The sequence below is a fragment of the Syntrophus sp. (in: bacteria) genome (assembly GCF_040768185.1).
GTDB classification, from domain to species: domain Bacteria; phylum Desulfobacterota; class Syntrophia; order Syntrophales; family Syntrophaceae; genus Syntrophus; species Syntrophus buswellii.
In genome coordinates this window covers 57672-115342 of sequence record NZ_JAXGNC010000004.1, presented here as the reverse complement: position 1 = coordinate 115342, position 57671 = coordinate 57672, and the positions used below count along the sequence as shown (strand labels likewise).

47 protein-coding genes and 1 pseudogene (2 of these 48 cut by a window edge) are annotated in these 57671 nt (G+C 55.1%); 32 read left to right on the top strand and 16 right to left on the bottom strand.

Going from position 1 to position 57671, the window contains the following annotated elements; genetic code table 11:
• The 5 genes and pseudogenes from AB3175_RS06100 to AB3175_RS06080 form a co-directional block, all read left to right on the top strand.
• A protein-coding gene (locus AB3175_RS06100) for a M48 family metalloprotease (RefSeq protein ID WP_367360056.1) crosses the window boundary here: on the top strand, nt 1–339 show its 3' portion. 840 nt of this gene lie to the left of the window's left edge; the window shows 339 of its 1179 coding nt (coding positions 841–1179); its start codon lies beyond the left edge, outside the window; its stop codon occupies nt 337–339.
• A gap of 9 nt (nt 340–348) precedes the next feature.
• Complete coding sequence (locus AB3175_RS06095) at nt 349–897, top strand: hypothetical protein (protein ID WP_367360055.1); 549 nt, start codon at nt 349–351, stop codon at nt 895–897.
• A gap of 219 nt (nt 898–1116) precedes the next feature.
• Nucleotides 1117–2209, top strand: a pseudogene (gene yedE, locus AB3175_RS06090) (YedE family putative selenium transporter).
• 21 nt (nt 2210–2230) lie between these two features.
• Nucleotides 2231–2449 carry a sulfurtransferase TusA family protein gene (locus AB3175_RS06085; RefSeq protein ID WP_367360054.1) on the top strand — a complete coding sequence of 73 codons (219 nt, stop codon included), beginning with the start codon at nt 2231–2233 and terminating at the stop codon, nt 2447–2449.
• A gap of 70 nt (nt 2450–2519) precedes the next feature.
• The gene (locus AB3175_RS06080; RefSeq protein ID WP_367360053.1) at nt 2520–2747 is read left to right on the top strand and encodes a hypothetical protein; all 228 of its coding nucleotides are present in this window, start codon (nt 2520–2522) and stop codon (nt 2745–2747) included.
• Nucleotides 2748–2854: 107 nt separating this feature from the next.
• On the opposite strand, the gene AB3175_RS06075 is transcribed toward AB3175_RS06080, so the two are convergent.
• Genes AB3175_RS06075 through AB3175_RS06040 form a run of 8 tightly spaced genes read right to left on the bottom strand, consistent with a single transcriptional unit; the run spans nt 2855 to nt 10273 of the window.
• Nucleotides 2855–3088: a DUF3343 domain-containing protein gene (locus AB3175_RS06075; RefSeq protein WP_367360052.1), complete on the bottom strand. Its 234-nt coding sequence runs from the start codon at nt 3086–3088 to the stop codon at nt 2855–2857.
• Nucleotides 3085–3825 (bottom strand): acyl-CoA dehydratase activase, encoded by a 741-nt coding sequence (locus AB3175_RS06070; protein ID WP_367360051.1) that lies wholly within the window; start codon nt 3823–3825, stop codon nt 3085–3087. Before AB3175_RS06070 ends, AB3175_RS06075 begins: the two co-directional genes overlap by 4 nt.
• Complete coding sequence (locus AB3175_RS06065; protein WP_367360050.1) at nt 3822–5102, bottom strand: double-cubane-cluster-containing anaerobic reductase; 1281 nt, start codon at nt 5100–5102, stop codon at nt 3822–3824. Before AB3175_RS06065 ends, AB3175_RS06070 begins: the two co-directional genes overlap by 4 nt.
• Before the next feature lie 17 nt (nt 5103–5119).
• Nucleotides 5120–6298 (bottom strand): double-cubane-cluster-containing anaerobic reductase, encoded by a 1179-nt coding sequence (locus AB3175_RS06060; protein ID WP_367360049.1) that lies wholly within the window; start codon nt 6296–6298, stop codon nt 5120–5122.
• A gap of 55 nt (nt 6299–6353) precedes the next feature.
• Nucleotides 6354–7520, bottom strand: coding sequence for a double-cubane-cluster-containing anaerobic reductase (locus tag AB3175_RS06055; protein WP_367360048.1), 1167 nt, complete (start codon nt 7518–7520; stop codon nt 6354–6356).
• 16 nt (nt 7521–7536) lie between these two features.
• Nucleotides 7537–8325 carry an ABC transporter ATP-binding protein gene (locus AB3175_RS06050; RefSeq protein WP_367360047.1) on the bottom strand — a complete coding sequence of 263 codons (789 nt, stop codon included), beginning with the start codon at nt 8323–8325 and terminating at the stop codon, nt 7537–7539.
• Nucleotides 8322–9164, bottom strand: coding sequence for an ABC transporter permease (locus AB3175_RS06045; RefSeq protein WP_367360046.1), 843 nt, complete (start codon nt 9162–9164; stop codon nt 8322–8324). The genes AB3175_RS06050 and AB3175_RS06045 overlap by 4 nt, the downstream gene beginning before the upstream one ends.
• 2 nt (nt 9165–9166) lie before the next feature.
• Nucleotides 9167–10273, bottom strand: a complete 1107-nt coding sequence (locus AB3175_RS06040) for an ABC transporter substrate-binding protein (protein ID WP_367360045.1) — start codon at nt 10271–10273, stop codon at nt 9167–9169.
• A 383-nt stretch (nt 10274–10656) separates the two neighbouring features.
• On the opposite strand from AB3175_RS06040, the gene AB3175_RS06035 reads away from it, so the two are divergent.
• From AB3175_RS06035 to AB3175_RS06020, 4 genes are all read left to right on the top strand, one after another.
• Complete coding sequence (locus tag AB3175_RS06035; protein WP_367360044.1) at nt 10657–10929, top strand: hypothetical protein; 273 nt, start codon at nt 10657–10659, stop codon at nt 10927–10929.
• A gap of 658 nt (nt 10930–11587) precedes the next feature.
• Complete coding sequence (locus tag AB3175_RS06030) at nt 11588–14707, top strand: FAD-dependent oxidoreductase (RefSeq protein WP_367360043.1); 3120 nt, start codon at nt 11588–11590, stop codon at nt 14705–14707.
• A gap of 60 nt (nt 14708–14767) precedes the next feature.
• Nucleotides 14768–15610, top strand: a complete 843-nt coding sequence (locus tag AB3175_RS06025; RefSeq protein ID WP_367360042.1) for a hydrogenase iron-sulfur subunit — start codon at nt 14768–14770, stop codon at nt 15608–15610.
• A 458-nt stretch (nt 15611–16068) separates the two neighbouring features.
• Entirely contained in the window at nt 16069–17301 is a 1233-nt protein-coding gene (locus AB3175_RS06020; protein WP_367360041.1) for a glycosyltransferase family 4 protein, read from the top strand.
• A 367-nt stretch (nt 17302–17668) separates the two neighbouring features.
• Here the strand turns inward: AB3175_RS06020 and AB3175_RS06015 are convergent, their stop codons facing one another.
• The 5 genes from AB3175_RS06015 to AB3175_RS05995 all read right to left on the bottom strand — a co-directional run bounded on the left by AB3175_RS06015 (nt 17669) and on the right by AB3175_RS05995 (nt 23243).
• Nucleotides 17669–18139, bottom strand: a complete 471-nt coding sequence (locus tag AB3175_RS06015) for an HAD family hydrolase (protein ID WP_367360040.1) — start codon at nt 18137–18139, stop codon at nt 17669–17671.
• An 80-nt stretch (nt 18140–18219) separates the two neighbouring features.
• Entirely contained in the window at nt 18220–18813 is a 594-nt protein-coding gene (locus tag AB3175_RS06010; protein ID WP_367360039.1) for a nicotinate-nucleotide adenylyltransferase, read from the bottom strand.
• 4 nt (nt 18814–18817) lie between these two features.
• On the bottom strand, nt 18818–21076 hold the full coding sequence (locus tag AB3175_RS06005) for a bifunctional alpha,alpha-trehalose-phosphate synthase (UDP-forming)/trehalose-phosphatase (protein WP_367360038.1): 2259 nt from the start codon (nt 21074–21076) through the stop codon (nt 18818–18820).
• A 4-nt stretch (nt 21077–21080) separates the two neighbouring features.
• Nucleotides 21081–22382 (bottom strand): 2,3-bisphosphoglycerate-independent phosphoglycerate mutase, encoded by a 1302-nt coding sequence (gene apgM / locus AB3175_RS06000; RefSeq protein WP_367360037.1) that lies wholly within the window; start codon nt 22380–22382, stop codon nt 21081–21083.
• Nucleotides 22383–22424: 42 nt separating this feature from the next.
• Nucleotides 22425–23243, bottom strand: coding sequence for a TIM barrel protein (locus AB3175_RS05995; RefSeq protein WP_367360036.1), 819 nt, complete (start codon nt 23241–23243; stop codon nt 22425–22427).
• Between the two features lie 442 nt (nt 23244–23685).
• Between AB3175_RS05995 and AB3175_RS05990 the strand changes: the two genes are divergently transcribed.
• The 10 genes from AB3175_RS05990 to AB3175_RS05945 all read left to right on the top strand — a co-directional run bounded on the left by AB3175_RS05990 (nt 23686) and on the right by AB3175_RS05945 (nt 33557).
• Nucleotides 23686–24519, top strand: coding sequence for a phosphate ABC transporter substrate-binding protein (locus tag AB3175_RS05990; RefSeq protein WP_367360035.1), 834 nt, complete (start codon nt 23686–23688; stop codon nt 24517–24519).
• On the top strand, nt 24516–25376 hold the full coding sequence (gene pstC / locus AB3175_RS05985) for a phosphate ABC transporter permease subunit PstC (RefSeq protein WP_367360034.1): 861 nt from the start codon (nt 24516–24518) through the stop codon (nt 25374–25376). Before AB3175_RS05990 ends, pstC begins: the two co-directional genes overlap by 4 nt.
• Entirely contained in the window at nt 25373–26254 is an 882-nt protein-coding gene (locus tag AB3175_RS05980; RefSeq protein WP_367360033.1) for a PstA family ABC transporter permease, read from the top strand. Before pstC ends, AB3175_RS05980 begins: the two co-directional genes overlap by 4 nt.
• The gene (locus AB3175_RS05975) at nt 26251–26964 is read left to right on the top strand and encodes a phosphate ABC transporter ATP-binding protein (protein ID WP_367360032.1); all 714 of its coding nucleotides are present in this window, start codon (nt 26251–26253) and stop codon (nt 26962–26964) included. Before AB3175_RS05980 ends, AB3175_RS05975 begins: the two co-directional genes overlap by 4 nt.
• A 211-nt stretch (nt 26965–27175) precedes the next feature.
• The gene (gene rnfB, locus AB3175_RS05970) at nt 27176–28006 is read left to right on the top strand and encodes an RnfABCDGE type electron transport complex subunit B (protein WP_367360031.1); all 831 of its coding nucleotides are present in this window, start codon (nt 27176–27178) and stop codon (nt 28004–28006) included.
• Nucleotides 28007–28585: 579 nt separating this feature from the next.
• The gene (gene had, locus AB3175_RS05965; RefSeq protein ID WP_367360030.1) at nt 28586–29695 is read left to right on the top strand and encodes a 6-hydroxycyclohex-1-ene-1-carbonyl-CoA dehydrogenase; all 1110 of its coding nucleotides are present in this window, start codon (nt 28586–28588) and stop codon (nt 29693–29695) included.
• Nucleotides 29696–29753: 58 nt separating this feature from the next.
• Nucleotides 29754–31004 (top strand): 6-oxocyclohex-1-ene-1-carbonyl-CoA hydratase, encoded by a 1251-nt coding sequence (gene oah / locus AB3175_RS05960; protein ID WP_367360029.1) that lies wholly within the window; start codon nt 29754–29756, stop codon nt 31002–31004.
• 39 nt (nt 31005–31043) lie between these two features.
• On the top strand, nt 31044–31814 hold the full coding sequence (locus AB3175_RS05955; protein ID WP_367360028.1) for an enoyl-CoA hydratase/isomerase family protein: 771 nt from the start codon (nt 31044–31046) through the stop codon (nt 31812–31814).
• 6 nt (nt 31815–31820) lie between these two features.
• Nucleotides 31821–32996, top strand: coding sequence for a M24 family metallopeptidase (locus tag AB3175_RS05950; protein WP_367360027.1), 1176 nt, complete (start codon nt 31821–31823; stop codon nt 32994–32996).
• A 111-nt stretch (nt 32997–33107) separates the two neighbouring features.
• On the top strand, nt 33108–33557 hold the full coding sequence (locus AB3175_RS05945; RefSeq protein ID WP_367360026.1) for a VOC family protein: 450 nt from the start codon (nt 33108–33110) through the stop codon (nt 33555–33557).
• A gap of 89 nt (nt 33558–33646) precedes the next feature.
• Here AB3175_RS05945 and AB3175_RS05940 read toward each other — a convergent pair whose 3' ends face one another.
• Nucleotides 33647–34096, bottom strand: coding sequence for an Lrp/AsnC family transcriptional regulator (locus AB3175_RS05940; protein WP_367360025.1), 450 nt, complete (start codon nt 34094–34096; stop codon nt 33647–33649).
• Between the two features lie 65 nt (nt 34097–34161).
• Complete coding sequence (gene panB, locus AB3175_RS05935; protein WP_367360024.1) at nt 34162–34998, bottom strand: 3-methyl-2-oxobutanoate hydroxymethyltransferase; 837 nt, start codon at nt 34996–34998, stop codon at nt 34162–34164.
• Between the two features lie 501 nt (nt 34999–35499).
• Here panB and AB3175_RS05930 point away from each other — a divergent pair.
• The gene (locus AB3175_RS05930; protein WP_367360023.1) at nt 35500–36246 is read left to right on the top strand and encodes a hypothetical protein; all 747 of its coding nucleotides are present in this window, start codon (nt 35500–35502) and stop codon (nt 36244–36246) included.
• A gap of 183 nt (nt 36247–36429) precedes the next feature.
• Here AB3175_RS05930 and AB3175_RS05925 read toward each other — a convergent pair whose 3' ends face one another.
• Complete coding sequence (locus AB3175_RS05925) at nt 36430–37401, bottom strand: TIGR01212 family radical SAM protein (protein WP_367360022.1); 972 nt, start codon at nt 37399–37401, stop codon at nt 36430–36432.
• Nucleotides 37402–37516: 115 nt separating this feature from the next.
• On the opposite strand from AB3175_RS05925, the gene mnmG reads away from it, so the two are divergent.
• The 12 genes from mnmG to AB3175_RS05865 all read left to right on the top strand — a co-directional run.
• The gene (gene mnmG / locus AB3175_RS05920) at nt 37517–39436 is read left to right on the top strand and encodes a tRNA uridine-5-carboxymethylaminomethyl(34) synthesis enzyme MnmG (protein WP_367360021.1); all 1920 of its coding nucleotides are present in this window, start codon (nt 37517–37519) and stop codon (nt 39434–39436) included.
• 388 nt (nt 39437–39824) lie between these two features.
• On the top strand, nt 39825–41366 hold the full coding sequence (locus tag AB3175_RS05915) for a sigma-54 interaction domain-containing protein (protein WP_367360020.1): 1542 nt from the start codon (nt 39825–39827) through the stop codon (nt 41364–41366).
• A gap of 377 nt (nt 41367–41743) precedes the next feature.
• Nucleotides 41744–43075, top strand: coding sequence for a glutamine synthetase family protein (locus AB3175_RS05910; RefSeq protein WP_367360019.1), 1332 nt, complete (start codon nt 41744–41746; stop codon nt 43073–43075).
• Nucleotides 43076–43296: 221 nt separating this feature from the next.
• On the top strand, nt 43297–44460 hold the full coding sequence (gene carA / locus AB3175_RS05905; RefSeq protein WP_367360018.1) for a glutamine-hydrolyzing carbamoyl-phosphate synthase small subunit: 1164 nt from the start codon (nt 43297–43299) through the stop codon (nt 44458–44460).
• A 19-nt stretch (nt 44461–44479) separates the two neighbouring features.
• The gene (gene guaA / locus AB3175_RS05900) at nt 44480–46015 is read left to right on the top strand and encodes a glutamine-hydrolyzing GMP synthase (protein WP_367360017.1); all 1536 of its coding nucleotides are present in this window, start codon (nt 44480–44482) and stop codon (nt 46013–46015) included.
• A 15-nt stretch (nt 46016–46030) separates the two neighbouring features.
• Nucleotides 46031–49258, top strand: coding sequence for a carbamoyl-phosphate synthase large subunit (carB, locus tag AB3175_RS05895; RefSeq protein ID WP_367360016.1), 3228 nt, complete (start codon nt 46031–46033; stop codon nt 49256–49258).
• A gap of 5 nt (nt 49259–49263) precedes the next feature.
• Nucleotides 49264–50673: an amidophosphoribosyltransferase gene (gene purF / locus AB3175_RS05890; protein WP_367360143.1), complete on the top strand. Its 1410-nt coding sequence runs from the start codon at nt 49264–49266 to the stop codon at nt 50671–50673.
• Between the two features lie 68 nt (nt 50674–50741).
• On the top strand, nt 50742–51476 hold the full coding sequence (locus AB3175_RS05885; RefSeq protein ID WP_367360015.1) for an amidohydrolase family protein: 735 nt from the start codon (nt 50742–50744) through the stop codon (nt 51474–51476).
• Nucleotides 51477–52169: 693 nt separating this feature from the next.
• The gene (locus AB3175_RS05880) at nt 52170–52616 is read left to right on the top strand and encodes a CBS domain-containing protein (RefSeq protein WP_367360014.1); all 447 of its coding nucleotides are present in this window, start codon (nt 52170–52172) and stop codon (nt 52614–52616) included.
• Between the two features lie 615 nt (nt 52617–53231).
• The gene (locus AB3175_RS05875) at nt 53232–55076 is read left to right on the top strand and encodes an FAD-binding protein (RefSeq protein ID WP_367360013.1); all 1845 of its coding nucleotides are present in this window, start codon (nt 53232–53234) and stop codon (nt 55074–55076) included.
• A 42-nt stretch (nt 55077–55118) separates the two neighbouring features.
• Entirely contained in the window at nt 55119–56528 is a 1410-nt protein-coding gene (locus AB3175_RS05870) for a glutamate synthase-related protein (RefSeq protein WP_367360012.1), read from the top strand.
• Nucleotides 56525–57671, top strand: the 5' portion of a protein-coding gene (locus tag AB3175_RS05865) for a glutamate synthase-related protein (protein WP_367360011.1). Its footprint extends 335 nt past the window's final position; the window shows 1147 of its 1482 coding nt (coding positions 1–1147); the start codon lies at nt 56525–56527; the stop codon falls past the right edge of the window. Before AB3175_RS05870 ends, AB3175_RS05865 begins: the two co-directional genes overlap by 4 nt.

The following is a 57671-nucleotide window of genomic DNA, read 5'->3' as shown; positions in this document are numbered from 1 at the left end:
GCCGATCAGAACATCAGTGCCGGAAATTATAACATTGCTCAACGGGAAGCGGAGCGGTATCTCTCCCAAAAACCCGATGATGCCCACGCCCACTTTCTTCTCGGCGAGGTATGCAGACAGAGGAACGAGCAAGGCGACCTGGACAAGGCGATGGATTTCTATCGCAAATCCATCGGCCAAGACCCGTCATACGCTAATTCCCACAAAGCCCTGGGGTTGCTTCATTTGAAAAAGGGAGAGAGGCCGCAGGCAAAAGAACATCTTCAGCAATACCTGATCCTGGCCCCTCAGGCGCAGGATAGAGCCTATGTCCTGGAATATCTCAAACAATGCGAGTGAGGTGATACGATGAAGAAATGCTGGCTTGTCCTGATCCTCTTGGTTCTTACGGCCTGTGCCCCATGGGTCAAAGTGGGCGGTGATTACCGGGCCGAACCGGAGAATTATTCGGTGACGCTGCCGGAAGGCTGGATGAAATCCAACACGGTGACGGGACTTCTTGTCACCCGCGATGGGGTTCTCCTGCAGACCATACGCGTCGGGCGCTTCAATGTTGACCAGGAGTTGAAGAACACCAGGAAAAAGTACAGCCGGAACATGCTGCCCCAGGAAATGGCCGATGTCGCAATAGACAACATCAAGTCCGATCCTCTGATCACAAACTTCAAGCTTCTGGAAAGCTCTCCGGCGACTCTCTCCGGCATCCCGGGTTCCAAGATTGTTTACGAGTTCAAGACCAAGGAAGGGCAGTTGCGTTTCAAGTGCATCCACTACGAGATCATGTCCGGCGAATGGATCTATGGAATCTGGTACAGGGCTGCTGCCAGGCATTACTTCGATAAGGATGTCCAGACATTCGAAACCGTCAGCCAGAGTTTTCGGCTTCTCAGGCCATGAGGATCGGGAACGGGGATATCGCAGCCGAAGATCGGGGCATTTCTGAAACCGCATCCAAACCTTTTTTGCCGATCCATTCCTGACGGTTATATCTTGCTGCCAATTATTCAATAAAGTGATTTGACGTATTCCTTTCAGTTTCATATAGCCTACCACATTCAAAGAACATCTTCGTGATCATCAGACCGCAGCACGGAGCTCAGTGGAAGGAGAAAGAAAATGAAGGGAATAAAAAACATCTTTGCGGAATCTTGGGGACTTATCGGCGTCGGGATCCTTATCGGAATATTGGCTCCACTGTTGCAGTACCTGGGAAATCCTCCCAACATGGGGATCTGCGTGGCCTGTTTTGAGCGGGACATTGCCGGTGCGCTCGGATTTCACCGGGCGGCGGTTGTACAGTACATTCGCCCGGAAATTATCGGTTTCGTCTTGGGGTCGATGATTGCCGCTTATCTCTTCAGGAATTTAAACCCCGCCTCGGTTCGGCGCCCATTGTCCGCTTTTTCTGGGGATCTTTGCCATGATCGGCGCCCTGGTCTTCCTCGGCTGCCCATGGCGCGCTGCCCTACGGCTCGCCGGCGGCGACGGTACCGCCATAGTCGGTCTTGTGGGTCTCATTTTCGGCGTCTGGATCGGGACGCTTTTCCTCAAGGGAGGATATAGCCTTGGGCGGACCCAACCAACCCATCACACCGCGGGCTGGATGCTTCCCCTCTTCATGGTTGGGCTCCTGGCTCTCATTCTTCTTTTCCCCCAGATTCCCGGCAAGGATAAAAACGAGATCCTTTTTTACAGCATGAAAGGGCCGGGTTCCCTTCATGCACCCCTGGCAATTTCTCTCGGGGTCGGCCTCCTGATCGGGTTTCTGGCCCAGCGAAGCCGCTTCTGCACCATGGGCGCCATCCGTGATTTTGTCCTCTTCCGGTCCATGCACCTGCTGTCAGGTTTCCTGGCCCTGATCCTCACCGCCCTGGCGGTCAATGTTATTCTGGGACAGTTCAAACCTGGTTTTGCTGGACAGCCCGTAGCCCACACCATGCACCTGTGGAATTTTGCCGGTATGACCCTTTCGGGCCTGGCGTACTGTCTTGCCGGCGGCTGTCCCGGCCGCCAGCTCTTCCTGGCCGGCGAGGGGGATGGCGATGCCGCCGTGTTTGTTATGGGCATGATTGTCGGGGCCGGCATCAGTCATAACTTCGGTCTGGCCAGTTCTCCGGCGGGTGTCGGTCCCTATGGAATTCCGGCGGTCATGATCGGCCTTCTTGTGTGCCTGTTCATCGGCTTCACCATGAGAAATAGAATCGCATAGATAGAGATAGGAGGAAAGGATATGGCTAAGACGGTGGATGCGCGCGGACTGTCCTGCCCGCAACCGGTTTTGATGACCCTGGATGAAATGAAGGAAGGCAGTGCCGATGAGCTTCTGGTCCTGGTGGACAATGAGGCGTCCAAGGAGAATGTTTCCCGGGCGGCAAAAAGCAAAGGATGGAAGATAGCGGATATCAGTGAGGCAGAGGGTGCTTTTAACATAACCCTTAGAAAGGATTAATGTTCCTGGTTCTCCGGGATGTGCCGGGAAAAGAAATGTTAAACAGACTGAGACGGGAGCGGGGATGATCATGGATGACAAAACCCTGGTCGTCACACCGGAAATGACGGTTCTCGATGTTGTCAGTCAGCATCGAGAAACCGAAAAAATATTAAAGAGTCTTGAGGAAGAAACGGGGAGCTGCGTCTGTTGCCAGGGCTTGTTCCTGTCCGTAGGGGAGGCGGCGGAGCGATTCGGTTTTGACCTGGAGCGTGTGCTGTCGGACCTTAACTCCATTATCAGCGACGAAAAAGAATAAATTGTTCTTTCCCCGATTTCAGGAGTGGTTCCAGTCCGGCCTGCTGGCCAGGCTCAAAATGCCTGGAAGCACGCCACCTGCTCTGCTGCGGAAACATCGCATCCGGATTACAGCGGTACGATGCTTTCCCAGTCTGTTGTTCCCTGGAGAACTCCTATGACCCTCTCCTTCTGATCCGCATCAACCCGCACACAGACTCCGCAGTCCGAACTGACATGCCGGGGAACGGGAATCAGTTTGTGGTCGATTTCCCGATCTTTGAGGATTTTCTCCGCCTTCAGGACGTAACTGACGGAGGGGAACAGGAAGACAACGTACTGTGGATCTGGAACTGGAATCATAATGAACTCAGCGCGGCCCCGACGGCCCCTACGATCTGCGGGTCTGAGGGAACAAAAACGGGCTGCCCCATCTCTTTTTCGAGAAGGACCCGCACGCAATCGTTGTACGCGACGCCACCGGCGAAAAATATTTCTCCCGGGACTGCGACTTTCTTCAAGAGGCCTATTGAGCGACTCACAATGGCCTTGTGAATGCCCAGGGCCACTTCATCGCGCGCCGCACCCTGTGCGGTCAGTGAAACAACCTCGGATTCGGCAAAGACCGTGCACGTGCTGTTGATCTTGACCGCCTTTCCTGCCGAAAGGCCCGCCTTGGAGAATTCTTCAATGGTGAACCCCAGCGCCGTTGCCATGACCTCCAGAAAACGCCCTGTGCCTGCGGCACACTTGTCGTTCATTTCAAACTTTCTCAAATTCCCCTCTTGGTCCAGGGAAATGGCCTTCGTGTCCTGTCCGCCGATATCCAGGATGGACCGGCAATCGCTTGAGAAGAAGCGCGCCCCCCGGGCGAATGCCGTGATTTCGCTGATTACCGGGCAGTCGAGATGTCCTTTAATCAGATGGCGGCCGTATCCGGTGGCGGTGATGACATCGAATACGGCATCGCCCATCAGTTCCTGGGCCGTTGCCAGGGGGTTGTAAGAGGTCATCGTCTTCCTGGAGAGGATCAGCCGGCCGTCTTCAAGGACGGCCAGCTTGACGGTTCGTGATCCGATGTCAATGCCGGCGATTCTCATTTTTTCTCCAGCCGTTCGATAAAGGCCTCGATCCGCGTCTTGAGCTGTCCCGCGTCTTCCTGGCTGTAGTCGGTTTCCAGGCGCAGCGTCGGGATGCTCGCATGTTCCAGTTCCTTCTCGACGGGGCCGCTTTCGACGATGTAGGGCTGGCAGAATTGGAGGCTGTAGTGAATGACGCCCTGGGCATTGAGCTTTTTTGCCATCTCCTTCACGTATTCGACCCGTGAGGGATTCGGCGTGAAGACGGCGCAGTCGATGCTGAAATAGCGCGCCGTGATGGCGTCCAAGAGATCCTCCACCGTGCCGTCCTTGGATTCCGTCAGCCAGCGGACACCCCGCTCGCCCACGCAGGATTCCTCGCCGACGATGACCGCATTGCTTGATTCGATCAGCATGGGGAGTTTCCAATTGGGAACGGCCATGGGGCACCCGGAAACGAGGACTCGCGTTGTCTCCGGCGCAGAGACGCCGATTCCGTTTTTAACACGCTCCTCCAGTTCGTCGCAGAGCTGGTTGACCGAATGAGTAAAGCGAACCGGGTCGTCATAGAAAAACACCTGGTTGACCAGGAGGGCGTCCAGGCCGGAGATCGGCGCCGGGTCGGCCGCCCGGATCGCGGCCAGCCTTTTTACGGCAGCCCGTTTCGCATTGACGATTTCAATTCCCATCTTGAGCGATTCGGGGGTGATCTTCTTTCCACTGACACGTTCCAACTTCGCCATGAACCTGCGGTATTCCTCCTTCAGGAACGTCCGGCCCATGTCGGTCTTCATCTGGGGGAGATCCATGACATAGAGATCCTTGACCATCGGGGCCAGAATCTCATAGGATTTTTTCTTGCCGTCGCAGGTGTTCTCTCCCACGACCACATCGCTGGCTTCCAGGTAGGGGCACACTTTCCCGAGCTTGAACCCGAAGGCGGACTTGATGAGCGCGCAGGTATTTCGCGGCAGGACCTCTTCGGCGCCCTCGAAATTGAATTCGGCCCCGGCGCACAGTCCCACGGACACCCCGTCCACGGCCAGGATCAGTTCTTCCGGGACGAATACGCAGTACGAGCCGACGACGATCCTTCTCTGTGCCTTTGCCTCCATGAGCTCCTGGATGCGCAGTCCGTGAACTTCGCTCATGACGAAGTCGAAATACTTCATTCCCTCGGGGCGGTTTTTCTGGGAAAGAAAGATGTCTCCATAGGCGCTGCCCAGGATGGACAGCAGCGCGTTGTGACCTTCCAGGTCAAGGCCGAGTTCCGACCACATTTTTGTATAATCCGCCATGATATGCCTCCCAATATTTATTTTTTGAGTTCCAGGTTCTCGAACAGGGCCTCCACCCTCGTCCGGATCTGTTCGATGTCGCCTTTGGAGTAGTCCGTTTCGATCTTCAAACAGGGCAAACCGTGCTTCTTCTGGACATGCTTGCGAATCTTGTGGGACTCCACATTATAGGCATGGCAGGCGTGCAGGACGACATCGATGACGGCATCCGGTGAAAACCGGGCGATCATTTTGTCCAGCAGGTCCAGGCGGCGTCGATTCGGAGTCATGCAGGAGCAGGGAATGCTCAAGGTGCTTTCCGCCACGGCCCTCAGAGGGTCGCCGCTTTCCTCGGTGATCCGGACAAAGTAGTTTTTCATTCCGCTGCACGCTTCCATCGCCACGACCACACCGCCGGCTTCCTCGATGATCTGAAGAACCTTGCACGCGTCCCCCCCGACGGGACAGCCGCTGACCAGAATCCGAGGGGAGGAAAACGTACCGAAACATTGCCCCAGGGCAATCCGCTGATCAATACTGGAGGAGATCTTTTCGATCAGGTCCTGAAATTCATCACCGTTCGCCACATGTTCAAGGGTGATGACATCGTAGATCTCACGCCAGGAGACCGGGATCGGGCGACAGGCCAGATAGGCGAAAAAGCGGTCCATGAGGCGGTTCTTGCGATTGGTTTCCCGGATCTCCGCCTCCAGCCGATCCGCGGAAAGGGACGTCTGAAGGGTCTTTTCCAGAAAGCCCTGAAGCTTGAGGACACTTTTTCTCCAGCGGTCCAATACCTCCGTGTCATCGGGAAGTTGCGGGAGATCCATGATGAATGTCGGTTTGAGATGGGCGATCAACTCGAACATCTTCTTCTTGCCGTCACACGTGGTTTCGCCGATGACGGCATCAGAGGCCGCATAGAAGAAGCAGGCGTTGGTCCGGATGAATCCGAAGCTGGATTTGATCATCGGGCAGAGATTCGCGGGCAGGATCGCCTCCGCGGCGGGAATCGTCCACTGTGAAGCGGAGCAGAGGGATACGGGAACGGCGCCCATCGCCCGGATCAGCTCAACCGGGGCATAGCCGCAATAGACGCCGACGACGGGGTTTCCCTGCTCCCTTTTGTTCAAGACATATTCAAGGAAGCGGCGAACGGGGTCCGCAATCTGCGCATTCTCAATCAGAGGCGGGACTGCTGCCATTGCTGCCTGCATGACTTTGGTTTTCCTTTCCGCTTCACGATATTCCCTTACATCCGGGCTGCATTGATCAAATGCTCTCCAGCAGAGCCTCAACCCTCGTCCGGATCTGTTCAACGTCCCCTTCGGAGTAGTCCGTTACGATTTTCAGATAGGGAAGGTTGTGCTTCTCTTTTACGTGGGTCATGATCTTGTAGGCTTCGATGTTGTATGAGTGGCAGGCGTGAAGGACCACCTCGACGATGGCGTCGGGCTGGAAACGATCAATAACCTTGTCCAGCTCGGTCAGGCGTCGCGTATTGGGGGTCATGCAGGAGCAGGGGATCTCGAGATAGTGTTGGGCCACGGCACCGATAGGATCGCCGGTTTTTTCTTCAATGTCGGAAAGGAAAGGCTTCATTCCCGAACAGGCGTCCATGGCCACGACGATGCCCCCCGCCTCTTCTATGATCCGGTAGACTTTGGTCGAATCGCCGCCCACGGGGCAGCCCGTGACCAGCACCCGGGGGGAGGACGGGCTTCCATAATAAATGCCCTTGTCCTCTCTCTCTTCAATGGTTTCAAAGATTTCTTTGAAGATCGGCAGGAGGTGCTCCGTTGTGGCCACCTGGGCAAGGTAGGACAGTTCGTAGAGTTCCTGCCAGCTCAATAGCGGTGGCTTTTTCTCCGCATATTCATAGACGCGCCGGATCAGGCGGTTCTTGATGTTGGTTGCCTGAATCTCCGCCTCGATGCCTTCCGATGTTCCGGACGTGCCGAAGGTATTCTCCAGGAACCCCTTGAGTTTGGAAATCATCGTCGCCCAGTTCGATCGGGCCTCCGCTTCGTCGGGGAGCTGGGGCAGGTCCATGACGAACATGGGCCGATGGGAGGAGATCAGTTCAAACATCTTCTTCTTCCCGTCACAGGTCGTTTCCGCCACGACGGCATCGGAAAGGCCGAAAAAGGGGCAGGTATCCGTGATGATGTAACCGTAACTCGACTTGATCAGGGGGCAGAGATTGGCTGGCAGCACTTCTTCCGCCGCCGGGATAGGCTTGTCGGCGAAGGCGCAGAGGATGGCCGGTACGGCCCCGACGGCGCGGATCACCTCCAAGGGGGCGTAGCCGCAGTAAAGCCCCACCACCGGCATGCCCGAGGCGCGTTGATTCGAGATATACTGGAGGGCCCGCTTGGTCGGCTCTCCTGTAAACTCGTCATTGATCAAAGGTTTTACATCCGATACATTGAACGTCATTCTTCTTTCCTCCATTTTATCCGTTCGTTCCAGTCGCGGAAAAAGCAGCCTCCCGTTCGAGGATCGAGAGGATGCGCTCCGCCAGTTGTCCATAGGCCGGATGGGCCCGGTCCCGCGGACGTTCCGTGTCCACATCGAAAATCTCCAGGATTCTACCGGGACGGGCGGACATGACCAGAATTCGGTCCGCCAGATAGATGGCCTCGTCGACGCCGTGGGTCACAAACAGGATGGTCTTGCGGTAATTTTCCCAGACGCGCAGCAGTTCCTTCTGCAGCAGGATTCTCGTGTGGGCGTCAAGGGCCCCGAAGGGTTCGTCCATGAGCAGAACATCCGGGTCATTGGCAAGGGCCCGGACAATGGCCACGCGCTGCCTCATCCCCCCGGAAAGCTCATGGGGAAAGGCCCCGGAGAAATTTGCCATCCCCACGAGGCGCAGGTACTCCATGGCCTTTGCTTCGCGTTCAGCCCGGGGCGCTCCGCCGAACTCCGGACCCAGGGCCACATTATCCAGCACCGTTCTCCAGGGGAGCAGGGAATATTCCTGGAAAACCATCCCGATTTCCTTCTGCGGCCGCAGGACCGGATTTTCCCGGTAGCCGATCCGGCCGGAGGAGATCGATTCGAGGCCAGCGATCATCCGGAGCAGGGTCGATTTGCCGCACCCCGAGGGTCCCACGATGCACACAAAGTCATTTTCGGAAACATCGAAGCTGGCCTCCGCCAGGGCTTCCAGTGCCCCGCCGTTGTTCGTCCGGAAGGTCTTGCTCAGCCCTTCGATGCGGAGAATGGGGCCGGATGTCATCGGGTCAATCTCGTCCAGACGAATTTCCGGTCCTCAATCAGGCGGAAGAAGAGGTCCAGCACGGCCCCGACGATGCCGATGCTGATCATCCCGGCAATGACGATATCCGTCCGGGCCAGGGTGTAAGCATGGGTGATCAGGTAGCCCACGCCGGAGATGCTTCCCGGAAGCATCTCCGCGGACACGAGGCACATCCAGGCGACCCCCAGCCCGATCCGCATGCCGTTGACGATAGAAGGCGAGGCGGCGGGCAGCAGGATCTTCCGGAAAATGTCCCACTCGCCGGCTCCCAGCACCCGGGCCGAATCCAGCAGGGTGCTCCGCACGCCCATCACACCGTGGATGGCGCTGGTCAAAACCGGGTAGAAGGCCCCGATGAAGATGATAAAGACCATCGATAACTTGAGATTGTTGAGGTACAGATAGGCCGTGCCTTCTTCCACTCCGAACATCGAGGCGAGACTGGCCACCCCGAACCACGCCAGCACCAGCGGCACCCAGGCAAGAGGGGGAATGGGCCGGAACAGGGCGAGGAAGCCATTGAGGAGCCTGTGGGCCGTTCCGTAATAGCCCATCAGGATTCCCAGGGGGATGGCAAGGCAGACCGCAAGCAGATAGCCCGCCAGGACCCGGACGAGACTGATGGCCACATTGGTGGCGAGAGAACCCATGGCGATGAGGCTCTCCGTCGGCTGGAGGAACAGGGCGGCCACCTGTCCGACGCCGGGAAGGATCACCTCATTGTTCAATTGACGGTCGATCACACCCCACAGGACGAGAAAAAGAACAGGAACCAGCAGGTAAGCGCCGATCCGGACGAGTACAGTTCGAAACTCCATGACTACAATTTCACGTTGTCGATAAAGCGCATATCGAAAAGGACCGGTTTGACTTCTTGAATCGTTTTCCCTTTCAGACGGCCCGTAAAGTTGCCCATCGAATTCAGGATGGTCAGATACTTGTCGGCGTTGTGCATCCAGTTTTTCGTGAATTTCGGGAGGTAAACGAGCTGTGACGTCCTGGCGGTATCTCCGGGAAGGCCGATCCACTCGGCGGTCAGGGTTCCTGCTTCGATCCTGTGCTTATTGCACCAGACGTTTGTTTTGGCGATGAGTTCCACAAACTTCTGCACGATGTCGGGATGTTTGGCGATGGTCTGTTCGCTGGCCGCCGTGACGCAGCAGGGAAAGTCATACCAGTAGCCCTTAGGCGGCAGATCCCGCAGATTGACGATGATTTTTCCCACTCCCCGGCTGACGGCCACTTCCGGAAAGGGTGAGGGGCCGACGATGGCCTCGACCTGCTTGCTCGCCAGAGCGGGCACCATATTCGTCGTTTCTTTCAGATCAACGAGGAGAACCTGCGCCGACATGTTGGTGGGATCGCTCGTGACCCGGATCCCGGAGAACTTCAGGGAGCCTTCCAGGACGATTTTCGGTGCGCTTGTGGGTGAATGGTAGCCCACCTTGACGGGTTTCTTCGCCTTTTTCACGTAGGCCAGAAAGGAGTTCCAATCCTTGAGGGAGGATTCCCCGGGCACTACAAGGCCCATACCTTCAGTCTGGAGGGGGGAGAGAATCTTGATCGGTGTGCCCTTGTCGATTCCGGACATCATGGCGGTTACGGAAGCCATGGCCAGATCGAGCTGATTTCTCGCGAAAAGAGAGGCCGCTTCCGTACCGCTTTTCGCCACAATCAACTGGAAATTGGCGATCGGTTTCCCGTCGGTCACCAGTTCATACCTATCCTTGGCAATAAGCGGCCTCAGATAGACGCCCATGAATTTGAAGGCCTCCCCCTTCGATGCCGCCACCATGAAGGGGGTGTGGTGAGTCGTGAAGATATAGCCCACCTTCAGAGTGGGAATCTCCGCCGCCTTGGCTGCGGGAGCCAGAAACAGGGCGATAAAGGTCAGAAAAAGGATGGTGAACTTCAGATTTTTCAACATGGGTTGCTTGTGCCTCCTTAAAAGTGTCTTGATCCGGCGTGGCCGTGCCGCTTCCATATATAGCAATACGGCATGTGTCCAATGAATAATTGTTATACATATGCCAGTTGTATCAACTTCTTGAATTTATGTGTGTGCCGGATGCCGAGAATCGGAAAACAAGCCTAGCAAACTACCGGCAGGGAATAATTTCTTCTCTATTATTCAATTTATTTATTGGACATATTCTATCGGTAAATATATTGGTAATCCGCTTTTAATAAATCGGTAAACCGATAGATGCCGTGACCTTTGTGTTCTCACCCTGGCGGACATCGGGGATCCCGAAGTGAAAAAACCGTCCAAAAAACCATGCCGCGACGCTTCGGGGGACAGCCCACAGCGTGGGCGGGTGCGCTGCGTCCTTTGTTGTCCCGGGAATCAATGCCGGTCACATCACGGCGATCGCCGAGAAGGCAGCGGAATGGGGAGTCGATCTGATGAACTGCATTCCCATGATTCCCGTTCAGGATACCCCCTTTGAGTGTCTGGGGGCGCCTGCCGATGCCGAGATGGTTCGGGTTCGAGTGCTGGCCTCCCGCAGATGTACCACTGCCGGCGATGCCGGGCAGATGCGGTCGGCCTCCTCTGTCCGGAAAAATCATAAGAGCTCCTGAGGCAAACGGGGGCAGTTCAATCTTGGTGCTATTACTCTTTTGAATGCGTGGGCTATACTATTCCATATTTCTATTTGACGCATTCATCATAGTATAGTAGCCACCTTACCATTGTTCAGGACCAGCGACTGATCCGGTTTTCGACTATGTAGAGAAATGAAGATAAATTCAGGAAGATGAACAAATTAACTTTAATTTTCATACAGCAGATATGAAGCGCCTCTAGAGAACTTGGACGGTTCTCTAGAATGTGCTTTTCCGCTCCTTTCCTCCCGCAGGCCGAATAGGCCACGTCCCGTCCTGCCGTGATGAAAGCGGCGGAGTACGGGGAGAAAGCCACGTTTGGTCATCCAAATCCAAACCGCATTACCCCGAAATTAATTCCTTGAAAAAACGTGACGTCACCGGATGTTCCGCGCGTACTTTGCGCCTTGCTGAGTCCGGCTTTTCTTCCCGTGCGCATTGAATCCCCCTCTTTCTGTGGGCTTCAGCACCTTTTGCACAATCGTTTTCGTTCAGAAAGCACGGGACGATGGGCGCGACCGGCAACAGTAAAACTTCCCGTTCCCGGAAAGGAGAAAACGAAAAAGGGGAATCGTTTTCAGGAAATCAGAACCAGGCCATTTAACGAACATCTTTTAAGAAGGGGTATGGAGAAATGGAAAAAGAGCAAGTTGAACAACTGTGCAAAAGTTTAACGGACCGTAATTTTGGCGACGTCATGATTGTCGGTGGAGGCATCAGCGGGATCCAGGCTGCCCTTGATCTCGGCACGGCAGGATTCAAGGTCTATTTTGTCGAGAAATCGCCGACCGTCGGCGGGAAGATGGCCCATCTCGACAAGACCTTCCCCACCAACGACTGCTCCATGTGCATCGAATCTCCCAAATTCGTTGAATGCAAGCGGCATCCCAATATCGAGATGATCACCTATGCCGAGGTGGAGAACGTGGAGGGGGAAGCGGGAGACTTCACCGTCACCGTCGTGAAGAAGCCCAGGTATATTGACGAGAGCAAATGCACGGGCTGCACCACCTGCGTGGAATACTGCCCGGTCGTGTATCCCGATAAATTCAATCAGGAGATCTCGAAGAACAAAGCGATCCATATCTACTTCGCTCAGGCCATCCCTCTGGTTCCCTATATCGATGACAGTTGTCTTTATCTAAAGGAGGGGAAATGCCAGATCTGCATCGGCGTCTGCCAGTCCAAGGCCATCGATTTCAGTCAGAAGCCGGAGAAGGTGGAAATCAGGGTCGGGGCGATTATTTTGTCTCCGGGCATCGAGGCCTATGATCCCCGGGCGAAGGAGGAATATCATTATGACAATTTTGCCAATGTGGTCACCGGCCTTGAATACGAGCGGCTCCTCTGCGCCACAGGTCCCCATGAAGGGGAAATATTGCGTGCCTCCGACATGAGGCATCCCCACAATGTCGCCTGGATTCACTGTGTCGGCTCCCGGCGGGTCACCCCGGGCGACAACAGCTACTGCTCCGCGGTCTGCTGCACCTATACACAGAAACAGGTGATTCTGACCAAGGATCATGATGACGGGGCCCATTGTACCATCTTCCATAACGATATCCGTTCCTACGGCAAGGATTTCGAGCGGTTCTACCAGAGAACGGAGAACCTTCCCGGAATCCGCTTTATCCGCAGTTATGCCTCCATCGTCCGGGAAGACCCGGTCACGAAGAATGTGACGGTTCGATACACGACCCCCGAGGGCGTCAAGGAAGAAGAATTCGACATGGTGGTCCTTTCCGTCGGCCTGGTTCCTCCCCGCAATGTAGAAAAAATTGCCCAGGCCTTCGGAATTGAACTCAACGATCACGGCTTCTGCAAAACCGGACCCGCCAATCCCCTGGAGACGACGCGCCCGGGAATCTTTGTCAGCGGCGCTTTCATCGGTCCTATGGATATTCCCGAAGGGGTACTGGGCGCCAGCGGCGCCGGTTCCATGTGTGGCGAAATCCTCTCTTACCGGCGCGGAAACCTTTCCAAGGCAAGAGTCTATCCCCCGGAAAAGGACGTCTCGCAGGAGGAGCCGAGGATCGGCGTCTATGTCTGTCATTGCGGGGCCAATATCGGCCGGATCGTCAATGTTCCTCAGACGGTTCAATATTCCCTGACCCTGCCCCATGTCGTTCACGCCGAAGAAAGCCTTTTCATCTGTTCGACGGAAGCCGCGGCCATGCTGGCAAAGGACATCAAGGAAAGAGGGCTCAACCGTGTGATCGTCGCCGCCTGCACTCCGCGGACCCATGAACCGCTCTTCCGCGACACCCTCCGGGAAGCAGGGATCAACCAGTATTACTATGACATGGCCAATATCCGCGAGCACTGCTCTTGGGTCCACTCGAAGGAAAAGGAGGCGGCCACGGAGAAGGCGGAGGATATCATCCGGATGTCCGTCGCCAGGGCCCATTTTCTGGAACCCCTGCAGGAATTCGATCTTCCCGTCGACAAGAGGGCGATGGTCGTCGGCGGCGGCATTGCCGGCATGACGGCCGCCTTGTCCATCGCCAAGCAGAGGCATGAAGTCTTTCTGGTGGAAAAGGAGAAAGAGCTGGGAGGGATGGCGAAACGGCTCCACTACACGCTGGAAGGGTTGGATGTTCAGGCCTATGTGAAGGATCTGATCCGGCAGGTTTATTCCAATCCCATGATCCATGTCTATACGGGGGCGTCCATTCCGGAGACGACCGGTTACGTTGGGAACTTCACGACCACGGTACAGAACGGCCGGGGAACATCGGTGATCAAACATGGGGCCACCGTACTTGCCATCGGCGCCGACGAATATAAGCCCACGGAATACCTCTACGGCCAGGATGAGCGGGTCATGACCCAGCTGGAGCTGGAGGGCCGGATCGCCCAGGGAGAGGAGAAGATCGTTTCTGCCGAGAGCATGGTGATGATCCAGTGCGTAGGCTGCCGGAACGAGGACAGAAACTACTGCTCCCGGATCTGCTGCAGTCATGCCATCAAGAATGCCTTGAAACTGAAAGAGAAAAATCCCCAGATGGAAATCTCCATTCTCTTCCGGGATATGAGGACCTATCGTTATTTCGAGAATTATTACCGGGATGCTTCCAACAAGGACGTCAAATTTGTCCGCTATGAGCCGGAAAATCCACCCCAGGTGGAAGCCGTTGTGGAAGAGGGAAGGCCGGTTCTGCGGGTGACTGCGGCCGATCCGATTTTGGAAAAGAAGCTTGCCCTGGACGCCGATTTTCTGATCCTGTCCGTCGCCACAATTCCTGCGGCGGAAAGCCAGGAAATATCTAATAAATTCAAGGTAGCCCTGGGTCCGGATGGTTTCTGCCAGGAAGCCCATGTCAAATTACGACCCGTCGACTTCGCCGCAGAAGGGATTTACCTCTGCGGGATCGCACACTATCCCAAGCATATCTCGGAAACGATCGCCCAGGCTTACGGGGCCGCCGGAAGGGCCTTGACCCTGCTGGCCAATGATACCGTTGTCGCCTCTGGCTCCGTCTGTTCGGTGAACGAAAAGATGTGCATCGCCTGCGGAGCCTGCATCCCGGCCTGCACGTACGGCGCGGTCGAGTTCAAGGAGACCAAGCAGGGCAAAAAGGCCTCGGTCATCCCCGTCCTCTGCAAGGGATGCGGGCTGTGCAACTCCAAGTGTCCGACCGGGGCGATCCAACTGAAGCATTATACCGATGTCGAGCTTCTGAACCAGATCGACGCGGCGGGTTCCAAAGAACTGGTTCTGGGGTCTGCTGAAGCGGCTCTGGCAGAGGCATAGAGAGAACTCAACCCACAATCTATTTAAGCAGGATGATCCATTTAAGGAGGTATAAAAAGTATGAGTGCGGACGCAAGTTTTAAACCGAAGATGCTGGGTATTATTTGCAACTGGTGCTGTTACGGCGGGGCGGACCTGTGCGGTGTTTCCCGCTTTCAATATCCGACGTATATACGATTGATCCGGGTGATGTGCTCCGGAAGAGTCGACTTGAAATTCATCTTCCGGGCTTTTTTGACCGGACAGGACGCGGTGTTCGTCGGCGGCTGCCACATCAACGACTGCCACTACAATCCGGAGGGAAATTACGATGCCTACAGCATGGTGACCCTGTGCAGGAAACTGCTGGAGCACATCGGAATCAACCCAAAAAGATTAAGGATCGAATGGGTTTCCGCCGGTGAAGGAATCCGGTTCGCTCAGATCATGAACGAGTACAGCCGTGAGATTCAGGAGTTGGGACCTCTGGGAAGCAGTGAAGGCATCGACGAAGCCGAAATGAAGGCTCGACTGGAGGAAATGGCCAGGCTGATTCCCTACTTCAAGCTGGCAAAGATGAAGGAGCTGGCCTTGCACGATCATGATGAGGCGGCCTACGCCAGACTTTTCACCACCGAGGAGGTGGAACGGCTCATTCGCGAAGCACCGTCGTACTACATCGATCCGGAAAAGTGCCAGGCCTGTATGACCTGCGCCCGGAAATGCCCGGTAGACGCTATTATCAGCGCCAAGGGGCAGGTCCATGTCATTGATCAGGACAAGTGCATTAAATGCGGAACCTGCTTGTCCGCCTGCCCCCCTAAATTCAGCGCTGTGACGAAACTGGTCGGCCAGCCTGCACCGCCTCCTCTTCCGGAAGGCCAGAGAGCGGTCGTTAGAAAGAGCAAAGAAACAACAGCTTAAAAGACAGGTATCTTGCTTACATATTGCAACGGGCATCGGATTCTGCTCAGGCATACCTGTTCGAATTGAAACACTATCAGGTGCGTTCCGGTGAGAAGAAAGGGAGGAAATCGAATGAGACGCTCGTTACAGAGACTTATGAACAAGCTGATTTCCCTTCGGAAGCCGACGTCACCATCCTTTAAACGATGTCCGGGATTCCCGCAAAAGGACTCATGCCGAGTCGCGTGAGTCCTTTTGCATGCTTGCTGAGCGCCTTGTCTGGCTCATCCCCGCTATTCGTTTCCGATAAAGGCCTCTTCTCTGTTGCCGACAATTTGTGGAGTGCATTGGTTGCGGTCATGGTAGAATTACGCTGTTTGTCGCTGACGAGTGAAGAGATTGGTCCTCGTGCGCGTTCCGAAAACAACGTTGATTCGTTTTAAAAATCCTTTCCCTGAAAAAAAGGAAAAATATCAATGATCAACCAATTAAATGGACTCACCGTTTTAAGATTTACAAAGGCCTTTAGAAGCGGCGGCGGCATAGAGCAGTACCTTGATGACCTCGATCGTACGTTATTGAAAAGAAATAAGGCTCATATCATTCGAACGTATCTTGAGAAAGAATCAACTGCCGGGGAAGCAATCAACACGGAAATCGGACAGGGGCGTTTGGTTGAAATTCCCTTGCCCTTCACCGTCGGAATGCCAACCGACTCCATCTACAATATGGATAAATCGGGCCGATTAAAAACTGCCAAAAATGCCCCGCGCCCCGGACTTTTTCAAATAAGAAATGCGGCAGAAAAATTCAGAAATATACACAAGCGACACAAGGTTGATTTGCTCATCATGCATTACCTTGGCACAGTTGATAGTCTCGAAATAATGGAAGAGGCAAAGAAACTTACCATCCCTTCCATTTTTATCAATCATTTCTCAAATTCTTATTTTAACGATCCCTCAATCAATGCTCAATTGTGTTATTGTACCGGCTTAGCCGGGGTTTCAGGTATTGGTGTTCCAAGGAGGTTGAAAGGAGCGTTCTGTAATCTGTCCGATGGGATAGACATGGAGGTGTTCAATCCTGCCCATGCATGGCCATTGGAAATCGGGACGGATATTCCGATCATTTTCTATCCGGCTCGAATTCTCAGGCTTAAAGGCCAACACGATGTCATCAAGGCCTATGCCGCACTGAGGCGTGAGGGGTTGCTCGCTAAAATTGTGTTTGCAGGCAGAACGGATTCCGCTGAATATGAAGAGGAACTCAGAGGGTTGGTGAGTAAAGACGGGCTTACAGATCAAGTGTTATTTATCGGAGAACTAAATCAGGAAAGGTTGCGTGACTGGTATGGGGTTTCATCAATGATGGCTTTTCCGACCTATCATCATGAAGGCCTGGGAAGGATACTGATCGAGGCCCAGGCGATGAAGGTGCCTGTCGTTGCCTACAGAATTGGAGGAACCCCCGAAGGGATTGTCCATGGAAAAACGGGATTCCTCGTCCGTAAGGGAGACCTCAAATCTTTTGCCGATCGATTAAAAGAGCTTTTAACCGACGGAAAAAAGAGAAAGGCCATGGGAGAAGAAGGCAGGATGTTCGTTCAGAAGAAATTCAGTCTTGAGGCATTTGCAGACCGGCATGAGCAATATTACGCGACGATTTTGAGTCATTCCCGTAATGTTGAACATAGCGAGTTGCGCTGATCGTTGATTGGAATCCAGCAATGCCCGGTCAAGCAGTTGCACACCAATTGTGAAAGCCGGGCGGTTTTATAACCAGACGCATCGACAAGAGGGCCGGTGATGTCTGATTGTTATTTCCATTCCCGGATCCGGTGCTTTAAAAATTGAAGCATCTGGTTATTGGACCTTTCATGCGCCATTTTGAGGGCTTAGCCGGATCGGATTAAGCCCTTTTTCGTGACTTCATCTTATTGCCGCACCCCGGGTTTTTTTATTTTGTTCCCGATAAATCCGGCTTGCATGGCATGAGAGGCAAAACAAACTCTTATGGGAACAGCAAGGTGCAAAAATGCTCCCGTTGGATGTTCGGGATGCTCTGGTTGTGTTCCTATCTGCGCAGCGTAGCGATCAGCCGCCCGGGTTTCAGCAACAGATCCAGTGCGGCGTTGATATCGGAGATAACCAGATCACAGTTTGCCATCGTCTCGGAGGATGCCCCTTCAGGACCAAGAATACATATCCCCAAACCGGACTCCTTCAACATGGATGCGTCATTTGAGCCATTTCCCATGGACACCGTGACCTCACTGCCCAGTTGCCGCACCAGTCTGAACTTCTGTTCCTGTTCATCGCCCGGATGGAGGATGTGGATTTTAACGCGAAGATCCTCGCCCAATTCCTGAGCTTTACCCCGGGTATCCGCCGTGACGATGACGATGTCGACCAGCCGGCCCAGCAATTCAAGTCTTTCGGGAACCCCTTCGATGACGGCGCCGTCCAGGGAAATCGTTCCGTTGAGGTCCAGGACCAGGTGTTCAAACCTGTAAACGCCTTTCCCAGGGACATCAATCTCTATCAATCTTCCTTCACCTCACGATCATCTTTCTCTTCGGTTCATCCACAACTTTTCCGATTACAGCTGCGTCGTCAACACCTGCTTCATGGATTGATCTGAGTCGGCTCCGACATATTCCGGAGCCGTGCGGGAATGTCCCATTTCCTCATGAGGTGCGCCACACAGGGAGGCACCAGATGTTCCCACGGGCCACCCTGGATCATCCGGTTGCGGACGTCTTCCGCACTGATCCCCTTTGCCTCCAGGGGCACTTCCCAAAGGACATGGGTTTTGATCCCCAACGAATTGAAGTAATTCAGCTTTTTTCTGCCCCAGTCGTCATAGATGGAAAGAAAGAAGACGGCGTCCATGGGAACATAATATCGGTAAAGTTCGGGAAGGTTGATGGGAAGGGGAACGATGGAGAAATGCGACGACTCGATTCCGGCCTCCTCGAGCACGGTGCGGATCATGACGTAACGTTCATAGTAGGTAAGCGGATTGGCTAGGGAACTGCTGCGCTTCTTATCCGCGGCTTCTTCCATGGTCAGCTTCGGGTCCGGGTTGGTGATGCCCACCACCAGATGCCGGCAGAGCCGCATTCCGGCCAGAAGGTACTTGAGATGATCGTTGTGAAAAACCTGAAAGCGGCCGTGGATTACCCCTGTTTCGATTTTTGGGACTGTTTCGCCGATCATTTTATTATGCCCCTTCATCCTTTGCATGGCGTTGTTTTCCATCGGGCAGAGATACCCGGATCAGCAACGCCAGAAATTTTCCGACCTCTCCCTGGTTTCTCAGATAGAATTCAGCCTCCGTGCTTCCCCCGACGGCAACGGTTATCCCGTCTTCCCGAACTGCCCGGAATGCCTCTTCATCGTTCGTGTCATCTCCCATATAGACCGGAAGCCTTCCTTTCCCGACCTCCTTCAAGAGCTGCCGTACCGCGCTTCCCTTGTCCGGTGCGCCTTGCGGAAGGATCTCGAAGACTTTTCTCCCTTTGTTGACGACGATCTTTCCCATGAACTTCCGGGCAATTTCCTGGAATAAATCGAAAAAATGTTCCAACAGCACGGGTGCTATCTTTCTGAAATGGATACTGACGGTCAACCCCTTGTCCTCTATCTCTATCCCGGGCAGGCATTCCAATGCCTGCCGCGCCGCAGGAAGAAAGGCATCAAGTGCGGCGCGGCCGCCGACATCGGCTACTCCATTGTCCGTTTCCATCCCATGGTTTCCTGCATAGACAAGGCCCGGCAAGCCGACACGATGCCTGATGTCGTCAAGACGTCTGCCGCTGATTACCGCGACGGGATGATGCTCTTGAAGCACGGAGAGGAGCAGGGAAATGTCGTCCGGCATGGCCGCCAGTTCCGGCTGCTCAACGATCGGGGCGAGGGTGCCGTCGAAATCCAGGCAGAAAAAGAGATCCCGACCGGCAAGGCGGCCGGCGATTTCATCTTCATGCGTGAGGGCATGTTTTCCTCCCTGTTTCATCACTGGGAGAAGGGAAAGCTCGTCCAGGATGTTGCCTACCCAGGAATAAATCGTATTTCCCTGCACCTGTCCCCGCAACTGCATCATCCGCTTCTTTTTCTCCCCGCTGGATAGAGTGAGAGCCCTATGGATAGCCGTGGCGAACATCTCGATATCGGTTGGATCGACAAGGATCGACTCGGTCAGTTCTTCGGCTGCACCAGCCTGTCTGCCCAGGATAAGAACGCCCTTCCCGTCTCCTCTTGAAGCTACATATTCCTTGGCCACCAGGTTCATCCCGTCATGAAGAGGAGTAATGACGGCCACATCCGCCATCCGGTACCAGGAAACAAGATCCTGCCGTTCGAGCTTGCTTCCGAAATAGATGATCGGTCTCCAGTCCGCCTTGCCGAACTTCTTATTGATTTCGGCGATTTGGTCCTCAACTTCCTGCCGGTAGCGCAGGTACGGCTTCCCGCTCCGAGTCATGACGGCGACTTGGATGAAGGAAAATCTCCTGTGGAATTCCGGATTGCGCTGGAAAAAAAGCTCAAGCGCCTGGAGTCGCTGAAGAATTCCCTTGGTGTAGTCGAGTCGGTCGACGGCAAGACCGACACGCCGGGGCAGATGGTGTTGCTTCCTGATTCGCCGAATCCGGGCAGCCGTGGAAGCAGAGTTCGCCAAGGCATTGAAACACTCGAAGTCGGTGCTGATCGGAAAGGTCCGAATCTGGGTGGTGCGTCCATCCCAGGCAACGGTCATGGCATCGTCATCGATGACTGCGCCAAGCCGCGCTGCGGCACAATCCATGAAATTTCGGGCATAGAGAGGAGTCTGAAAGCCAAGGAGATCATTGCCGAGAAGTCCGGCAAGGATTTCCTCGCCATGGGGGGCGCAGTCATACCGTTCCCGTTCGGGCCAGGGTATGTGCCAGAAATGAGCGATGATCCGCTCCTGATCGGCCGCGCGGATCATCCGGGGAACCCGGCAGAGGTGATAATCATGGATCCAGATCGTCGAATTCCAAGCGCATTCTTCAAGAATCGCCTCGGCAAACGCCCGGTTGGTCTTTTCATACTCCTCCCAGAAAGAGGGTAAGTAGACGACGCGATCCGTTTCACCATGAAAGAGCGGCCAGAGGACCAGATTGCAGAATCCGTGATAGTAATTTTCCTCTGCCGATGCGGAAAGCCAGATCCTTCTTAGGGTATAGGCAGGGTTTTCCGGCGGTACCAATAGACGGCCGCCGGCATCCGTCTGCTCCATGTCGCCGCTGCCGCTGCCCCAGGCGACCCATGTTCCCCCGGTCACCCGCAGGACCGTATCAAGAGCCGAAACGACTCCGCCGACGGGAATCTCCCATCGCAGGCCCTCGGGGGTTTTCCGGTGACAATAAGGTTCCCTGTTGGAGGCAACAATGAGGCCACCCCGGAACCTGTCACCCCTTCCGGAGAGCCGGGCGTCCTCTGGAAACCGCGGTTTCATGGGTTCAGCCCATCAGCAGGGGGGTGAATCGGCCCGGAGAAAACGGCTGGTCGTCGGGCGAATCCATGAGTCCCCAGAGCTTTCCCCGATCCAGGAAGTTGAGCACCAGATACATGAGTTCCTTTCCCCGGACGAGGCTGAGCCCGCCGGCGGCACAACTGACTTCGTCGAATTTTTGAACGTCATCCCTCCGCACATATTTGCCTGTCATGACCAGCGGCACGCTCTCGCCGGTATGGATCATCGTGCCGGAAGCGGCGGTGGAATGATCGGCGGTCACGATGAAAAGGACGTTCTCGTCGGGGACGATCTCTTTGACGGCATAGTCCAGCGCCGTGTCGACCGCCTCGATCACCCTTTTCTTGATCAGGGGATTTTTCGTGTGACCTGCCTCGTCCGTGACCTTGGTATGAACGTGGATAAACTCATATTTCCGCGCCCGATGCGCCCTTTCGAGCCGCGCGCGAAGATCCCGGCCGGGGTCTTCCGTATCTCCGACCTTCTGGATATCCATGCCGATCACCTGCCCGATCCCATGGTAAACCGTACCGGAAGCGATCATCAAGCCCTTGAGCCCCCACTTTTCCGAAAACGAAGGCAGTCTGCTCATCATCCCGGCCCGCTGAGTGCCGACGGCGTTGATGGGAGGAAGCCCATTTTCGATCCGTTTTTTGTTGAGTGGATGCTCCGAAAGCGTCCGATGGCTCCAGCGAAGATAGGCGTTGAGGACTTTGGCGGTTTTCCGGGCGCTGGGATTCTCGGCTGCCGTTCGCAGGGGAAGGACCTGCATGAGAGGGCGCCCTTCGGCGATCGGATTGGAATCGGTGACGGCTTTGGATACGTCCCCACGAAGCAGGAGGATGCCCGCTATCCCTTTGGTGGGTAGAAAAGCCACCGAAATGTCGTCCAGGGTGAAGCGCCCGACGGCCTTATGGAGAATTCGGCAGCTTTTCCGATCCAGCTTCGGATTCTCATGACGGAGGACGAGGGTGTTCCCGTCCCTGACCACGGAAAAGATCCGGGCCAAGAGGGCCGTGTCCCCCTCACGGATGCCGATCCCTTCCCCGAGCGCCTCCACGATGCCCCGGCCCGGGAATTCCTCAAGGCGATATCCGAACATCAGGAAATGGGCCAGTTCGCTTGGCAATGCCGTTCCCTGGAGGTGGGAGTGAAAAAGTCCGGTCATGCCGATTTCCGCGATTTTATCGAGATTTGGGGTGCAGGCCGCCTGGAGAGGGGTTTGGCCGTTCAGAACGGGATGGCTTCGGTCACCGAGGCCGTCGAGAAGAAGAAGGATGCAGCGCATGTCCACTCCCTGAAAAAGCTACTCCGGCTTGCCTGGGATTCCTTATGCGGCAAAAAGTGGCAGCGGCTGGCTATGCCGTTCCGCGACAGGCGGAATGGAGCGGCAATCGAGGTATGTTACGAGAAAGTCGCGGGTCGAGAGAACTTCCTTCGGATTCATCAGTTCGATAACCCACCAGTCGCAGGGGGCTGCCAGACTGAGGAGATCCAGACGGCTGGCGATGTCCTGCAGGCTCGTAGGGGGTATGTGCCCATACCCTTCCAACTCGGTATTATAAATATGGGCATTGAGAAGCTTATCCCTGTTGGGGAGAACATACTCGCCGCAGATGTTCATTTGCGGATGAAGATGCCTTACGGCATGGGCATGTCCGATATCGATGGTCACGAATGCATCGCTTCGGGAAACGATGAAATGGAAGAGAAAGGGATCATTGGTCAGCGGGGTCATCAAGTTTTCCAGAGCCACGGCTACACCGTTACTTTTTCCGTATTGCACAAGAACGGATAGATTGTCGATGGCTCTTGCCAGGCTGATCCCTTCCCCGGAGCGATTGCCGAGGCCGGAATGGATCGTCATGTGTCCTTTGCCGGTCTTGGCCACCATATCAACGGTACGCATCAGCAGCGCAAGAGAGTCGTCGCCACGCCGGTCGGCATAGGCGATGTCCACTCCGAAGAAGCGGCAGTGAAAACGAAGCTGGAAGTCGGAGAGGGTCTTTGCCCGGGCGAGAAACTCCTCTTCCGGCAGAGACGGGTCGATTGACCAGTCGATAGCCGAAAAACCATGCCGGGAAGCGAATTCCGCCAGCTGATCCGCATCCTGGTCAAAGATATTGCACATGGCGATCTGTGGCTGCATTGTTATGGAGAACCTCACCTTTGAAATAAATTTCAATTGGCCGATACAAAAAATAGACGCCCTTGATGGATATCCCCAAGAGCACAGTAGACGGATTCCTACCGGCAGGCGCTTATTTCAGGCCGAACAGGATGCCTGGGTCATCGAGAGGAAATGTAAAAAATCCTTCCGTCACAGAGCGTACCGGTTAACAGAAATGGAAATAAACGTCAAATCAAGAATATGCATAATAGATTTGTATTATTCCTTTTTTTTATAGAGGATACGGATTGAGATGAGGAAGGTAAAATGACGTTACATAACAAAAAGGAATAATAAACCGTCATGCATCAAGAGGATGAATTTGACTAATAACTCTTCGTTCTATACTAGTGGGATTCATTGACAGCTGATTTTTTAGCAGACGTCGGAAGCAGTAAAACAAGTGATTCAGGAGGATCCCATGAGAAAACAATATGTCGTTGCAGCGCTTGCCGTGATCTTTTCCCTGTTTGTTCTGACCGCTGACTGTATTTCGGGCGAACTGGAAGCCTTTAGAGGGCAGAAAGGGACCTTGAAGATCTCGGGGGGTACGGCTCATATTCCCGTAATGAAAGAGGCGGCTCAGAGGATCATGAGCGCCTTTCCCGAGATCCAGATCAGTATCGCCGCCGGGGGCTCCGGCGTCGGCATCAAGCAGGTGGGCGAAGGTCTGGTCAACATCGGGAACACCGGAAGAAAACCGACGGACGATGAAATCGCCCGGTATCAGCTCAAGGTGCATCAGTGGGCTCTGGACGGCGTCGGAGTCGTTGTCAATCCGAAAAATAGAGTCAAGGCGCTCACCAAGGCACAGGTGATGGATATTTTCGCAGGCCGGATCGACAACTGGAAAAGCGTCGGTGGCGAAAACAGGAAAATAAACCTTTACACCCGTGATGAAGCAAGCGGAACCCGAGAGGTTTTCTGGGAAAAAGCGCTGGACAAGGGGATGATTTCGCCCGGTGCCAATGTGGTGGTTTCCAACGGGGCGATGAAATCGGCCGTTGCCCAGGATTCTTACGGCATCGGTTACGTTTCCGTCGGTCATATTGACCGTACCGTGGCGCCGGTCGCCCTGGACGGCGTGGTCCCAACGATCAAAACGGTTAAAGAAGGCAAATACAAGATTGCCCGCGGGCTTTACAGCAACACGAAAGGCGAGTCCACCGGTCTGACCAGGGCCTTCATCAAGTACCTGTATTCTCCGGAAGGTCGCAAAATTGTAGAAAAGGCAGGATTTATTCCCTTTCCATGAACAACTGGAAGGAAAGGGGCATTGAGAAGATTTTTCTCCTCTCCACCATAATCAGTTCATCCATAACCCTGCTGATTCTCGGTTTCATGGCGTACATGGCTTTGCCTCTTCTCCGTGGTGGTCTTTTCCGTCTTCTCACGGAGCCATGGATGCCTCAGCAGGGATTTTACGGGATCTATCCCATGATCGTGGGGACCTCGGTCATCTCGCTTCTCAGCCTGCTTATTGCCTTTCCCGTGAGTCTCGGTTGTTCGTTTCTCATCAGCTCGATCGGCCCGAAATCATTGAGCGCTGTCTTCCGGAGGATCGTTCAGATGATGACGGGCATTCCCACCGTGATCTATGGCTTTGTCGGCATTTTTCTCCTTGTTCCGTTGATCCGGGAATTTTTCCAGGGCGGATCCGGGATGTGCATTCTCACAGCGGCCCTGATGCTTGGAGTCCTGATTTCGCCGACGATGATCCTCTTTTTCTGTGACAGTTTCGATCGGGTCCCTCGATCGTACATCGACGCAGCCGATTCCCTGGGCGCGAACCGCGTGCAGACGCTTTTATACGTTATTCTTCCCTCGGCACGGGAGGGCATTGTCATCGGGGTTCTTCTGGCTTTCGGCCGTGCCGTGGGGGACACCCTCGTTTCCCTCATGATTGCGGGAAATTCCATTGCTGAGCCGAAATCGATCCTGGATTCGGTGCGCACGCTGACGGCCCACATCGCCCTGGTCATTGCCGCTGATTACGAGAGTCCTGAATTCCGTTCCATCTTTGCCTGCGGTCTGGTTCTGTATCTTTTCATCACCATCGTCATTCTTGCCGTGCGACGCCTGGCCTTCCGGAAAAGCGAGGAACGGGCATGAAGCAAGCGGGGGAAAGACTGACGATCTGGTATTCCTGGACTTGCGGGCTGATTCTGACCGCCGCCGTTTTCTCCATTCTTGCCTATCTTCTTTTCAAGGGGGCCGGCGCGTTTCATCCGAAGCTGATCTTCGGGGACGTTTCCCCTCTCAAGGCCGTTCTTCTTCAACAGCGCGTTTTCGACGGACTGTTCCCCGCCGTTGTCGGCACGTTGATGCTCGTCTCTCTGTCCGTTTCCATTGCTCTGCCGATCGGGTTTGCAACGGGCATTTACCTGGCGGAATACGCGGACTTTCGGATCAAAAACGCATTCAACCTGATTTTCGACATCCTTGCCGGCATTCCGTCCATCGTGGTTGGGCTCTTCGGGTTCGCGCTGGCCGTTTTTCTCCACAAACACTATTCCAGCAGCATACAGCCCTGTCTGCTCATATCGGGTCTTGCCCTCGCCTTTCTTGTTCTGCCGTACATCATCAGAACTACGCAGATCGCCCTGGAAAGTCTTTCTCCCGAGATCCGCCTGACGGCTCTTGCCCTGGGAGCGACGAAACTGCAGAACCTGGTTTATGTCCTTCTCCCCCAGTCTCTTGCCGGGATGATCAGCGGGGTCATTCTCGCCATCGGCCGCTGCGCGGAGGATACTGCGGTCATCATGCTTACGGGAGTGGTGGTGGCGGCGGGGGTTCCAAAATCCGTTTTTGCCCCCTACGAAGCGCTGCCGTTCTACATCTATTACATTTCTTCCCAGTATACCACTCCAGAAGAACTAATGAACGGCTATGGAGCGGCACTGCTTCTGCTTCTGTTATGTCTGTTCCTTTTCGCCCTTGCCTTCGTCATAAAAAAGCGTCTTTCTTATCTCGCTTTCTATCGTCCATGAACACGACTCTTCCGGATAATACAAAAATACGGGTTGCCGATCTCAACTTTTTCTATCGGGAACGCCGAATCCTTCAAGACCTGACGGTCCATTTTGCAGAACATTCGATCACGGCGCTCATTGGCCCCTCAGGGGCGGGAAAGTCCACCTTTCTGATAACGCTGAACCGGCTTTGGGAAAACCTCCCAGAGGCCAGGATGAGCGGCAAAGTGGAGATTACCCTCGGTGGTCTGCGCCGCGATATCTATCAGGAGGCCTTTCCGGTGACGGAGTTGAGAAGAAGGGTCGGGATGGTCTTCCAATCCCCAAACCCTTTGCCCATGAGCATCTACAAAAACGTTGCCTTTCCCTTGAAGATGGCGGGTGGTACGGATCAAAAGGAAATGAGGCGCAAGGTGGAACAGACTCTGAAAATGGCCTATCTCTGGGAGGAAGTCAAAGACCGAATGAACGATGACGCCCGCAAACTTTCCGGGGGACAGCAGCAGCGGCTCTGCATCGCCCGGGCGCTGGTTCTCGAACCGGAGGTTTTACTGATGGACGAGCCCACATCATCACTGGACTCGACCGCCACGGAAGTCATTGAGGGTCTGTTGCTGGAGCTGAGGAAACACCTAACCATTCTGGTGGTTTCGCATTACCTGGATCAGGTGAAAAGGGTAGCCGATCGGGTGGTCAGCTTTGAAGAAGGCGCCATTGTTTCGTCGTGAACCCCCCCAAAAAATCCGTTATTTGGAGCTTATTTCTCAATGATATATAGTCGAGATATATATAACAAATATGAATTTGACAAATGCAATTATGTTATATATGGGAGTGCAGTATCGAGGTGCCGATTTCAGGCAGACTTATTCAGACTCATCTTTTCAGGCTTTTCCGTAATTGCTGTTTTAAAATATTTCGATTGATCGAGGTAAAACAATGGATCCGGCATTGATTAAATTAGCTCTTGGGGGAATCGCATTTCTCGGCTGTATCGGTCTTTTATTCGGCATTGGTCTGGCTCTCGCGGCTCAGAAATTCGCTGTCGAAGCTAACCCAAAGGTGGAGGAAGTCCTTGAAGTCCTTGCTGGAGCGCAGTGTGGTGGATGCGGTTACGCAGGTTGCGAAGCTTATGCGGAAGCGGTTGTTAACGATCCGGAGGTACCTGCCAATCTCTGTTTCCCGGGCAAGGCGGCAGTAGCGGAAGCTGTTGCGGAAATTACCGGGAAAAAGGTGGCCGGTGCCGCCAACATGGTCGCTTCAATGAGATGCTCCCGTCTTGAGGGAAACGTCGGACAGAAATATCATTATCTTGGTGATCAGACCTGTGCGGGTGCGAGCATTTGCTTTGGTGGTGGACCCCAGGAATGTGCTTATTCGTGCCTCGGTTTCGGGGATTGTGTTGAGGTTTGCCCCTTTGGGGCCATTACCCTGGAGAACCACTTCCCAGTCGTAAATGTTGAAAAGTGCGTAGGCTGTGGTTCCTGCGTTCGGATATGTCCCAAGAAGATCATTGAAATCATTCCCCTAAGCGCTCGCGTCTGGGTGCCCTGCAGCACGAAGGATCCTGGAAAGGTGGTTCGGTCCGTGTGCGAAGTGGGGTGCATAAGCTGCAGGATGTGCGTCAAAGCCTGTCCGGCAGAAGCCGTGAGTTTAGACGGCAATCTCATCCGAGTTGATCATGGAAAATGCGCGGCCTACGGTGTCGACTGCAAAGAAATCTGCGTTGAGAAGTGCCCTCGTAATATTTTTAGGCCGTTTAAGTCATAAGCAGGAGGTGGGGGCTATCCCAAAAGACGAGTTGCATCAAGCCTAAATTTTACCATTGCGGCCTTTCGTAAAGGTCCTTTACTCCCCCTTTTTTATCCTGAAAGGATAATTTTATTAAGCCCCCTTTTCTAAAAAGTTGAAAGACAATCCCGTGCAGGCTAAAAAAGCGCGAAGTTGGGTCAAGATTAAATGGAGTACTTGTTTTTACAGGGCTCGCCAGGTTGAAAGCAAAATCGATTTGTGCTGAAAAACATCTTGAATGTCAACTCGAGCTGTGATACAAAACAGCCGTTTTGTGAGTACGGTTAAGCTTAGGATTGGTGGAAACGGAAGTATCTCGTTGTTTTTAAGAGTAAATTATATTGATGACCTTCTCCTGTGGCCGCACCGCCGAAATCCGTTGCAGCCTATATCAGCCTTCCTGCCGTGATACAAGCTCTTTGTCACTTGTAATGAAGATTTCTTCCCTCAGGGGAGTAATGGATTTGAAAAATAGGGATTGAAAAAAAATTGAGGGGGTGATAAGCAAGCGTTACTTTGCAGTAACAGGGATGTTAAATATTCTTATGGAGGTGTTTAATGGCTGGAGTACCAAGTGTGATTAAAACGTGGCAGATGGTGACGCCATGGGGGAAGAACAAGGAAACGGGAGAAAAGATTGAAGGGAAACTGGCGCTAGCTGAACTGCCCGTACCGGAACTTAAAGAGGGCGAAGCCCTGGTTGAGATTGCGGGTTGCGGTGTCTGCCATACCGACCTCGGTTTTTTCTATGACCGTGTACCGACCGTTAACAAACCGCCGTTGACATTGGGCCATGAAATCAGTGGAACCGTTGTTGCGGGCGATAAAGCATGGGTAGGCAAGGAAGTGGTTATTCCCGCCGTTATGCCCTGCCGCAAGTGCATCCTTTGTAAAACCGGCCGTGGCAACCGCTGCCTTGCTCAGCTGATGCCCGGTAACAGCTTGGGAAATTATGGTGGTTTTTCAAGCCATATCGTCGTTCCTACCATAGACCTCTGTGAAATTCGCAATCGCGGTAGTTATCCGCTGGAAAATTTTGCCGTTGTGGCAGACGCCGTGACGACGCCTTACCAGGCTTCCAAGAGGGCGGATCTCCAGCCCGGCGACAACTGCATCGTCATCGGTGCAACCGGTGGTGTCGGTGTATACATGGCTCAGACGGCGAAGGCCCTTGGGGCAAAAACGGTCATCGGCATGGCGAGAAACCAGGAGAAACTCCAGAGAGCGCTCGGCTATGGCTGTGATTTCGTCATCAGCACCCAGGATAAAACCACCAAGGACATTTCCGGTGAGTTAAGCGCGATCCGCAAGGCCAATGGGCTTCCCAACGTAGGCTGGAAGATCTTTGAAGTATCCGGAACCAAGGCAGGTCAGGATCTGGCCCTGGATCTCCTTTCCTTCACGGGGAAGATGATCGTTGTCGGGTTCGGAATGGCTAAAAATGAATACATGGTTTCTCGGCTCATGGCCTTTGACGCAGAAATCATCGGGACCTGGGGATGTCTGCCCGAGTACTATCCCATCGTTCTCGATATGGTGCAGTCCAAGAAGATCGATATCGATCCCTTCGTGGAAGTCCGCCCGATGAGCACGATTGCGGCGACCTTCGATGAGATTCACAAGGCCGGCTCTCCTGCAAAGAGAGTTGTTCTGAAACCGGATTTTTAAGGTACAGAAAGTACTAACACCCAATAAATAACACCAAAAAACGAAAGAGGAGAAAAGTATGAGTTTAGCATGGATGCCAAGAGAACACGAGTTGAAGAATCATGACCGACACACCTCTCAGTGGTGGGGTACGGAAGCACCCTGCACCGTATACGAGAAGCGGCCCCTCAAGGACCCCAAGGGCAATGAAGTTCCCGGTCTGTTCACTTCCTGGATTCGCCTGAACAACCCCGCCCAGTACAATTCCTACACGACCGAGATGGTGAAAGGTGTTATCGCCGGTTTCGAGAATGCCTCCACGGACCGCAGCGTTGTCGCCGTCGTCTTCACGGGCACGGGCCCCTTCGCCTTCTGCACCGGTGGAAACACGAAAGAGTATTCCGAATACTACAGCATGAGGCCGGAAGAGTACGGTTCCTACATGGAACTCTTCAACAACATGGTCGACTCCATCCTGATGTGCAAGAAACCGGTCATCTGCCGTGTCAACGGTATGAGAGTCGCCGGTGGTCAGGAAATCGGTCTGGCCTGTGACATCGCCGTTTCCTCCGACTTGGCCATTTTCGGTCAGGCCGGTCCCCGTCACGGTTCCGCTCCGGTGGGCGGCTCCTCCGACTTCCTGCCCTGGTTCCTCAGCAACGAAGACGCCATGTGGAACTGCGTAAGCTGCGAAATGTGGTCCGCCTACAAGATGAAGGCTAAGAACCTCATCTCCAAGTGCCTTCCCGTCCTGAAGGACGCCAATGGCAACTTTGTCCGCAATCCCCAGGTCATCACCGAATCCTACGTGAAAGACGGCGAGATCGTCTACGGCGAGAACAAGACGGGTCAGGAAGCCAAAGACGCCCGCGCTTTCGTCAACGACGCGCTGAAGGCCGGCAATTATGATTTCTCCCTGATCGACGCGGAAGTCGAGAGAATCATCTGGATCTTCGCCAACCTGTTCCCCGGCTGCTTGATGAAGTCCATCGACGGCATCCGCCAGAAGAAGAAATCCTGGTGGGATCAGGTGAAGAACGACCACCGTTACTGGCTGGCCACCAACATGATGGGCGAGGCCTTCGCAGGCTTCGGCGCCTTCAACACCAAGAAGATCACCGGTGTGGACACCATCGACTTCATAAAGAACCGTCAGCTCATCGCCGAAGGCGCCCTGAACAACGAAGCCTACTTCGAGCAGATCCTCGGGAAACCCAAAGCGTACTCAGTTCTTCGCTCAGTTGGTGAAATTCAAGGGGGGGGTGGGTATCCCCCCCTTTTTTATTTCGGACCGGCACGCCGGAATGAAGTCATTCAGGAACGTTCCTGACTTATAAACGTTACATCAGAAGGAGGAAGGGAGATTCTTATGGGATTCGAACATATTACATTTGAAAAGAAGGATAAGGTCGCCACTATTACCCTCAATGAACCGCCATCCAACTGGCTGACCATCCTGATGATGAAGGAGATCAATCGGGTTCTGCTGGATGTCAAGATGGATCCGACCGTACAGCTCCTCGTTTTTGATGCTGCAGGAGGAAAGGCCTTCTGTGACGGTGTCGATGTTGCCGATCATACCCCGGATAAAGTGGATGAGATGATTTTCGTTTTCCACGAAATGTTCCGAATTATGGCCAGCCTGGATGTTACGACCGTGGCGCTGGTCAACGGCCGTTCCCTGGGTGGCGGCTGCGAACTGATGGCCTTCTGCGATATCGTCATCGCTTCTGAAAAGGCCAAGATCGGCCAGCCGGAAATCGCCGTCGGCGTCTTCCCGCCTGTTGCCGCTGCCTGGTTCCCCAAGATCATCGGCCTCAAGAAAACCATGGAACTGCTCCTTACCGGAAAGATCATTTCGGCAAAAGAAGCGGAAGCCATTGGCCTGGTCAATGTGGTTCTGCCGGCAGAGAATTTCAAGGAAGGCGTGGACAAATTCCTGGCCGATTTCCTCAACAAGAGCAGACCGGTTGCCATGTGGACGCGCCGCGCCATTATGGCCGGCCTCAATCTGGATTTCATTGGAGCCCTCAAGGCCTCCGAAATTCTCTATCTACAGGGTTGCATGGCGACGGACGATGCCAAGGAAGGCATTTCCGCATTCATGGAAAAGAGAAAAGCGGTATTCAAGGACAAGTAACGACTTATGATCTACACGCCGAAAGAAGAAATTCAAAACCGGACGGCAAGATTAAGGGCGTTAATGGAGAAGGCCTCACTGGATGGGGCCTTCTTCCATTACAAGATTGATTATTATTACCTTGCCGGCACCATGCAGGATGCGATCCTCTATGTGCCCCTGGAGGGAGAGCCCACGCTCTTCGTCCGCCGGGAGATGCGCCGTGCCAGACGGGAGTCGCCCCTTTCCGAACTGATTCCCATCCGCTCCCTGAAAACGATCAAGGAGCACATCGGCAATCCGCGCCGGGTCGGTCTCCAACTCGATGTCCTGCCGTACAATTTCGTGGCGAACTTCCATAAACTCCTGGGCGACGTGGAGATGACGGACATCTCGCCGCTCATCAACGACCTCAGGAAAATCAAGAGCCCCTTTGAAATTTCCCTGATGGAGAAGGCGGCGGCGATTGCAAAGAAGGTCTATGCGAAAGTTCCCGAAGTCCTCCGGGAGGGCATCATGGAAATCGAACTCGGCGGGATCCTGGAAGCCTACGCCAAAACCCTCGGGCACGAAGGGTTGCTGCGGGTGCGCTCCCAGAATTTTGAAGCGTACAGCTGGCATATCCTGAGCGGCAAAGTGGGGAGCATCGTCAGCCAGATGAATTCCCCCATGGGAGGCCTGGGGATGTCGCCCGCCTTTCCCGTCGGGGCGAGCCGCAAAAAAATCCGCCGGGGCGAGCAGATCATGATCGATTTCGGCATCTGCTATCACGGGTACCAGGTTGACGAAACCCGGATGTTCGCCATCGGCTCCATGCCGGAACTCTTCGCCAAAGCCTATGAAGCCTGCCGGGAGATTCACTACCGGGTGCTGGACAAAGCCCTGGAGGGGGTCACCTGCGCCGAACTGTTCCAGTACTCCGTCGACCTGGCCCAGAAGATGGGGTACGGAGACAACTATCTGGGCTATGCTCCCCACAAGGTCAATTTTCTCGCCCATGGAATCGGCATTGAACTCTCCGAGCCGCCCTTCATCGCGACCAACATGAATTACCCCATCGAGGAGGGGATGACCTTTGCGATCGAACCCAAGATGGTCTTCCCGCGAAAGGGTTGCTGCGGCATCGAAAATACGGTGCTCATGGAAAAAGGCCGCTACCGTGTTCTGTCGGAGATCGACGAACGGATCATTATCGTTGATTAAGTTGCAGAATTCCCGGCAGCCGGGTACGGGACTCGAACGGGAGCTTTGTTTCAGCATCTCCCGGAATCAGGAACCGGTGATCGCCGGCCATGACACCGAAACGAGGTCATTATGCAAATAAAGAGAGTGGATCATATCTGTATTGCCGTCAGGAACCTCGATGAGGCCCGCAGGACATGGGAACCTCTGCTGGGTAAAGACAAGCCGGACGATGTCTACATCGATGAACCGGAAAAGATCAGGGTCGCACGCTACTGGATCGGAGAAGTGGGGTTCGAACTGATGGAATCCCTGACGCCCGACGGCGAGGTCGCCAGGTTCATCGAAAAGAACGGTGAAGGCGTGATGCTCGTCAGCCTCAATGTGGACAATACCCGGAAGGCCGTGAAAGAGCTTCAGGAAAAGGGCTATCCGTTCATTCCCGACAGCCGGGGCGGGTTTGTCCGGCCGTTCCGCAAAGGGGAGTTTGCCTTCCTGCATCCGAAGAAGCTCAACGGAGTCCTGATGGAACTGATCGACGACGACGGGCTGGAATCTTCCGGCAGTCTGCTGCCGGACTGAACCGCGTCCCGTTCCCTGCGGCAGAGATTTCCATCGAAGTTCCGCGGCGAAACCAACGGAATCGGTAACATCCGGCGTTGCCGCCTTGGTCAGTCGAAGGGGGTTCCGAAATCGTATCTCCGTTTTACGTATTTTATAATGACGGCCGTCTCGACTTTCTGGATCCCATCGATACGGCTGAGGCGGTTGTAGACGAGATCGTGAAGGTCCTCCAGGTTTTTGACGACAAATTCGGCGTTCAGGTTGGAGCTGCCGGTGGTTGAAACGATATACCACAGTTCCTTGAATTTGCTGATCGAGCCGATGACATGTTCCATCTTTGCGATGTCTACGCTGATATAGAGATCCCCCGTGATCTCGAACCCGACCTTGAGAGGATTCGTTACGGCAACGATCTGGATGATCTCATCATCGATAAGGCGCTTTATTCTTCCCCGGATCGTTGCCTCCGAAACCGAAAGCGACTTCCCGATTTCCGTGTTGCTGATTCTGCCGTCCGATTGAAGAATCGCAATGATCTTTGCGTCGAGTTCATCCATGTGTCTTTTTTCAGATGTCATAAGAATCGTCTTTTTTAGCGCCATAAGCATAAGCTTGCGGCGGTCTAATAGAGCTTATCCAGTTCCTCCTGGCTCATCGTGAACATGTGCTCGGGACCCGGGAAGGCCCCTGTCTCTACGTCCGTTTTGTACTGGATAACGGCATCCCGGATCATGGGCGTGAGATTGAGGTACTGCTTCGCGAACTTGGGAATGAACCGTTCAAAGAGGCCGACCGTGTCGTGATACACGAGAACCTGGCCGTCGCAGTCTTTCCCCGCACCGATGCCTATGGTGGGAATCTTCAGCTCTGCCGTGATCCTTGCCGCCAGGGTATCCGGTATGCATTCAAAAACGATCATGAAGGCCCCTGCCTCCTCAAGATCCTTGGCGGATTGTATCAGTTTCCTGGCCCCTTCCGCGTCTTTTCCCTGTACTTTGAACCCGCTGAGCATGGTTGCCGTCTGCGGAGTCAGGCCGATATGAGCGCAGACAGGTATCCCGGCTCTGACGATCGCCCGGACGGTGGAGGCGAAATCACTTCCCCCTTCCAGTTTCACGGCGTCGCACCCGGCCTCCTTGATGAAGCGCCCGGCATTGTCAACCGCCCTCTCATCGCTTCCCTGGTAGGACATGAACGGCATGTCCGCTATGATGAAAGCGCTCTGAATCCCCCTGGCGACCGCCTTGGACATGAACAGCATCTCCTCCATGGTCACGGGAACGGTTGATTCATATCCCAGGGCAACCATGCCTCCTGAATCTCCAACCAGGACCGTGTCGATCTCTGCCTGATCCAGGATCCTTGCCGTCGGATAATCGTAAGCCGTGAGCATGGTGATCTTCTCTTTCTTCTGTTTCTTCTGCTGCAATTCAGCAATGGTAACCTTTTTTCTGCTCATGTTTTATCTCCCTCCAAAACGCGTATTAAGGTAACTTCCTGTGAGATCAAAACCACCATCCAGTCCTCTCCGGCCTTTATTGCTGTCAGGGCCGCGAAGTCTCAGGGCATGCACCTGCTCGACAGGGCCTTCCAGGTTCATGGATGGGGCTATTATTCGATATTCGATATATTTGTCAATATATATTTCGATTTATATTAAATATATTTTTATAGTCTGCGATATTAGCAACGTGATCAGCGACGTTGGGACAACGGCTCATGGAAAAAGCAGCATTGCAGGGCGTGAACATCTTGCTCTTTTGGTGAAAAAGGATCATCCTTAACGGCACCCACCCAAGTCTTTCCGCATCTTATCGTAAGGGATTTAGAGGCAATAAATACAAAATAATCTCGATTGCGTGATACTGCATCATCATTGTATGTTAAAAGTGTAGTAGTAGTGGAAGTGCCGCTGGAAAGTTAAGTGGACTTAAAATACATCGAAAGGGAGGTAATGATTATGACCAGAAAACAGCGGATTTTATTTTTGTTTCTTACCTTGTTCCTGCTGTTGAGCCTGTCTTCGACAGCATGGGCAAAAACCGTGCTGGTTTCTTCACCGCATTATTCGAATTATGGTATTGGTGACTCTGGTTGGAGCAACTTCACCACCGCCCTCAATTCCGCCACGGGGAACAGCGTGTCTTTTACCAGCGATTTCGGCAACCTGTCAGAAATGCTCCTTTATGACGCCATCTTCCTGCAGGCCCGCGAAACCAACAGCACCTTGAGCATTGCGGAGAGAAACAACATTACCGCCTTCGCAGCCACAGGAAAAAAGGTGCTCATGATCGGAGAAAACGATAACTGGCTGAACTGGAACCAGCAGATCACCGCCATCGGGGGCGGAAGCTACAACTACATGGGCTACTATCTCTATGAGACGGCTGCAAAGGTGGTGGACAACGCCCTCACCGCCGGAGCTGATAATGTTTATCTGCCTGCGGCAGGTGTGGCCATTGGCGGGACTTCACTTTACAATTACAACTTTGCAACTCTATGGGGAAGCAATCAGAACATTCTGACGATCCTTGACGTCAATCTTGAGTCGAATCAATATTGGTCATCCGATAGCAATGCTGCCTTCACCACAAACGTCGCCTACTGGCTTGCCGACAGCAAACCAGTTCCAATTCCGCCTGCTTTTCTGCTGCTGGGTTCTGGATTGGTTGGGCTTCTGGGACTCAGACGGAAGTTCGGCAAATAAATTCTGTTGACAATTATGGGTAATCGAAAGGCAGGGCCAGCACGTCCTGCCTTTCGTTCTTTCAACAATGATCCTTGCGGGGATCTCCACCACAACGGCTTTGTCCGTGTCAAATGGAAAGACTGCAGCCATGTGCCTCTGCTGACGTTTTCCTGCAAGCGCCGCCGCTTCCGCCCGGTACGGTCACGGAAAGGACGTCCCGGGTTCTCTCCCTGTTTTTTGGCGATAGCGGCATCCCTGCCGGGCATCCCGCCGCTCCATCTCCCGGTCGATGGCGTTGAGAACGACCATCTTGTTGGTGGCCCAGGCGGGGGCCAGGTAGATATCGGCATAGCCGTCGGCCGTCAGGCGCTGAATCACCATCTCCGGCGGCAGGATTTCCAGGACATCGCAGACCGTCCGGACATACTCCTCCTGGCTCCAGAGACTGAAGCCTCCCTTCTGATACTCTTCCCCAAGGGACGTACCCTCCAGAACCAGCAGGGAATGGATCTTGATCCCTGCAATCGGCAGAGAGGCCAGGGTTTGCGCCGTCCCCAGGACATCCTCGGGAGTTTCGCCGGGCAGGCCGACGATGATGTGGGTGCAGATCAGCAGATTTTCATCGGCGGCCCGCTTGACGGCATCAAGAAATTCAGCCGCCGTATGGCCCCGGTTGATCCGCAGCAGCGTTGTGTCGGAAATCGACTGCAGTCCGTATTCCAGCCAGACATGAGCATTCCGGGCGTAGCCCTTCAAGAGATCCAGGACATCGTCGGGTACACAGTCGGGGCGGGTTCCCACCGAAAGGCCGATAACGTCTTCCTGGGCCAGGGCCTCGTCATAGAGGCGCTTCAAGCGGTCGCAGGGGGCGTAGGTATTGGTGAAGGTCTGGAAATAGGCGATGAACTTTTTTGCCCCCTTGCGGTTCCGATAGAATTCCCTTCCCCGCCGGATCTGTTCGCTGACGGAGGGTAACGGGCCTTCCCGGCGGAGGCGCGATCCCCGCCCGTCGCAGTAAGTGCATCCCCCCGTCCCCCGTGAGCCGTCCCGGTTCGGGCAGGTGAAGCCGGCGTCCACGGGCAGTTTATACACCGTGCATCCGAAGCGGTTTCTCCAGTAGGTCTTCAGGTCACAATAGCGTTTCAGGCGGTTTTCCGGCTGCGATGCGGACACGAAATGCGGTCTCCCTCTTGTAATTTTTACGCTTTATACTATTATAGGCCTCCCCTTTTCAAGGGGGCATTGTCAAAGCGAAGAATCGCTTCGATAGTTCCAGAAAGAGACACCGATGAAGCAATTTGACGTGATAGTCGTAGGGGCCGGCCATGCCGGCTGCGAGGCGGCGCTGGCGGCGTCCCGGATGGGGTGCGAAACCCTCCTGCTCAACATCAATCTCGATTCCATCGCCCTGATGTCCTGCAACCCCGCCATCGGCGGACTGGCCAAGGGGCAGCTCGTCAAGGAAATCGACGCCCTGGGCGGCGAGATGGGCAGGGTGGCGGACAGAACCGCCGTTCATTTCCGCATCCTCAACGCCTCCAAAGGGCCGGCCGTCCAGTCATCCCGGGTCCAGTGCGACAAGCAGCTTTACCGGCTGACCATGAAATCCATCGTGGAACGGCAGCCGCGGCTTCATCTCCATCAGACCCTCATCGATCGCCTCCTCATCGAGGATGGGCGGGTCACCGGCGTGGTGGACCACACGGGCGTTTGCTACGGCGCCAGGGCGGTGGTCATCACGCCCGGGACCTTTCTCAACGGGCTGATCCATGTCGGCACAGCGCACTATTCGGCGGGAAGGGCCGGAGAGATGGCTTCCTTGCCCCTGGCTCAGTGCCTCTGTGATCTCGGCTTTGAAATGGGCCGGATGAAGACCGGAACGCCGCCGCGCCTGAAGGCCTCGACGATCGATTTCTCCCGTCTGGAGCGGCAGGACAGCGATCCCGCCTTTGAACCCTTCTCTCTGTCCACGGAACGCCTGGGAGAAAATCGGCTTCCCTCCTATTTCGGGTACACGACTTCGGAAACCCACCGACTGATCCGGGAAAATATTCAATGTTCCCCTCTCTATTCCGGGGCCATCAAAGGAGTCAGCGCCCGCTACTGCCCGTCCCTGGAGGATAAGGTGATGCGCTTTGCCGACCGGGGGCGCCATCCCGTGGTTCTGGAGCTGGAGGGACTGGACACGGAAGAGGTTTATGCCAAGGGATTGGGCAACAGCCTGCCCCTCGACCTCCAGGAACAAATCGTCCACAGCGTGCCGGGTCTGGAGGAGGCGGAAATTATGCGCTCAGCCTATGCCATTGAATACGATTTCGTTCAGCCGACGCAGCTTCACCATACGCTGGAAACGAAGAAAATCCGGGGGCTTTACCTGGCCGGACAGATCAACGGCACGTCGGGATACGAGGAGGCCGCCGCACAGGGGATGTGGGCGGGAATCAATGCCGCCCTGGCGGTGCAGGGCCGTCCGCCTTTTGTTCTGGATCGCTCGGAGGCGTATATGGGCGTCCTGATCGATGATCTTGTAACCCAGGGCGTGGATGAGCCTTATCGGATGTTTACCTCGCGGGCGGAGTACCGGCTGATCCTCCGGGAGGACAATGCCGCCCTCCGACTGACCCCCAGAGGCTTCGAACTGGGCCTGATCCCACCTGAACATTTCGGGCGGATTTCCGATCGGATTCAGAGGATTTCGAAAGGAATAAAGCGGCTTTCCTCGCTGCGGATCTATCCCGGTGCAGATGTGAATTCAAAGCTGGAGAAAAAGGGGAGCCCGGCCATCAAAAACCCCCTTTCCCTGTTTCAGCTTCTCAAGCGCACCGATTTCTCCTGGGAGGATCTTGATCTTTTTCGGGATGTTCCGGATTTTCCGGAGGATGTTTTCGCGGACTCCGACAGGCACGTCCGGAAGCAGATCGAAATTGAAGCGAAATACGAGGGATACATCTCCCGCCAGCGGGAAGCCGTCGCCCGGATGAAGAACCTGGAAAGCCGAAGGATTCCTGAAGGATTCGATTATTCGGCCGTTCCGGGACTGTCCAATGAATTGAAGATGAAGCTTTCCAGGATAGAGCCGGAGACGCTCGGGCAGGCCCGGCGCATCACCGGGATGACCCAGGCCGCCCTGGCTGCTGTTCTGATCATGATCAAGAAAAGGGAGCAGGAGATGAGAGGACCGGCTCCTGCTCCTCCCCAGTCAGACTGATTCCATCCCCTCCCTGTCCCCGTCGTTTCCCGTATGGTCCCGGCGTTCACATTCTTTTTCCCGGCGGCCGCTTTGGCTTCATAATTGCGTTATCTTCGCTGAAACAGGCGCCATGCGCGAAAAGTCCGTTCCGGGACGCCGTTCAAATCTCCCGGACGGCCTGATGAGAAGGAGGCGGCTTCCGCTCGGCCTCAACGTTCATGGAATCCCGGTACATTTAAAAGACATGCATTCAGGCAGTTTATCGAGCACAGGTCCCTTTATGCCGGGATGAACATCGGATAAAAATTTTTGGCGCCATTCCTGGAAATAATCTTGCGGATGCTTCGCGATGCTGCTACAAAAATGTATCGATGTCCTGAAACGATTCTGATGATGGTGATGGAACGTGAGCAGTCATAATTATGAAGAACTGGCGGCACTGCACGCCATTGCCAGAACCCTTGCCCAGCCGGGGGAACTTCGGGATCAGCTGGAACTGGTTCTTCAGGCCATGAACCAGCGGGTCGGCATGCAGCGGGGGATGATCTCTCTGCTGGACCGCGAAACGGGTGAAGTCTGGCTCGATGTGGCCCATGGGGTCGATATCCAGGGGATGGAGGTCTCGTACGCGCCCGGAGAGGGCATTACCGGGAAGGTGGCCCAGACGGGCCGCCCAATGGCCGTAGCCAATCTCGGACAGGAGGCGCACTTTCTCGACCGTACCGGTGCGCGGCGCTTTATCAACCGTTCGGACCTTTCTTTCCTCTGCGTGCCGATTGTCTATGACGAACGGGTTGTCGGAGTCTTATCGGCGGATAAGGCCGTCCTCCAGGTGGAGGACCTCGACCGGGAACTGGCCATGCTTTCCTCCATCGCCGAACTCATCGCCAAAAGCGTTCACAGCCGCGCCCTGGAAGAGGATAACCGGCGTCTTCGGGATATGCTGGGGCGTTCGACCATCACCCATTCCGAGATTATAGGCCATTCCAAGGTCATGCAGGAAGTTTTCGGCCTGATTGTCCAGGTGGCCGATTCCAATGCGACCGTATTGATCAACGGGGAAACGGGAACGGGGAAGGAACTGGTCGCCCGGGCGATTCATAACCGCAGCCCTCGGCGCAAGGGGCCGCTCATCCAGGTCAATTGCGCCGCCATGCCGGATACTCTCATCGAAAGCGAGCTCTTCGGCCACGAGAAGGGGTCTTTTACAGGGGCCTTTCATCACCGCCGGGGCCGTTTTGAGGAGGCCCACGGAGGGACTATTTTCCTCGATGAGGTCGGCGAACTGTCCGCAGCGGCGCAGGCAAAGCTGCTCCGGGTGATCCAGGAGAAGAAATTTCAGCCTCTGGGTGGGTCCCGGGTCGTCTCCGTGGATGTCCGCATTATCGCCGCCACCAACCGGAACCTGGAGCAGGATGTGGCCTCGGGCCAGTTCCGGGCCGATCTCTATTACCGGCTGAATGTCTTTCCCCTTTACCTTCCGCCCCTTCGAGAACGGGGCAGCGACATCATCCTCCTGGCGGACCACTTTATCATGAAGTACAATAAAGAGCTGGGAAAATCCATCAAGACCATTTCCAATGCCGTCCTGGAAGCCTTTTTGAGCCATTCCTGGCCCGGCAATGTCCGGGAGCTGGAAAACTGCATCGAGCGGGCGGTACTCCTGGCAACGGGATCTTCCATCGAAACGGTCCACCTGCCCCCCTCGCTTCAGACTCGGAGCCGCGAAGGGGAACGAAAAGAGTCCGGCAAGCTCAATGCCATGATTGAAGCCCAGGAGCGGGGGATGATTGTGGACGCCCTGAAGGAAAGCCGGGGAAACCAGAGCCAGGCCGCCCGAATCCTTGGGACGACAAAGCGGATCATTCAATATAAAATCCAGAAGCTCGGAATCGATCCCCGGAGATTCAAGGCGAAATATGCAAGCCCCTCCTCACCCCGGGATTGAGGCAGGAGGACAAGAGGTGATCCGGGACAACCGGGAATTTTCGGACAAATTTGTTCTCTTTGAGATGTTATATACAATTTTGTTTTGTTCGTTCCTGGCATTTCTTTTCTTGAAAAAAAAAGAACTTCCTGTTGCCGCCAGAGATTTTATCCATTGATATCAGGTTGCATTTCATAAGCTGACAGGCCTGGCGAGGGTAAGGCGAGGTGCCCGCGTGTCGGGGGTTCATCGGGAGCCGGGACAGATCCCATGCTTGAGCCTCTATGGCACGCTTTTGGCCTTTTCTATCGTGTCCTGTTCCAACGAAGCCGATGCAAGCCGCGTTTTGAGGTGAAATGGGATTTTTGCCCGCTGACGTATGAAGAAAGGAGGCTTCAATGTTCAACTGCCAAACGAAGGAAGAAGTTCATAAGATCGTCAGGCAACAAAACGTGAGTTTCATACAGTTCTGGTTTACCGATGTCCTGGGGGTGCAGAAAGTCTTCAGCGTGACCCCTTCGGAACTCGAGGAGGGCATGACGGAAGGGATGGGGTTTGACGGGTCTTCCATCGAAGGCTTCTGCCGCATTGAGGAAAGCGACATGATTGCCATGCCGGATCCGACCACCTTTCAGATGATCTCCTGGCGGCCGTCGGAACGCCCGGTGGCCCGCATGATCTGCGATATTCTGAATCCGGATGGAACGCCCTACCAGGGGGATCCCCGCTATGTCCTGAAGCGGGCTCTGAAGAAAATCGCGGATCAGGGATACACCTTCTACGTCGGTCCGGAACTTGAGTTTTTCTACTTCATCAGCGACAAATCCCCGGAATTTCTTGACAGAGGCGGATACTTCGACGGCCTGCCCGTGGATGTGGCCACGGATCTGCGCAGGCAGACCATATTCGCCCTCCAGGAGATGGGAATCCGCGTCGAATACTCCCATCATGAAGTGGCGCCGAGCCAGCATGAAATCGATCTCCGTTACGATGAGTCCCTCCGCATGGCGGATAAAGTGATGACCTACCGGACGACGGTAAAGGAGATCGCCCGCCAGAACGGATTTTACGCCACCTTCATGCCCAAGCCGGTCTTCGGGGAAAACGGCAGCGGGATGCACACCCACCAGTCTCTCTTTGTCGGGGATAAAAATGCCTTCTTTGACGGAAACGACGCGTATCATCTCTCCACCATGGCAAAGCACTACATTGCCGGACTGATGAGGCACGCCCCTGAAATTACGGCGATCTGCAATCAGTGGGTCAATTCCTACAAGCGCTTGGTGCCGGGCTACGAAGCGCCGGTCTATGTGTCCTGGGCGCGGCGCAACCGTTCCGCCATGATTCGCGTTCCCATGTATAAACCGGGAAAAGAGCAGGCGACCCGCATCGAGTTCCGTTCCCCCGACCCGGCGTGCAACCCCTACCTGGCCTTCGCCGTGATGCTGGCTGCCGGATTGAAGGGGGTGGAGAAGGGCTATGAGCTGCCGGAGCCGATTGAAGAGGACATCTTTGAAATGAAGGAAAAAGCCAGGGAGGAGGCCGGCATCCGCTCTCTGCCCGGCAGCCTCTATGAGGCGATTGTTGCGGTGTCCGCGAGCGAACTGGTCCGGGAGACCCTGGGAGACCACATCTTCGAGAAATTCGTGGAAAACAAGAAGCTGGAATGGGATCGATTCCGTACGCACGTGAGCCGCTATGAAATTGACCGCTATCTGCCGATGCTTTAACGATCTGCAGAAACGGCTGCTCCGTCATTATGGTGTTGCATTATCCGGACGGGTGCTGATATAAGAAGCGGAACAAAATTATTTAATAGTTAATGATTCCAGGTAGATAGTTCATAGCCAAGCAGCGGCGGCCGGTCATCGGCGGCCGGAATGTCAAACGGCATTCGCCTTGCTCTCCTGCGGGAGATTCAAAGGCGGTCAGAGAATTGGGGGAAAACCGGGTGACCCTGTTGCGAAAGCAGAAAGCAGCCTTGCTGGTTCTGGAAGACGGTAGCGTCTTCCGGGGGGAGGTCTTTGCAGGGGGCGGTGAAGTTCTGGGGGAAGTCGTCTTCAATACGGGAATGACAGGGTACCAGGAAATCCTGACCGATCCGTCCTACAAGGGGCAGATCGTGACCATGACCTATCCGCTGATCGGCAATTACGGGATCAATCCCAGGGACATGGAGTCTGCCGGAATTTGCCTGGAAGGGTTGATTGTCCGCGAGTACTCGGATTTTCCCAGCAACTGGCAATCCAGGCAGACCCTCAAGGCCTTCCTGGAGTCCCAGGGGACGCTGGGAGTGGAGGGGATGGACTGCCGCGCCCTGACCAGGCGTCTGCGTGTTAACGGGGCCATGCGCGGCGTATTGAGCTCGGAAACTTCGGACATCGAACTTCTGCTGCAGAAGGTGCGGGCCTATCCCGGTCTCGTGGGGCGGGATCTGGTCCGGACTGTCGGCTGCCGGCAGCCTTACCGCTGGGTGCAGGGATGTGCCGAAAAGGCGGATCCGGACCGGCTGGCGGAACAGGTTGGACATCCGAGGGTGGTCGTTCTGGATTGCGGGGTCAAATACAACATCCTCCGCTGTCTGGAAGAGGCCGGATGCGAGGTGGTCGTCGTGCCCGCCGGCTTGTCTTCCACAGAGATCCTGTCCTGGTCTCCCGACGGGCTGCTCCTGTCCAACGGGCCGGGTGATCCGGCCGCGCTGCCTCATATTGTGGCCACCGTCCGGGAGCTTTTGGGAAAACTTCCGATCTTCGGCATCTGCCTCGGGCATCAGATTCTCGGACAGGCCGTGGGCGGCCGCACGGAAAAACTGAAGTTCGGCCATCACGGGATCAATCAGCCGGTTCGGCAGAAGCGGACGGGAAGGGTGGAGATCACTTCCCAGAATCACGGTTTTGTCGTCCTGCCGGAATCCCTTCCCTCCGAGCTGGAACAGACCCATGAAAACCTGAACGACGGAACCTCCGAGGGGATTGCCTATCCATCCCTTCGTGCCTTGAGCGTCCAGTATCATCCCGAAGCGGCGCCGGGACCGCAGGATGCGTCTTATCTTTTTAAATCCTTTATTGAAACCATGTCTTCAGAGAAGAAGCGCGCGCCGCGGAACCCTTCCTGAAGGCCGCGAGGCATCTATCATGATTCTTATTATCGATTTCGGATCCCAATACAACCAGTTGATCGCCCGCCGGGTCCGGGAGCTGGAGGTGTACTGCCAGATCGAGCCCCCGGACATTTCCCTGGAGGCGATCAAGGCGCTCAATCCGGAGGGGATCATTCTCTCCGGAGGGCCGGCAAGCATTTACGAACCCGACAGCCCACGGGTGGACAAAGGCATCTTCGAGTTGGGCATTCCCACTCTCGGCATCTGCTACGGGCTGCAGTACATGGTGGACTGCCTGGGCGGCAAGGTAATCCGGTCGGCCAAGCGGGAGTACGGTTTTGCCGAACTGCACGTGATCCGGCGGGAGGGGGACGGAATCTTTTCGGGCGTCGCCGAGAACACCCGCTGCTGGATGAGCCACGGGGACACGATCGACCGGTTGCCTGCAGGATTTGAAATCACCGCGGAAACGGCCAATACCCGGGTTGCCGCCGTTGAGGATTCGAAGCGGCGCTTTTACGGACTCCAGTTCCATCCTGAAGTCGTGCACACCCCGGAAGGGAAGAAGATGCTGGAAAACTTTCTCTTTCTCATCTGCGGCTGCGGGAAAAGCTGGACCATGGCCTCCTTTGTCCGGAATTCCGTGGAGGAGATCCGCACCACAGTGGGAGACCGACGCGTCGTCCTGGGATTGAGCGGCGGAGTGGACTCTTCCGTCGCGGCGCTGCTTCTCCACCAGGCCATCGGAAACCAGTTGACCAGCGTCTTTGTCGACAACGGCCTGCTGCGCCAGGGGGAAGCGGAAAAGGTCCTTTCTCTGTTCAAAAGGCATTTTCGCATGAACATCCGGTTCGTCCGGGCCAGGGCCCAGTTTCTTGCCGCCTTGAAGGGCGTCGAGGATCCGGAACGGAAGCGCAAGATCATCGGGCGGGTCTTTGTCGAGGTCTTCGACAGCGAGGCACAAAAAATCCGGGATGTGGACTATCTGGCCCAGGGGACCCTCTACCCGGACGTCATCGAATCCCGCTCGGCCTTTGGAGGCCCCAGCGCCGTGATCAAGTCCCACCACAATGTGGGTGGCCTTCCCCGGCGGATGAAAATGAAGCTCATCGAGCCCCTGAAGCACCTCTTCAAGGACGAAGTGCGCCTCCTGGGAAGGGAACTGGGCCTTCCCGACGAGATGATCTGGAGGCATCCCTTTCCCGGTCCCGGTCTCGGCATCCGGATCATCGGCGAAGTCACATCCAGGCGGCTGGCCCTCCTCCGCAAGGCCGACGCCATTCTCCTGGAGGAGATCAAGGCCGCCGATTACTATCGCCGACTCTGGCAGTCTTTTGTGATCCTGCTGCCCCTGAAAAGCGTGGGGATCATGGGGGATCAGCGGACCTACGAAAACATTGCGGCCATCCGGGCCGTCACCAGCGATGACGCCATGACGGCGGACTGGGCGCGGCTGCCCCATGAACTGCTGGGAAGCATCGCCAATCGGATCATCAATGAAGTCCGCGGGATCAACCGGGTCGTCTACGACATCAGCTCCAAACCTCCAAGCACGATTGAATGGGAATAATCAAGAAGACATTTTATGCCGAAGCGGAAAGACCTTAAAAAGATCCTGATCATCGGTTCCGGGCCGATCATCATCAGCCAGGCCTGCGAATTCGACTATTCCGGCACACAGGCCTGCAAGGCCCTGCGGGAGGAAGGCTGTTCCGTGGTCCTGATCAACAGCAATCCGGCCACGATCATGACCGACCCGGAAACGGCCGACCGGACCTACATCGAACCCATTACCCCCGAGGCCGTTGAAAAGATCATCGTTCGAGAACGGCCCGATGCACTGCTGCCCACCCTGGGCGGCCAGACGGGGCTGAACACCGCCGTGGCCGTCGCTGAAAGCGGCATCCTGGATCGTTACGGGGTGGAGATGATCGGGGCCTCCCTGCCCGTCATTCACAAGGCCGAGGACCGGGAGCTGTTCCGCAGGGCCATGGAGAACATCGGCCTCCGGGTTCCCGGAAGCCGCTTTGCCCGGACGGTGGAAGAGGCCCTGGCCGCCGCGGAGGAGGTCGGATTTCCCGTTATTGTCCGCCCGTCATTTACCCTGGGCGGCACGGGAAGCGGTGTGGCCTACAATTGGGAGGAGTTGATGGAGCATGCCCGGGCGGGCCTCGAGGCCAGCATGATCCATGAAATCATGCTGGAGGAGTCGGCGCTGGGCTGGAAGGAATATGAACTCGAGGTCATGCGGGACCGGGCGGACAATGTCGTCATCATCTGCTCCATCGAGAATCTCGATCCCATGGGGGTGCACACGGGCGAATCCATCACGGTGGCGCCGGCCCAGACCCTGACCGACGCCGAATACCAGCGTTTGCGGAATGCCGCCATGGCCATCATGCGGGAAATAGGCGTGGAAACGGGCGGGTCCAATGTCCAGTTCGCCGTTCATCCCCAAACGGGGGAGGTGATCGTGATTGAAATGAACCCCAGGGTTTCCCGCTCCTCAGCCCTGGCCTCAAAGGCGACGGGTTTTCCCATCGCCCGGATCGCCGCCAAGCTGGCCATCGGCTATACCCTCGATGAGATCCCCAACGACATTACCCGGGAGACCCTGGCTTCCTTTGAGCCGACCCTGGATTACTGCGTGGTGAAGATTCCCCGCTGGACCTTCGAGAAATTTCCCGAGACGGAGGATTTCCTGACCACCTCCATGAAATCCGTGGGAGAGACCATGGCCATTGGCCGGACCTTCAAGGAAGCCCTCCAGAAAGCGGTCCGCTCCCTGGAGATCGGCCGGTTCGGGCTACTCGAACCCCTGCAGGAGGCCCCGGGCCTGGAGGAGCAGATAAAGGCCAAACTGATCACCCCCAACTCCCTGAGGCTGTTCTACCTGGCTGCGGCCCTGAAATACGGGATGACCCTCGAGAAGATCCATCAGCTCACACGCATCGATCCCTGGTTTCTCGATCAGATCCGTCAGATTGTCCAGGCAGAGGCCGTCCTGCAGCTGGAAGGGCCATCGGGGGAAATGCTTCGGGAGGCGAAGCGATGGGGCTTTTCGGACCGCAGGCTGGGGGAGCTCTGGGGTGTTCCGGAAGGTGAAATCCGCTCCCGGCGATTTTCCGAAAATCTGCTGCCCGTCTATAAGCTCGTCGATACCTGCGCCGCCGAATTCGAAGCCTATACCCCCTATTATTACGCGACTTATGAGGAAGAGACGGAGGCGCGGCCCTCGGATAAACGCAAGGTCCTGATCATCGGCGGCGGCCCCAATCGCATCGGGCAGGGCATCGAATTCGATTACTGCTGCGTCCATGCCTCCTTCGCCCTCCGGGAAGAGGGGTACGAAAGCCTGATGGTCAACTCCAACCCGGAGACGGTGAGCACCGATTACGACACCTCCGACAAGCTCTTTTTCGAACCTGTGACCCTGGAAGACGTCCTGCACATTATCGCCTGTGAAAAGCCCGATGGCGTCATCGTCCAGTTCGGCGGCCAGACGCCGCTCAACCTGGCGAAAAACCTGGAGGCCGCGGGAGCGAGAATTCTCGGTACATCGCCGGATTCCATCGACCGGGCGGAGAACCGGAAACGGTTTCAGGAGATTGTAAACAAGCTCAAGCTCAACCAGCCGGACAATGCGACGGCGACGGATGTGGCCGGGGCTCTGGCGGCGGCGGAGCGCATCGGCTATCCCGTCCTGGTCCGGCCGTCCTATGTCCTGGGCGGGCGCTCCATGGAAATCGTCTATGACGCTGCAACCCTGAGCCAGTTCATGGAGCGGGCCTTGAAGGTCTCCCCCGATCATCCCATCCTGATCGATCAGTTTCTCGAAGATGCCATCGAGGTGGACGTGGACGCCATCAGCGACGGCAGCGAGACGGTGGTGGCCGGCATCATGGAGCACATCGAGGAGGCGGGGATCCATTCCGGGGACAGCGCCTGTATTCTGCCCACCCTGAGCTTCTCCGAAGAGTTCCTCGGAAGGATTGAGGAGCAGACGAAAAAAATCGCCCGGGAACTGAAGGTGGTCGGCTTGATGAATATTCAGTATGCCGTCAAGGATGGCGTTCTCTATCTCCTGGAAGTCAACCCCCGGGCTTCGCGAACGGTGCCCTTTGTCAGCAAGGCGATAGGGGTCCCCCTGGCCAGGCTGGCGACCAAGGTCATGCTGGGGCGCTCCCTCAGGGAACTGGGGTTTACGAAAGCCATCCGGCCTGCGCACGTGTCTGTAAAGGAGGCCGTTTTCCCTTTCAACCGCTTTCCCGACGCAGAGATTGTCCTGGGTCCGGAAATGCGGTCCACGGGCGAAGTCATGGGAATGGACGCCTCCTTCGGGCTGGCCTTTGCCAAATCCCAGATGGCGGTGGGGTTTGCCATTCCAAGGGAGGGAAGGGTCTTCATCAGCGTACATGACATCCACAAGGAAAAGATCGCACCCATTGCCCGACGCTTCCGGGAAATGGGCTTCGAGCTCCTGGCGACCCAGGGGACGGCCGCTTATCTGCGTGGCCTGGATATCCCCGCGGAAACGGTTTTCAAGGTCAGCGAAGGGCGGCCCCACATCGTGGACCGGATCAAAAACGGCGAAGTGGCCCTCGTCATCAACACGAGCGTGGGAAGGCGGCCGACCCGGGACGCCTGCGTCATCCGGCGCAGCGCATTAACCTGCAACATCCTCTATTCCACGACCATCGCCGGCGCCGGGGCGCTGTGCGAAGCCGTTGCGGCCGTCCGCCAGGGAGAGTGGGAGGTCAAACCCCTTCAGGCTTATCATTTCAAGGACATCAGAGACAGGGTGCAGGCATGAAACCCATGGATGAAGATCTTGTTTTTGAAGATAAACCCCGCGAGGCCTGCGGCATTTTTGCCGTGTACGGGCATCCCGAGGCTGCACGGCTCACCTTTTTCGGGCTCTTCGCCCTGCAGCACCGGGGGCAGGAAAGCGCAGGCATTGCAACGGCGGATGGACACACGGTCCGGACCTACAAGGGGATGGGGCTTGTCTCGGAAGTGTTCCATGAAGAACATCTGGCCCGCCTTCCCGGCACCATGGCCATCGGACACGTCCGCTATTCCACAACCGGTTCATCCTCCCTGTCCAACGCTCAGCCCTTTGTCGTTCATCACGGCGAAGAATACTACGCCCTGGGGCACAACGGCAATCTGATCAATGCCCAGTCCCTGCGCCGGGAGTTGGAAGACTCAGGATCCATCTTCCAATCCACCATGGACAGCGAGGTCATCGTTCACCTCATGGCGCCCCATCTCAAGAGAGGCATTGAGGCGGCTTTGAAAGCGGCGCTCCAGCGGGTTCAGGGCGCCTACAGCATCGTCATGCTGACCCGGAACTCGATTATCGCCTTCCGCGACCCCCGCGGCTTCCGCCCTTTGTCGCTGGGCCGCCTCAATGACGGATGGGTTGTGGCATCGGAGACTTGCGCCTTTGATCTTCTGGGCGCCCAGTATCTGCGGGACGTCGAACCGGGTGAGATTATTCTTATTGATGAACAGGGGGTGACCAGCCTGAGCCCCTTCCCCCGCATGCCCCATTCCCACTGCGTCTTCGAGCTCATCTATTTCGCCAGGCCGGACAGCCAGATCTTCGGGCAGAATGTCTATCTCTGCCGGAAGCGGTTCGGCCATGCCTTGGCGCAGGAATACCGGCCTGATGCCGATTTTGTCATGCCTTTCCCCGATTCGGGCAACTATGCCGCCCTGGGGTATGCGGAAGAGAGCGGATTTCCCTTCGAGATGGGGATGATCCGCAACCACTATGTGGGCCGGACCTTTATCCAGCCGACCCAGCCCATGCGGGATTTCGCCGTCAGGGTGAAGCTGAACCCCGTCAAGCCGCTGATTGCGGGAAAAAGGATATTGATTGTCGAAGATTCCATCATCCGGGGGACAACCAGCCGCAACAGGGTCCGTTATCTCCGGGAAAACGGGGCGAAGTCTCTCCACATGGCCATCAGCTGTCCGCCGACCCGCTTTCCCTGCCCCTACGGGATCGATTTTTCGGCAAAGGGAGAGCTCCTGGCCGCCCATCGAGACAACGAAGAGGAGATCGCCCGGTTCATCGGTCTGGACTCCATGCACTACCTCAGCCTGAGCGGGCTGGTCCGCAGTGCGAACATGAACCCGGAGTCCTTCTGCCTGGCCTGCTACACAGGAAAATACCCCCTGAAACCGCCCGGGGAAATCCAGAAACTCTGTTTCGAGTAGTCAGCGGGAAGACGTTCGAAAAGCGGGGATGTCCAGCCGGACATTCCGAAATACGTGGAGGATGACCCGTGGAAATCATTGATTCGCATACCCACTGGGGGCCTTCCGCGCAAATGGGCATAACCGTGACCACCGATGAGCTGCTTCGGCAGGCCCGGCAGAGCGGCGTGGACCGGATCGTGATCTTTCCTTTCCCCTCACAGGCCCTGGCGGATGAAGGCATCAACGGGGAACTCCTCGATGAAGCCCGCCGCATTCCCCAGTTCATTCCCTATTATTACATCCCCGACGACCTGCGGACGATCCCCGGGGAAAAAGGTTTTTTCGGGGGAAAATGGCACTGGACGCGGGGGATATCGGACTGCTCTTCAAACTATGAGGTCCTGGATGACCCGGCGCTGCCGGAATTTCTGGAACAGTCGGAGGCCATCGGCCTGCCCCTGATCGTCGAGGAAGAGCTTGAATTTACCGAAGCGCTGGCAAAGCGGTCCGGAAAACTCAACCTCATTATTCCCCACCTGGGGATGCTGGGCGGAAATCCCCTGGAGTTCCTAGCCACCTTCAAGAAGAACGAGCACGTCTTTTTCGATACGGCCCTGGCCACACCGCAAACCATCGGGCGTTTTGTTCAGGAAGTTGGAGCGGAGCGGATTCTCTTCGGGTCGGATATCCCCTTCGGCACCATGAAGGCCGAGCTGCAGAAAGTGCTTTCCCTGGCCATCGGTGATCGGGAACGGGAGGCCATCCTTGGTGGAAATCTCCGCCGACTGACCGGTCTTTCCTGCCGCCGTGATTCAGAATGATTCAACAAAGCCCCAGAAGGATTTCCTCCTTGGCTTGTCGGGAAGCGTAGTCCGCTGCCGGTCAAAAAAAACCTAGACAAAAATGTCCTATTTCAAACCCTGATTTGAATTCCTGGGCCTTCGGAATGAAAAAAATATCCTCTTATGATGCACGTAAGCCCGTTCGTGATGTAAATCTGATGGAAGCAGAAGTAATTGACTCTTTCGGTCAGGACATCAATCTGCTTTACCGCCAGTTTTTCGGTCAATGAATCCTCATTGGAATATGAGTTTCCCATGAGGACCAATTCCAGCACTGCTTCGTCAACTTATACTTCTTGCCGCCCGTTTTTTATATAGAATCAACAGATTGGAAGAATCGTGAGAACCAGGATATGTTTGCTTGGATCAATAAAATTGACAAACATAGGATTGCCTGCTATTAAAAAATATAATAAAAATCGAGGATGTTTTTTTAATAGTAAACCTTTATCAGCATCACATGAAACAGAGAGATTTCACAATGTCTTTTTTATGTTGTTAAATACAGGAGGCTGTTAATGCTTTTGGGTTGAAGGAAAGTTAAAAAATCGAAAGAGTGTTTCATGCTCACAAATGAACTTAAGTAAGAAGGAAAAATAATTAATTGGATTCACTGAGTAACTTGGACAGTTCTAACTATTTTAAACAGCTTTGGATCAAGGAGGTAAGACAATGCTTATTGTCAACGCAAGAGATATGTTAAAGGCAAAAGGTTACAGTGACATCTTTTCCATTAGTCCTGACGATAGCGCCTATTCGGCCCTTCAGCTGGCGCTGGAAAAGAATGTGATGGCACTTACCGTGGTCGAGAACAACGAACTGGTGGGTATTGTAACAGAACGGGATTATTCGAGGAAGATCACCCTGGCAGGCAGAGATCCTAACGCAACAAAAGTCAGGGAAATTATGACCGCACCGGTTATGAGCGTTAATGTCAGCAGCACAGCAGCGGAATGTTTGGCCGTCATGTCGAACAATAACATCCGTCATTTGCCTGTTTTCGATGGGGATAAGATGGTGGGCATCATTTCCATCGGTAATGTTGTTAAAGCCACGCTTTCGGAACATGAGGATCTGATCAAGCACCTGAATGATTATATCCAAGGGACATACGTGTAGTTTTTTCTGTTGCATCCCCGGCTTTGCCGGGGGTGCAACAGAGGTACATAATTCGTAAAAAATAATAACCTCTCTCGAGAGTGAACCTTCCATCTCAGTAAGAAAGTTCTTTAAGGCGCTTTCCGCACGGCTGAATTCTGAGCGTCCTGCCCAAGTCCTACTTCCATGAATGAACCCGCTTTTTTTATAGGATCAATATGTGCCATCAGCGAGTTCTATTCAAGGGATTGGTCGCAATAACAAAGATTCCTTAAAGAACAAATTTGTTCTGAAATTAAAATTTTATACAATTTAGTTCCTTTATTTTTCCTCTCAAAGTTTGCTACAGCTTCAAAAATGGATTTGTTGAGTAATCATATCGAAGTTTCTTGCTGCTTGGAAACGAGGAAATTTAATTTTTCCCCTTTATTATTGGCCAATTGAAATACTAGGTCTCAATATCCCCCCCCTCAGATATAAAAAATGCATTCTCCCTGGAGCCCCGGGAAGTAACGTTCAGATCGTGGCACTCATCTTGCGCTTAAGGGAACAAATGAGAGTTCATTCTGTCATCTCTGAGAACAAGAGAGGGTCTTGCCTCTCGATATGAATGAGAGTTGAAGAGACATGGGAAACATGAAACCGATTGAAGAATTCATAAAGGCCGCGGGCGATATTACCATCCTCGACAAGCCGGAAGAAAGAGAGATGTTCTCCCATGATATCGGGGATGTCCCCGACATCATGACCAGGGCATTTTTTAAAACGCAACCCGATTTTGTCGTCCAGCCGAAAAGCGTGGACGAGATCCAGAAGATCCTGGAGTTTGCCAACAGGGAGAAAATTCCCGTCATACCGAGAGGTTCTGCATCATGGGGCTTCGGTGGCGTGATTCCGACGAAGGCCGGGATTGTTGTGGACCTGTCTCCGTTCCGGAAAATCCTGGAGATGAACACCGGGAATAAGACCGTTACCGTTGAGGCGGGCGCAAGGTGGAGCGATATTGACCTGATGGCCAAGAAGGTTGGGCTGTGCCTGATGACCTACCCCTCCAGCAAGTTCTCTACCGTGGCCGGCTGGATCTCCACGGGGGGCTACGGAATCAACAGCTTCAGGTACGGGCACCTGTCAAGGCAGATTGTGTCGATGAAGGTGATCACCGGCGCCGGGGAGCTCAAGGCGCTTTCCCCTTCCGACCCGGAATTCAACTTCTTTGTGTCCACCGAAGGGGAGCTTGGGATCATCGTTGAGGCCACGCTCAAACTGCGGGATGTGCCGGAAGCCTCCTATGCCCATCTGCTTTATTTCAAGGACGACCGGTCGGCTTTTGAATTCATCGGCCGCTTCTTGAAAAGCAGGAGGTCCGAGAATCTCAATCCCAACGTCATCCGCTTTCTGGATGAGAATCATCTCAACGACACCAACGAGGTCATCCGGGCTGAGATTTTCAGGAAGAGCGCCGGCGTCCTGTTTGAATTCGGCAGTGCCGAGGATGAAGAACGCTTTGAAGGATACATTGCCAAATCAGGGATCGTCGAGGCGGCGCCCCGCTATGCCGCGCGCTACCTCTGGAATGAGCGCCTTTTCGGAATGAAGACCAAGCGCCTGGGGCCGACCATTCTGGCGAGCGAAATCATCATCCCGATTTCCGCGGCCGCAGAGTTTATTGAAGAGGCAAAGATGCTTGGAGACCGGTTCGGCGTGGAAATCTGCATCGATTCCTATATCCTCGATGAAAAAAAGGCGCTGATCATGGCCACCTTCCTCTGTGACTCACGGAAGAAAAAATACATGATCAATATGCCCCTCGTTTCCATGCTTACTCAAAAGGCCGTTTCCCTGGGGGCCGAGCCCTACGGCCTGGGCCTCTGGAATGCCGCCTTCATCGATGCCCTGTACAATCCGGAGAGGCAGCGGGCGCTCAAGGCGTACAAAGCCAAGATGGATCCGAACGGCATCCTGAACCCGGGAAAATTCTTTGCGGTCGACTCAACGGCCCTTGCCTCCCTCGTCTTTCAACCGGCTGTGTTCCGCTTTTCCATGAATCTCCTGACCTTGCTGTCTCCGGTCATCGGCAAGGCGGCCACGCTGCTCTTCGGGAAGGACAGGAAAATCGACCACCTTGATTTCGAGTTAAGCACCCATGCCTGCGCCAAGTGCGGCAACTGCCTTGCCGTCTGTCCAGCCTACCTGATCACGCACAACGAGGGGGTCACGGCAAAGGGGAAAGTCGCCCTGGCCAAGAAACTCATTGAAGGAAAGGAAGTGACCAGGGATGAAGCGGCAAATGCCTTCATGTGCATGCACTGCAAGGCCTGCGAGGAGATCTGCCAGACCAATCTCGAACTGATGAGGTTCTGGGATGCTCTGGAACAGAGGCTTGAAGGCAAGTTCGGCCGTCCGGAAGCCCAGATAAAGGAATTTCTGCAGAAGGTCGACAAGAGTAACGAATACTGGGAGATGGTGGAGAGAAACGCCTGATCCAGATCGATCAACTTCATTTCACAGAGAAGAAGAACGACGATGCCGAAGAAATACCACATTTCCACAAAAGCGACCCCCCTGGACATGGAATACCTGTTCAAGTTCAGGATCACGCGGGGAGAAAACTGCATCAACTGCGGCAAGTGCACCAAGGTGTGCATCTATGAAGCCCATAAGAGGGAGAGGGGCGATCCCCGGAAGATGGCGGCTCCCAACACGGCCGTCTGCAGGAACTGTTTCCGGTGCATCCAGGAGTGCCCCCGGGGGGCCCTGGAAAAATCGCTGAACCAGGACTTCCTGAACAACGACGGCTCTTACTGGAAATCCCATATGCTCATTGCCCTCTGGAAGCAGGCGGAGGACGGAAAGGTGCCCGTATCCGGTGCCGGATACAGAGGTCCATTCACCGGTGCGGGATTTGACGGCATGTGGACGGACATGTCGGAGATCGTCCGTCCGACCCGGGACGGAATCCATGGACGTGAGTACATCAGCACCGCCGTTGAGCTGGGCAGGAAACTCAATCATCTGTCCTTTGATGACAAGGGGCGGCTGCTGTCGAAGACATTCGATACGGTCCATCTCCCCCTTCCCCTGGTCTTCGACCTTCCGGCCGACAACCTGAAGGGAAATGTCCTGGCAGCCCTGGCCAAAGCGGCGGCGGAGATTGAGACATTCCTTCTTCTGCCCGCGGACGGCCTGACACCGGAGATGGAGCCCTACGCCGGAAACATTGTTCCATTGCTGACCCATCAGGACATCGACCGGCACTCGGCTTTCCTGAAAAAAGCGCGGCTGGCCGCCCTGGAGTATGACGGTGAACTTCTGAACAATATTTCGGGCATAAAGGACAAAATGAAGGAAATCTGCGGCGCTCCGGTCATCGTTCGGATCCAGGCGGGCAACGGCGTCGAGGACGCGGTTTCCAGGCTTGCCCAACGCGGCGTGGAGATCATCCATATCGTTGCCGACTACCGCGGCATGGAGGCGGATGGTCATGCCACCTCCCCTCCGAGGGTGCTCAAGGACATCATCCGGTCCGTCCACCAGCGGCTTGTCCGTGAAAGGATCCGCGACGAGGTCACCCTGATCTTTTCCGGGGGAATCGCCATGGCGGAGCATGTTCCCAAGGCCATGATCTGCGGCGCGGACCTGGCGGCCGTGGACCTGCCCCTGCTCATCGCGATGGGGGTCCGGCTGTATGAAGAGCCTGAAAAGTTCCTGGTTTTTCCAAGCGGACTGGAAGAAATCCCCGTACCGATCCTTGCCCAGAGGGTCATCAATCTCATGGGCGCCTGGCATTCGCAGCTCCTCGAGGTGATGGGAGCCATGGGAATCCGGGAAGCCCGCCGTCTGCGGGGAGAAACAGGCCGGGCGATCTTCTTCGAGGAGGTCGACGAGGACACTTTTGGAAAACTATTTAAAAACAGGGAAGCAGTCAACCTATGAAACCATCAGCCGTAACCATCAAAGAGATCCCTTCGCGTTTCCGGCACCAGGTGCCGAAATACAAGATCACCCGGTCGGATGCCTGCATCAACTGCGGAACCTGCGCCAGGACGTGCCCTTACGGCGTTCATGAACGAGTGGAGGGGCACAACAGGGTGAATCCGCCGATCGACTACAAGTGCATCGGCTTTGAGTGCCGGAGCAAGGAGTTCTGCTGCATCGGCAAGTGCCCGCGCCAGGCCTTGAGCCTGTCGCTCAACCCCATGTACGATACCCTGGGAGATTATCGCTGGACGGCGGACATCATTACGGCGACGTGGATCATGGCCGAGACGGGTTACCCGCCCACGCGGACGGACCTTGAATATTCCGTCGGCAATTCCGGCGGCGGCTTCGACAAGCTGCGGTTCAAATTCCCAGCCAATCCGCCGTATGTCGACACTTCCCAAATCTCCACGGCCATCGAGCTGAACCGGAGAAACGACGGGCGGGGGAATGTGGTCATCTCGACCCCCATGTACGGCGGTGGAATGTCCTTCGGTTCCGTCAGCCTCCCCACCATGGTGTCCAAGGCGCACAATGCCACCATCTGGAACACCTTTACCTGTTCCGGTGAAGGCGGTTATCCGGAGAACCTCATCCCCTATGATGACCATGTGATCACCCAGGTGGCCACCGGTCTCTTCGGGGTCCGCGAGGAGACGATCCAGCGGGTGAGGATCGTCGAGTTCAAGTACGCCCAGGGTGCGAAGCCAGGTCTTGGCGGACACCTGCTGGGAGAGAAGAATACGGAAAGCGTCGCCAGGATGCGCGAGGCCGTCAAGGGAACCTCCCTGTTTTCGCCCTTTCCCTTTCACTCGGTCTATTCCATCGAGGATCACAAGAAGCACATCGACTGGATCAAGGAGATGAACCCCCAGGCCCTGGTATCCGTGAAGGTTTCCACGCCCAATGACGTGGACATGGTGGCTGTCGGCTCCTACTATGCCGGTGCGCATATCATCCACATCGACGGCGGTTACGGGGGCACCGGCGCGGCGCCGGATATCGCCAAGAAAAACATCGCCATGCCCATCGAATACGGCATCGTCAAGGTTCATCGTTTCCTGAAGGATGAGGGCGTCCGGGACGCCATTACCCTCA

Coding starts and splice junctions, on each gene's coding strand:
- AB3175_RS06095 (WP_367360055.1), top strand. CDS start 349: ATGAAGAAATGCTGGCTTGTCCTGATCCTCTTGGTTCTTACGGCCTGT.
- AB3175_RS06085 (WP_367360054.1), top strand. CDS start 2,231: ATGGCTAAGACGGTGGATGCGCGCGGACTGTCCTGCCCGCAACCGGTT.
- AB3175_RS06080 (WP_367360053.1), top strand. CDS start 2,520: ATGGATGACAAAACCCTGGTCGTCACACCGGAAATGACGGTTCTCGAT.
- AB3175_RS06075 (WP_367360052.1), bottom strand. CDS start 3,088: ATGATTCCAGTTCCAGATCCACAGTACGTTGTCTTCCTGTTCCCCTCC.
- AB3175_RS06070 (WP_367360051.1), bottom strand. CDS start 3,825: ATGAGAATCGCCGGCATTGACATCGGATCACGAACCGTCAAGCTGGCC.
- AB3175_RS06065 (WP_367360050.1), bottom strand. CDS start 5,102: ATGGCGGATTATACAAAAATGTGGTCGGAACTCGGCCTTGACCTGGAA.
- AB3175_RS06060 (WP_367360049.1), bottom strand. CDS start 6,298: ATGCAGGCAGCAATGGCAGCAGTCCCGCCTCTGATTGAGAATGCGCAG.
- AB3175_RS06055 (WP_367360048.1), bottom strand. CDS start 7,520: ATGACGTTCAATGTATCGGATGTAAAACCTTTGATCAATGACGAGTTT.
- AB3175_RS06050 (WP_367360047.1), bottom strand. CDS start 8,325: ATGACATCCGGCCCCATTCTCCGCATCGAAGGGCTGAGCAAGACCTTC.
- AB3175_RS06045 (WP_367360046.1), bottom strand. CDS start 9,164: ATGGAGTTTCGAACTGTACTCGTCCGGATCGGCGCTTACCTGCTGGTT.
- AB3175_RS06040 (WP_367360045.1), bottom strand. CDS start 10,273: ATGTTGAAAAATCTGAAGTTCACCATCCTTTTTCTGACCTTTATCGCC.
- AB3175_RS06030 (WP_367360043.1), top strand. CDS start 11,588: ATGGAAAAAGAGCAAGTTGAACAACTGTGCAAAAGTTTAACGGACCGT.
- AB3175_RS06025 (WP_367360042.1), top strand. CDS start 14,768: ATGAGTGCGGACGCAAGTTTTAAACCGAAGATGCTGGGTATTATTTGC.
- AB3175_RS06020 (WP_367360041.1), top strand. CDS start 16,069: ATGATCAACCAATTAAATGGACTCACCGTTTTAAGATTTACAAAGGCC.
- AB3175_RS06010 (WP_367360039.1), bottom strand. CDS start 18,813: ATGATCGGCGAAACAGTCCCAAAAATCGAAACAGGGGTAATCCACGGC.
- AB3175_RS06005 (WP_367360038.1), bottom strand. CDS start 21,076: ATGAAACCGCGGTTTCCAGAGGACGCCCGGCTCTCCGGAAGGGGTGAC.
- apgM (WP_367360037.1), bottom strand. CDS start 22,382: ATGCGCTGCATCCTTCTTCTTCTCGACGGCCTCGGTGACCGAAGCCAT.
- AB3175_RS05995 (WP_367360036.1), bottom strand. CDS start 23,243: ATGCAGCCACAGATCGCCATGTGCAATATCTTTGACCAGGATGCGGAT.
- AB3175_RS05990 (WP_367360035.1), top strand. CDS start 23,686: ATGAGAAAACAATATGTCGTTGCAGCGCTTGCCGTGATCTTTTCCCTG.
- pstC (WP_367360034.1), top strand. CDS start 24,516: ATGAACAACTGGAAGGAAAGGGGCATTGAGAAGATTTTTCTCCTCTCC.
- AB3175_RS05980 (WP_367360033.1), top strand. CDS start 25,373: ATGAAGCAAGCGGGGGAAAGACTGACGATCTGGTATTCCTGGACTTGC.
- AB3175_RS05975 (WP_367360032.1), top strand. CDS start 26,251: ATGAACACGACTCTTCCGGATAATACAAAAATACGGGTTGCCGATCTC.
- rnfB (WP_367360031.1), top strand. CDS start 27,176: ATGGATCCGGCATTGATTAAATTAGCTCTTGGGGGAATCGCATTTCTC.
- had (WP_367360030.1), top strand. CDS start 28,586: ATGGCTGGAGTACCAAGTGTGATTAAAACGTGGCAGATGGTGACGCCA.
- oah (WP_367360029.1), top strand. CDS start 29,754: ATGAGTTTAGCATGGATGCCAAGAGAACACGAGTTGAAGAATCATGAC.
- AB3175_RS05955 (WP_367360028.1), top strand. CDS start 31,044: ATGGGATTCGAACATATTACATTTGAAAAGAAGGATAAGGTCGCCACT.
- AB3175_RS05950 (WP_367360027.1), top strand. CDS start 31,821: ATGATCTACACGCCGAAAGAAGAAATTCAAAACCGGACGGCAAGATTA.
- AB3175_RS05945 (WP_367360026.1), top strand. CDS start 33,108: ATGCAAATAAAGAGAGTGGATCATATCTGTATTGCCGTCAGGAACCTC.
- AB3175_RS05940 (WP_367360025.1), bottom strand. CDS start 34,096: ATGGATGAACTCGACGCAAAGATCATTGCGATTCTTCAATCGGACGGC.
- panB (WP_367360024.1), bottom strand. CDS start 34,998: ATGAGCAGAAAAAAGGTTACCATTGCTGAATTGCAGCAGAAGAAACAG.
- AB3175_RS05930 (WP_367360023.1), top strand. CDS start 35,500: ATGACCAGAAAACAGCGGATTTTATTTTTGTTTCTTACCTTGTTCCTG.
- mnmG (WP_367360021.1), top strand. CDS start 37,517: ATGAAGCAATTTGACGTGATAGTCGTAGGGGCCGGCCATGCCGGCTGC.
- AB3175_RS05910 (WP_367360019.1), top strand. CDS start 41,744: ATGTTCAACTGCCAAACGAAGGAAGAAGTTCATAAGATCGTCAGGCAA.
- guaA (WP_367360017.1), top strand. CDS start 44,480: ATGATTCTTATTATCGATTTCGGATCCCAATACAACCAGTTGATCGCC.
- carB (WP_367360016.1), top strand. CDS start 46,031: ATGCCGAAGCGGAAAGACCTTAAAAAGATCCTGATCATCGGTTCCGGG.
- purF (WP_367360143.1), top strand. CDS start 49,264: ATGGATGAAGATCTTGTTTTTGAAGATAAACCCCGCGAGGCCTGCGGC.
- AB3175_RS05880 (WP_367360014.1), top strand. CDS start 52,170: ATGCTTATTGTCAACGCAAGAGATATGTTAAAGGCAAAAGGTTACAGT.
- AB3175_RS05875 (WP_367360013.1), top strand. CDS start 53,232: ATGAAACCGATTGAAGAATTCATAAAGGCCGCGGGCGATATTACCATC.
- AB3175_RS05870 (WP_367360012.1), top strand. CDS start 55,119: ATGCCGAAGAAATACCACATTTCCACAAAAGCGACCCCCCTGGACATG.